Source organism: Roseateles sp. FW301-B2 (assembly GCF_058788955.1).
This window is the reverse complement of record NZ_JBYTBE010000011.1, coordinates 56,612-110,827: the sequence shown is the minus strand read 5'-3', so window position 1 is coordinate 110,827 and position 54,216 is coordinate 56,612. Positions and strand designations below refer to the sequence as shown.

Annotated in this window: 50 protein-coding genes (2 of these 50 only partly in view); 23 read left to right on the top strand and 27 right to left on the bottom strand. The window is 68.8% G+C overall.

The genetic code is table 11. The features are described 5' to 3' along the window. Positions 1 to 1,546 carry the 3' portion of a sensor domain-containing diguanylate cyclase gene (locus tag AC3WQY_RS10035; RefSeq protein WP_492707970.1) on the top strand. It extends 332 nt beyond the left edge of the window, so the window shows 1,546 of its 1,878 coding nt (coding positions 333–1,878); its start codon lies off the left edge, out of view; its stop codon occupies positions 1,544 to 1,546. Here AC3WQY_RS10035 and radA read toward each other — a convergent pair. Genes radA through AC3WQY_RS10020 form a run of 3 tightly spaced genes read right to left on the bottom strand, consistent with a single transcriptional unit; the run spans position 1,533 to position 4,915 of the window. Beyond that, complete coding sequence (radA, locus tag AC3WQY_RS10030) at positions 1,533 to 2,894, bottom strand: DNA repair protein RadA (RefSeq protein WP_492707968.1); 1,362 nt, start codon at positions 2,892 to 2,894, stop codon at positions 1,533 to 1,535. The genes AC3WQY_RS10035 and radA overlap by 14 nt on opposite strands. A gap of 31 nt (positions 2,895 to 2,925) precedes the next feature. Continuing rightward, positions 2,926 to 3,435, bottom strand: a complete 510-nt coding sequence (locus AC3WQY_RS10025; RefSeq protein WP_492707966.1) for a DUF2505 domain-containing protein — start codon at positions 3,433 to 3,435, stop codon at positions 2,926 to 2,928. A gap of 7 nt (positions 3,436 to 3,442) precedes the next feature. After that, on the bottom strand, positions 3,443 to 4,915 hold the full coding sequence (locus tag AC3WQY_RS10020) for a sodium:solute symporter (RefSeq protein ID WP_492707964.1): 1,473 nt from the start codon (positions 4,913 to 4,915) through the stop codon (positions 3,443 to 3,445). A 167-nt stretch (positions 4,916 to 5,082) separates the two neighbouring features. On the opposite strand from AC3WQY_RS10020, the gene AC3WQY_RS10015 reads away from it, so the two are divergent. The 3 genes from AC3WQY_RS10015 to AC3WQY_RS10005 all read left to right on the top strand — a co-directional run bounded on the left by AC3WQY_RS10015 (position 5,083) and on the right by AC3WQY_RS10005 (position 8,125). After that, complete coding sequence (locus AC3WQY_RS10015) at positions 5,083 to 5,712, top strand: LysE family transporter (RefSeq protein WP_492707962.1); 630 nt, start codon at positions 5,083 to 5,085, stop codon at positions 5,710 to 5,712. A gap of 66 nt (positions 5,713 to 5,778) precedes the next feature. After that, positions 5,779 to 6,663, top strand: coding sequence for a DMT family transporter (locus AC3WQY_RS10010; protein ID WP_492707960.1), 885 nt, complete (start codon positions 5,779 to 5,781; stop codon positions 6,661 to 6,663). A gap of 103 nt (positions 6,664 to 6,766) precedes the next feature. Continuing rightward, positions 6,767 to 8,125 (top strand): TolB family protein, encoded by a 1,359-nt coding sequence (locus tag AC3WQY_RS10005; protein WP_492707958.1) that lies wholly within the window; start codon positions 6,767 to 6,769, stop codon positions 8,123 to 8,125. A 13-nt stretch (positions 8,126 to 8,138) separates the two neighbouring features. Here the strand turns inward: AC3WQY_RS10005 and AC3WQY_RS10000 are convergent, their stop codons facing one another. The 3 genes from AC3WQY_RS10000 to AC3WQY_RS09990 form a co-directional block, all read right to left on the bottom strand. Then, the gene (locus tag AC3WQY_RS10000; RefSeq protein WP_492707956.1) at positions 8,139 to 10,310 is read right to left on the bottom strand and encodes a M3 family metallopeptidase; all 2,172 of its coding nucleotides are present in this window, start codon (positions 10,308 to 10,310) and stop codon (positions 8,139 to 8,141) included. Beyond that, complete coding sequence (gene pepF / locus AC3WQY_RS09995) at positions 10,307 to 12,193, bottom strand: oligoendopeptidase F (protein WP_492707954.1); 1,887 nt, start codon at positions 12,191 to 12,193, stop codon at positions 10,307 to 10,309. The genes AC3WQY_RS10000 and pepF overlap by 4 nt, the downstream gene beginning before the upstream one ends. A gap of 440 nt (positions 12,194 to 12,633) precedes the next feature. Further along, a complete protein-coding gene (locus AC3WQY_RS09990; protein ID WP_492707952.1) occupies positions 12,634 to 13,767 on the bottom strand; it encodes a hypothetical protein in 1,134 nt (377 codons plus the stop codon). Between the two features lie 1,200 nt (positions 13,768 to 14,967). On the opposite strand from AC3WQY_RS09990, the gene AC3WQY_RS09985 reads away from it, so the two are divergent. Both AC3WQY_RS09985 and AC3WQY_RS09980 read left to right on the top strand, forming a co-directional pair. Next, positions 14,968 to 15,198, top strand: a complete 231-nt coding sequence (locus tag AC3WQY_RS09985; RefSeq protein ID WP_492707950.1) for a hypothetical protein — start codon at positions 14,968 to 14,970, stop codon at positions 15,196 to 15,198. A 99-nt stretch (positions 15,199 to 15,297) separates the two neighbouring features. Next, positions 15,298 to 15,549 carry a hypothetical protein gene (locus AC3WQY_RS09980; RefSeq protein ID WP_492707948.1) on the top strand — a complete coding sequence of 84 codons (252 nt, stop codon included), beginning with the start codon at positions 15,298 to 15,300 and terminating at the stop codon, positions 15,547 to 15,549. 21 nt (positions 15,550 to 15,570) lie between these two features. Here the strand turns inward: AC3WQY_RS09980 and AC3WQY_RS09975 are convergent, their stop codons facing one another. Then, entirely contained in the window at positions 15,571 to 16,062 is a 492-nt protein-coding gene (locus AC3WQY_RS09975; protein ID WP_492707946.1) for a DUF4902 domain-containing protein, read from the bottom strand. Between the two features lie 109 nt (positions 16,063 to 16,171). Here AC3WQY_RS09975 and AC3WQY_RS09970 point away from each other — a divergent pair, with 109 nt between their 5' ends. Beyond that, positions 16,172 to 16,888, top strand: coding sequence for a helix-turn-helix transcriptional regulator (locus AC3WQY_RS09970; RefSeq protein ID WP_285234714.1), 717 nt, complete (start codon positions 16,172 to 16,174; stop codon positions 16,886 to 16,888). A gap of 198 nt (positions 16,889 to 17,086) precedes the next feature. Here AC3WQY_RS09970 and AC3WQY_RS09965 read toward each other — a convergent pair whose 3' ends face one another. The 3 genes from AC3WQY_RS09965 to alr all read right to left on the bottom strand — a co-directional run bounded on the left by AC3WQY_RS09965 (position 17,087) and on the right by alr (position 19,078). Beyond that, a complete protein-coding gene (locus AC3WQY_RS09965) occupies positions 17,087 to 17,422 on the bottom strand; it encodes a PspC domain-containing protein (RefSeq protein ID WP_285234715.1) in 336 nt (111 codons plus the stop codon). 139 nt (positions 17,423 to 17,561) lie between these two features. Next, positions 17,562 to 17,966 (bottom strand): alternative ribosome rescue aminoacyl-tRNA hydrolase ArfB, encoded by a 405-nt coding sequence (arfB, locus tag AC3WQY_RS09960; protein ID WP_492707943.1) that lies wholly within the window; start codon positions 17,964 to 17,966, stop codon positions 17,562 to 17,564. Then, positions 17,963 to 19,078 (bottom strand): alanine racemase, encoded by a 1,116-nt coding sequence (gene alr, locus AC3WQY_RS09955; RefSeq protein WP_492707941.1) that lies wholly within the window; start codon positions 19,076 to 19,078, stop codon positions 17,963 to 17,965. The genes arfB and alr overlap by 4 nt, the downstream gene beginning before the upstream one ends. 164 nt (positions 19,079 to 19,242) lie before the next feature. Here alr and lplT point away from each other — a divergent pair, with 164 nt between their 5' ends. Then, positions 19,243 to 20,520: a lysophospholipid transporter LplT gene (gene lplT / locus AC3WQY_RS09950; protein ID WP_285234718.1), complete on the top strand. Its 1,278-nt coding sequence runs from the start codon at positions 19,243 to 19,245 to the stop codon at positions 20,518 to 20,520. Between the two features lie 38 nt (positions 20,521 to 20,558). Here lplT and AC3WQY_RS09945 read toward each other — a convergent pair whose 3' ends face one another. After that, entirely contained in the window at positions 20,559 to 21,452 is an 894-nt protein-coding gene (locus tag AC3WQY_RS09945) for a hypothetical protein (RefSeq protein WP_285234719.1), read from the bottom strand. 232 nt (positions 21,453 to 21,684) lie between these two features. Between AC3WQY_RS09945 and AC3WQY_RS09940 the strand changes: the two genes are divergently transcribed. Both AC3WQY_RS09940 and AC3WQY_RS09935 read left to right on the top strand, forming a co-directional pair. Next, entirely contained in the window at positions 21,685 to 22,545 is an 861-nt protein-coding gene (locus AC3WQY_RS09940) for a DMT family transporter (RefSeq protein ID WP_285234720.1), read from the top strand. Positions 22,546 to 22,574: 29 nt separating this feature from the next. Continuing rightward, entirely contained in the window at positions 22,575 to 23,075 is a 501-nt protein-coding gene (locus tag AC3WQY_RS09935) for a glutathione peroxidase (RefSeq protein WP_285234721.1), read from the top strand. Here the strand turns inward: AC3WQY_RS09935 and AC3WQY_RS09930 are convergent. Next, positions 23,065 to 23,637 (bottom strand): Crp/Fnr family transcriptional regulator, encoded by a 573-nt coding sequence (locus AC3WQY_RS09930; RefSeq protein WP_492707937.1) that lies wholly within the window; start codon positions 23,635 to 23,637, stop codon positions 23,065 to 23,067. The two genes, AC3WQY_RS09935 and AC3WQY_RS09930, sit on opposite strands and share 11 nt — an antisense overlap. 49 nt (positions 23,638 to 23,686) lie before the next feature. Here AC3WQY_RS09930 and AC3WQY_RS09925 point away from each other — a divergent pair, with 49 nt between their 5' ends. The 3 genes from AC3WQY_RS09925 to AC3WQY_RS09915 all read left to right on the top strand — a co-directional run bounded on the left by AC3WQY_RS09925 (position 23,687) and on the right by AC3WQY_RS09915 (position 28,125). After that, complete coding sequence (locus tag AC3WQY_RS09925) at positions 23,687 to 24,538, top strand: sterol desaturase family protein (RefSeq protein WP_492707935.1); 852 nt, start codon at positions 23,687 to 23,689, stop codon at positions 24,536 to 24,538. 119 nt (positions 24,539 to 24,657) lie between these two features. Then, complete coding sequence (locus AC3WQY_RS09920; RefSeq protein WP_492707933.1) at positions 24,658 to 26,322, top strand: hypothetical protein; 1,665 nt, start codon at positions 24,658 to 24,660, stop codon at positions 26,320 to 26,322. Between the two features lie 24 nt (positions 26,323 to 26,346). Continuing rightward, on the top strand, positions 26,347 to 28,125 hold the full coding sequence (locus AC3WQY_RS09915) for a di-heme-cytochrome C peroxidase (protein ID WP_492707931.1): 1,779 nt from the start codon (positions 26,347 to 26,349) through the stop codon (positions 28,123 to 28,125). Here the strand turns inward: AC3WQY_RS09915 and AC3WQY_RS09910 are convergent. After that, the gene (locus AC3WQY_RS09910) at positions 28,076 to 28,792 is read right to left on the bottom strand and encodes a Crp/Fnr family transcriptional regulator (RefSeq protein ID WP_492707929.1); all 717 of its coding nucleotides are present in this window, start codon (positions 28,790 to 28,792) and stop codon (positions 28,076 to 28,078) included. The two genes, AC3WQY_RS09915 and AC3WQY_RS09910, sit on opposite strands and share 50 nt — an antisense overlap. After that, entirely contained in the window at positions 28,793 to 29,542 is a 750-nt protein-coding gene (locus tag AC3WQY_RS09905) for a substrate-binding periplasmic protein (protein ID WP_285234727.1), read from the bottom strand. A gap of 72 nt (positions 29,543 to 29,614) precedes the next feature. Here AC3WQY_RS09905 and AC3WQY_RS09900 point away from each other — a divergent pair, with 72 nt between their 5' ends. After that, positions 29,615 to 30,745 carry a DUF2332 domain-containing protein gene (locus AC3WQY_RS09900; RefSeq protein ID WP_492707926.1) on the top strand — a complete coding sequence of 377 codons (1,131 nt, stop codon included), beginning with the start codon at positions 29,615 to 29,617 and terminating at the stop codon, positions 30,743 to 30,745. A gap of 6 nt (positions 30,746 to 30,751) precedes the next feature. On the opposite strand, the gene AC3WQY_RS09895 is transcribed toward AC3WQY_RS09900, so the two are convergent. Both AC3WQY_RS09895 and AC3WQY_RS09890 read right to left on the bottom strand, forming a co-directional pair. Beyond that, positions 30,752 to 31,210, bottom strand: coding sequence for a nuclear transport factor 2 family protein (locus AC3WQY_RS09895; RefSeq protein WP_285234729.1), 459 nt, complete (start codon positions 31,208 to 31,210; stop codon positions 30,752 to 30,754). Next, entirely contained in the window at positions 31,207 to 31,752 is a 546-nt protein-coding gene (locus AC3WQY_RS09890) for a GNAT family N-acetyltransferase (RefSeq protein WP_285234730.1), read from the bottom strand. Before AC3WQY_RS09890 ends, AC3WQY_RS09895 begins: the two co-directional genes overlap by 4 nt. A 113-nt stretch (positions 31,753 to 31,865) precedes the next feature. Here AC3WQY_RS09890 and AC3WQY_RS09885 point away from each other — a divergent pair, with 113 nt between their 5' ends. The 5 genes from AC3WQY_RS09885 (at position 31,866) to AC3WQY_RS09865 (ending at position 38,045) form a co-directional block, all read left to right on the top strand. Then, positions 31,866 to 33,059: an amino acid aminotransferase gene (locus tag AC3WQY_RS09885; protein ID WP_285234731.1), complete on the top strand. Its 1,194-nt coding sequence runs from the start codon at positions 31,866 to 31,868 to the stop codon at positions 33,057 to 33,059. Next, on the top strand, positions 33,056 to 34,039 hold the full coding sequence (locus AC3WQY_RS09880) for an alpha/beta hydrolase (RefSeq protein ID WP_285234732.1): 984 nt from the start codon (positions 33,056 to 33,058) through the stop codon (positions 34,037 to 34,039). The genes AC3WQY_RS09885 and AC3WQY_RS09880 overlap by 4 nt, the downstream gene beginning before the upstream one ends. 721 nt (positions 34,040 to 34,760) lie before the next feature. Then, a complete protein-coding gene (locus tag AC3WQY_RS09875; RefSeq protein WP_492707922.1) occupies positions 34,761 to 36,035 on the top strand; it encodes a D-amino acid dehydrogenase in 1,275 nt (424 codons plus the stop codon). Positions 36,036 to 36,042: 7 nt separating this feature from the next. Next, positions 36,043 to 37,140 (top strand): serine hydrolase, encoded by a 1,098-nt coding sequence (locus AC3WQY_RS09870; protein ID WP_492707919.1) that lies wholly within the window; start codon positions 36,043 to 36,045, stop codon positions 37,138 to 37,140. Beyond that, positions 37,137 to 38,045: a S66 peptidase family protein gene (locus AC3WQY_RS09865; RefSeq protein WP_492707915.1), complete on the top strand. Its 909-nt coding sequence runs from the start codon at positions 37,137 to 37,139 to the stop codon at positions 38,043 to 38,045. The genes AC3WQY_RS09870 and AC3WQY_RS09865 overlap by 4 nt, the downstream gene beginning before the upstream one ends. A 42-nt stretch (positions 38,046 to 38,087) precedes the next feature. On the opposite strand, the gene AC3WQY_RS09860 is transcribed toward AC3WQY_RS09865, so the two are convergent. The 3 genes from AC3WQY_RS09860 to AC3WQY_RS09850 form a co-directional block, all read right to left on the bottom strand. Further along, positions 38,088 to 38,459 (bottom strand): hypothetical protein, encoded by a 372-nt coding sequence (locus tag AC3WQY_RS09860; protein ID WP_492707912.1) that lies wholly within the window; start codon positions 38,457 to 38,459, stop codon positions 38,088 to 38,090. A gap of 72 nt (positions 38,460 to 38,531) precedes the next feature. Beyond that, entirely contained in the window at positions 38,532 to 38,999 is a 468-nt protein-coding gene (locus tag AC3WQY_RS09855; protein ID WP_492707909.1) for a hypothetical protein, read from the bottom strand. 960 nt (positions 39,000 to 39,959) lie between these two features. After that, complete coding sequence (locus AC3WQY_RS09850) at positions 39,960 to 42,818, bottom strand: TonB-dependent receptor domain-containing protein (protein WP_285235557.1); 2,859 nt, start codon at positions 42,816 to 42,818, stop codon at positions 39,960 to 39,962. A 255-nt stretch (positions 42,819 to 43,073) separates the two neighbouring features. Between AC3WQY_RS09850 and dacB the strand changes: the two genes are divergently transcribed. Both dacB and AC3WQY_RS09840 read left to right on the top strand, forming a co-directional pair. Next, positions 43,074 to 44,525, top strand: coding sequence for a D-alanyl-D-alanine carboxypeptidase/D-alanyl-D-alanine endopeptidase (gene dacB, locus AC3WQY_RS09845; RefSeq protein ID WP_492707907.1), 1,452 nt, complete (start codon positions 43,074 to 43,076; stop codon positions 44,523 to 44,525). A gap of 88 nt (positions 44,526 to 44,613) precedes the next feature. Next, on the top strand, positions 44,614 to 45,384 hold the full coding sequence (locus AC3WQY_RS09840; protein ID WP_492707905.1) for a substrate-binding periplasmic protein: 771 nt from the start codon (positions 44,614 to 44,616) through the stop codon (positions 45,382 to 45,384). Between the two features lie 33 nt (positions 45,385 to 45,417). On the opposite strand, the gene AC3WQY_RS09835 is transcribed toward AC3WQY_RS09840, so the two are convergent. Next, positions 45,418 to 45,798 carry a cupin domain-containing protein gene (locus tag AC3WQY_RS09835; RefSeq protein WP_285234746.1) on the bottom strand — a complete coding sequence of 127 codons (381 nt, stop codon included), beginning with the start codon at positions 45,796 to 45,798 and terminating at the stop codon, positions 45,418 to 45,420. 156 nt (positions 45,799 to 45,954) lie between these two features. Here AC3WQY_RS09835 and AC3WQY_RS09830 point away from each other — a divergent pair, with 156 nt between their 5' ends. Further along, positions 45,955 to 46,848 (top strand): LysR family transcriptional regulator, encoded by an 894-nt coding sequence (locus AC3WQY_RS09830; RefSeq protein ID WP_492707902.1) that lies wholly within the window; start codon positions 45,955 to 45,957, stop codon positions 46,846 to 46,848. A 12-nt stretch (positions 46,849 to 46,860) separates the two neighbouring features. Here AC3WQY_RS09830 and AC3WQY_RS09825 read toward each other — a convergent pair whose 3' ends face one another. Beyond that, positions 46,861 to 47,910, bottom strand: coding sequence for a S66 peptidase family protein (locus AC3WQY_RS09825; protein WP_492707900.1), 1,050 nt, complete (start codon positions 47,908 to 47,910; stop codon positions 46,861 to 46,863). A gap of 4 nt (positions 47,911 to 47,914) precedes the next feature. Here AC3WQY_RS09825 and AC3WQY_RS09820 point away from each other — a divergent pair, with 4 nt between their 5' ends. Beyond that, positions 47,915 to 48,757 carry a hypothetical protein gene (locus AC3WQY_RS09820; RefSeq protein ID WP_492707898.1) on the top strand — a complete coding sequence of 281 codons (843 nt, stop codon included), beginning with the start codon at positions 47,915 to 47,917 and terminating at the stop codon, positions 48,755 to 48,757. An 11-nt stretch (positions 48,758 to 48,768) separates the two neighbouring features. Here the strand turns inward: AC3WQY_RS09820 and AC3WQY_RS09815 are convergent, their stop codons facing one another. The 6 genes from AC3WQY_RS09815 to AC3WQY_RS09790 all read right to left on the bottom strand — a co-directional run. Next, positions 48,769 to 49,371, bottom strand: a complete 603-nt coding sequence (locus AC3WQY_RS09815) for a M15 family metallopeptidase (RefSeq protein ID WP_492707896.1) — start codon at positions 49,369 to 49,371, stop codon at positions 48,769 to 48,771. Continuing rightward, complete coding sequence (locus tag AC3WQY_RS09810; RefSeq protein ID WP_285234753.1) at positions 49,371 to 50,276, bottom strand: LysR family transcriptional regulator; 906 nt, start codon at positions 50,274 to 50,276, stop codon at positions 49,371 to 49,373. Before AC3WQY_RS09810 ends, AC3WQY_RS09815 begins: the two co-directional genes overlap by 1 nt. Next, the gene (locus tag AC3WQY_RS09805) at positions 50,273 to 51,850 is read right to left on the bottom strand and encodes an ABC transporter substrate-binding protein (RefSeq protein ID WP_492707894.1); all 1,578 of its coding nucleotides are present in this window, start codon (positions 51,848 to 51,850) and stop codon (positions 50,273 to 50,275) included. Before AC3WQY_RS09805 ends, AC3WQY_RS09810 begins: the two co-directional genes overlap by 4 nt. A gap of 76 nt (positions 51,851 to 51,926) precedes the next feature. Further along, complete coding sequence (speB, locus tag AC3WQY_RS09800; protein WP_492707892.1) at positions 51,927 to 52,880, bottom strand: agmatinase; 954 nt, start codon at positions 52,878 to 52,880, stop codon at positions 51,927 to 51,929. 4 nt (positions 52,881 to 52,884) lie between these two features. Further along, complete coding sequence (locus AC3WQY_RS09795) at positions 52,885 to 54,180, bottom strand: serine hydrolase domain-containing protein (RefSeq protein WP_492707890.1); 1,296 nt, start codon at positions 54,178 to 54,180, stop codon at positions 52,885 to 52,887. Further along, on the bottom strand, positions 54,177 to 54,216 hold the end of the coding sequence (locus AC3WQY_RS09790; protein ID WP_492707888.1) for a TonB-dependent receptor. It continues 2,492 nt past the right edge of the window; only the last 40 of its 2,532 coding nucleotides appear in the window; its start codon lies beyond the right edge, outside the window; it ends in the stop codon at positions 54,177 to 54,179. The genes AC3WQY_RS09795 and AC3WQY_RS09790 overlap by 4 nt, the downstream gene beginning before the upstream one ends.

Below are 54,216 nucleotides of genomic sequence, written 5' to 3'. Positions count from 1 at the left end.
ATGGCGCGCGGCGCCGGGCCGGGCGCCGATGATCCAGCTGGAGCCAGGCGTGCGCCGCAATCTGGCGGCCTTGGGCGTCGATCTGATGGTCGATCCCCTGATACGGCCGGCGCTGGAGCTGGCGCGCGATTCCGGCCGCATGGCCCTCAGCGATCGCTTTGACCTGCAAGGCATCAAGCTGGGCAAGCAGGTCGGCTTCCTGGCCCTGCTGCCGGTCTATGCGCCCAAGCTCGCGCCCCAGAGCGTGGAGGAGCGCCGTGCCGCGCTGCGCGCCTGGGTGGTCGCACCGGTCGCCATGCCCGAGCTGATGGCCAGCCTGTATGGCGAGCTGGCGCCCGGCCTGCGGCTGGAGCTGTTCAGCGGCACCGAGCCGCGCGCCGCGCAGCGCCTGTTCGCCTCCGAGCGCCGGCCCGAGGGCGGGGCGCTGATGCAGGGTCAGGAATACCTGGTGCTGGGCGGCCAGACCTGGACCCTGCTGCTGCAGGCGGACGGCGCGTTTGCGCCCGCCCAGGGGCTGCAGGACGCGCGCCAGGTGCTGGCGGCGGGCGTGCTGGCCTCGCTGCTGCTGAGCCTGCTGAGCTGGGCCCTGGGCAGTTCGCGCGAGCGTGCCCATGTGCTGGCGCAAGACATGACGGCGGCCTTGCGCCGCAGCGAGCAGCGCTGGGCCTTTGCGCTGGAGGGCGCTGGCGACGGCATCTGGGATTGGGAGATACCCAGCCAGAAGCTCAGCACCTCGCCGCGCTGGAAGTCCATCATGAATCTGCCGGACGCCTCCGCCGAGCCCAATATGAGCCAGGTGCTGGCCAGCATCCATGGCGACGACCGCATGCGCGTCCAGGCCGAGTTCCAGCATTGCCTGGACGGGCTGGTGCCGGCGGTGGCGCTGGAGTACCGCATCGCCGATGGCCAGGGCGGCTGGCGCTGGGTGCTGGTGCGCGGCACCGTGGTGGAGCGCGATGCCCAGCAGCGCCCGCTGCGCATGCTGGGCACGCTCTCCGACATCCAGGCGCGGCGCGAATCCGAGGAGCGCGTGCGCTTCATGGCCAGCCACGATCCGCTCACCGAGCTGGCCAACCGTGCGCATTTCCAGGAGCGCATGAACTACAGCCTGGCGAACGCGCGCCGCTACCACGAGACCCTGGGCCTGATCCTGCTGGACCTGGACCGCTTCAAGCCCATCAACGACCAGTTCGGCCATGCCGTGGGCGACCAGCTGCTGCAGACCGTGGCCAAGCGCCTGAAGAACGCGGTGCGCGAGACCGACACCGTGGGCCGCATCGGCGGCGACGAATTCGTGGTGCTGCTCACCGGCCCGGTGACGCGCGACTCCGCCCAGGTGGTGGCCGACAAGATCTTCAACCAGCTCGCCATGCCGATGGAGATCGCCGGCGTGCACCTGGAGCTGACCTGCTCGCTGGGCCTGGCCATCTATCCCGAGGACGGGCAGGACGAGCTCAGCCTCACCAAGGCGGCCGACGACGCCATGTACCGCAACAAGCGCGCCGGCCGCGCCTGGATGGGCAACGGCGAACTCAGAGGCCCCTGATGATGGCGATGGCCTCCTCGATGCGCTCCACCGCATGCACGGTGAGCCCCTCGATGGCCTTCTTGGGCGCATTGGCCTTGGGCACCACGGCGACGCTGAAGCCCAGCTTGGCGGCCTCCTTCAGGCGCTCCTGACCGCGCGGCGCCGGCCGCACCTCGCCCGCCAGGCCCACCTCGCCGAAGGCGATGAAGCCCTTGGGCAGGGGCTTGCCGCGCAGCGAGCTCTGGATCGCCAGCATCACCGCCAGGTCGGCCGCGGGCTCGCTGATGCGCACCCCGCCCACCGCGTTGACGAACACATCCTGGTCGTTGGTCATCACCCCGGCATGGCGGTGCAGCACCGCCAGCAGCATCGCCAGGCGGTCGCGCTCCAGGCCCACCGAGAGCCGCCGCGGGCTCGGGCCGCCGCCGTCCACCAGGGCCTGCAGCTCCACCAGCAACGGGCGCGTGCCCTCCAGCGTCACCAGCACGCAGCTGCCCGGCACCGGCTCGCCGTGGGTGGAGAGAAAGATCGCGCTCGGGTTGGTCACGCCCTTGAGCCCCTTGTCGGTCATCGCGAACACGCCGATCTCGTTGACCGCGCCGAAGCGGTTCTTGATCGCGCGCACCAGCCGGAAGCTGCTGTGCGTGTCGCCCTCGAAATACAGCACGGTGTCGACGATGTGCTCCAGCACGCGCGGGCCGGCCAGCGCACCCTCCTTGGTCACATGGCCCACCAGCACCATGGCACAGCCGCCGGCCTTGGCAGTGCGTGTGAGCTGGGCCGCGCATTCGCGCACCTGGGCCACCGAGCCCGGTGCCGAGCTGAGCTGCTCGGAGTACATGGTCTGGATCGAATCGATCACCACAAAGCCGGGCTGCTCCACCTCGATGGTGGCGAGGATCTTCTCCAGGCTGATCTCGGCCAGCACACGCACCTGGGTGCCGGCCAGGCCCAGGCGGCGCGCGCGCATCGCCACCTGTGCGCCCGACTCCTCGCCGGTGACATACAAGACCTTCAGCTGCTGCGACAAGGCGTCCACCGCCTGCAGCAGCAGGGTGGACTTGCCGATGCCCGGATCGCCGCCGATCAGCACCACGCCGCCGGCCACGATGCCGCCGCCCAGCACGCGGTCCAGCTCGTCCTGGCCGGTGGGGGTGCGCTCGAAGTCGCTCGCCTCGATCTCGCTCAGCGTCGCCACCGGCTGGCTCTTGGCCAGCGACTGGTAGCGGTTTTTCCCGCCGCCGCTGGGCTCGGCCACCGACTCGACCAGGGTGTTCCACTCACCGCAATGCGGGCACTTGCCCAGCCACTTCGCATTCGTGCCGCCGCATTCGCTGCAGGTGTAAATCGATTTCTCTTTCGCCATGGGCGCGATTGTGGCCCGGCCAGCGCCGGACTCAGCCCGGATGCTGGCGCAGATAGCTCAGGGTGAAGGCATGGTCCTGCGCCAGCGCGCGCTTCAACTGCTCGGCCAGCAGACTCTCCACGCGCCCACCCAGCAGGGGCAGGGTGGAACGTAGCTGCCAGTTCAGCTGCATGCGGCAGCTGCCGCCAGCGATTTCGCTGATCTGGCCATGGCCCTGTGCATGCACGGGCAGGCCCAGGGGTGCGATTTCCAGCTCGGCCTCCACCTGCGTCGGCCCGAGCCGACGCCAGCGGCTGCGCTGCCGCAAGTTCAGGGTGCTGCCGACCAAGCGGCGTGCCCAGGCGGGCATGCGTGCCGGGTCCAGCGGCAGCGCGCGCTCCAGCTCCAGCGCGATGAGCGTGGCGGAGCACTCGAAATGCAGCAGGCGCAGAGCACCCGCGCCCAGCGCCGCGTATTTCTGCTGCACATAGTCGGGCCGCCCGAACACCGCCCACAGCCTGTCCATGCCGGCCGGGAAGTCCTGCGTCAGGCTTAGCTGCATGGCGTTCTTAAGCGGCCGGCGCGCGCACGCGCTGCCGCTGCGCCGCGCCGCTGCACAGCCACAGCCCGGCAAAGCACAGCGCCGCGTTCAGCAGCAGCAGTTCCAGCCCGATTTCATAGCTGCCGAACCAGCGGCGCTGCTGGCTGTCGATCAGCCAGCACAGCGCCGGCGCGGCCAGGCAGACGAGCGGCACGGCCGGCCCGTGCAGGCTGCGCCGCGTCAGCATGCCGAAGGCGAACAGGCCCAGCAGCGGCCCGTAGGTGTAGCCGGCCAGCTTGAGGATCAGGCCGATCATGCTGGCGCTGTCGATGGCGCGAAACGCCAGCACCAGGGCCAGGAAGAGCGCGGCAAAGCCCAGATGCACGCGGTGCCGCACCTGGCGGCGCCTGGCCTCGTCCCAATCGCTGCGCTGCTGCAGGCCCAGCAGGTCGATGCAGGTGCTGGAGGTCAGCGCGGTGATGGCGCCATCGGCGCTCGGGAACAGGGCCGAGATCAGGGCCAGCACGAACACCAGCTGCACCCAGGCCGGCAGGTGCCCCAGCACCACGGCGGCGAAGAGCGCGTCGCCGCGCGCCGTCATACCGGCCTGGGTGGCGTACAGCTGCAGCAGGCCGCCCAGGAACAGGAACAGCGCCACCACGCCCAGCATAATGAGGGCCAGCACGACGACGTTCTTCTGCGCGTCCGCCAGCCGGCGCACCGAGATGTTCTTCTGCATCATTTCCTGGTCCATGCCGGTCATCGCGATGGCGATGGCGGCGCCGGCCAGCAGCTGCTTGGCCGCAAAGAAGCGGCTCTCGGGCTCGGTGTGGAAGACCCGGGCCAGGCCCTCGGCGCGCAGGCTCTGCCAGGCCTGCCAGGCGCTCAGGTCCAGCGCCTGCAGCAGAAAGCCCGTGCAGATCACCAGCCCCGCCAGCATGCCGATGGTCTGCAGGGTGTCGGTCCAGACGATGGTGCGCACCCCGCCCTCGTAGGTGTAGAGCAGGATCATCAGCAGGATCACCAGGGCGCTGAACCAGAAGGGCAGGCCGAGCGCCGCCAGCACGGTGTCCTGCAGCACGCGCACCACCAGGTACAGGCGTGCGGTGGCGCCCAGGGTGCGCGAGACGATGAAGATGCCGGTCCCGGTGCGATGCGCGCTGACGCCGAAGCGCCGGCCCAGATAGCGGTAGATCGAGGTGAGCTCGAGCCGGTAATACAGCGGCAGCAGCACATAGGCGATCACCAGATAGCCGGCGAACTGGCCCAGCGCGATCTGGAAATAGCTGAAGGCGGTGCTGCCCACGGCGCCCGGCACGCTGATGAAGGTCACGCCCGAGAGCGAGGTGCCGATCATGCCGAAGGCCACCAGCATCCAGTGGCTGTTACGGTTGCCGATGAAGAAGCTCTGGTTGTCGGCGGCGCGCGAGCGCCACCAGGCCACCGCCAGCAGCAGGGCGAAATAGCCGAGGATGAAGGCCAACAGCAGGGCGGGGCGCATGGGGGCCGATTATGAGAACGGGGCGCGCTTGCGCCCATTCCTGACGAGCCGGAGCCCATAACCGGGCGCTGCGCGCCCGCAGCGAATGCCTGACTACGGGCAAACCCGGGGCCGACGTGCTAAAACCTGCCTTCGCGTTTTCGTCGTTCGAGCAGGAGTTGCGCATCATGGAGTTTTCCGTCTGGCTGGCGTTTTTCGCCGCATCGTGGGCGATCAGCCTGTCCCCCGGCGCCGGCGCCATCGCTGCCATGAGCTCCGGGCTCAACCATGGTTTCAAGCGCGGCTACTTCACCACCTTCGGCCTGGTGCTGGGCATCACCACCCAGATCATCTTCGTGGGCGCCGGCCTGGGCGCCCTGATCGCGGCCTCCAGCCTGGGCTTTGCCATCGTCAAATGGCTGGGCGTGGCCTATCTGGGCTATCTGGGCGTGCAGCAATGGCGCGCGCCGGCCAAGCCGATGGTGGCCGAGAGCGACGCTTCCGGCATGGTGACGCGCCGCCAGCTGGTGCTGCGCGGCTGGGCCATCAATGCGGTGAACCCCAAGGGCACGGTGTTCCTGCTGGCCGTGGTGCCGCAGTTCCTGGACCTGCATGCCAGCCTGGCCCACCAGTACCTGGTGATCGGCGCCACCCTGTGCTTCACCGACCTGGTGGTGATGGCCGGCTACACCGTGCTGGCCGCCCGTGTGCTGTCGGCGCTGCGCTCGGAGCGGCATCTGAAGGCGCTCAACCGTACCTTCGGTTCGCTCTTCATCGCCGCCGGCGCGCTGCTCGCTACCTTCAAGCGCGCGGCCTGAGCCGCTCTTTTGATGCAGGCCGCCCGGCTTCGGTCGGGTGGCCTTTTTGTTTTTCTGTGAATCTCCATGTCCCAAGTTTCTGATCGCTGGCTGTTCTGGATCCCCACCCTGATCTGGGCCAGTACCTGGCATGTGATCCTGTATCAGCTGGACAGTGGCGTGCCGGTGCTCAACTCGGTGGCCTGGCGCTTTGCCCTGGCGGCCCTGATGCTGGCGGGCCTGGCGCGTGTGCGTGGTGAGGCCCTGCTCAGCATGCCGCGCTCGGCCCATCTGCTGCTGCTGGCCACCGGCATCGTGCAGTACGGCGGCAATTACGTGTCGGTCTACGAGGCCGAGCGCCATATCCCCACCGGCCTGGTGGCGGTGCTGTTCTGTCTGAGCGTGTTCATCAATGCCCTCAGCGGCCGCTACTTTTTCGGACAAACGGTGACGCGGCGCTTTCTGGTCTGTGCGAGCGGCGGCGTGGCCGGCGTGGTGCTGATCTTCTGGCCCGAGATTGCCGCCACCGGCGCGCGCCCGACGGCGGCCCTGGGGCTGGGTCTGGGCTTGCTGGCCGTGCTGACAGCCTGCACCGGCAATGTGCTGACGCTCACCCTCACGCGCCGCGGCCTCGCCCTGGTGCCGGTGCTGGCCTGGAGCATGGGATACGGCGCGCTGTTCCTGCTGCTGGCCTCGCTGGCCAGCGGCCAGGGCCTGCACTTCGCCTGGCAGCCCGCCTACTTGCTCAGCCTGGCGTACCTGGCGGTGGCGGGCTCGGTGACGGCCTTTGTGCTGTATTTCAAGCTGGCGCAGCGCCAGGGGCCGGCGCGGGCCGCCCTCACCGGGGTGGTGATTCCCGTGATCGCCCTGGTGATCTCCGCCGCGCTGGAGGGCTGGGTGCCCAGCATGCTGTCGATGGCTGGCATGGCGCTGTGCCTGGGCAGCATCTATGTGGCGACGCGGCCGGCCTAGCGGCTTTCGGGACGCGTCTGCCCGCTTTCGTCGCATGGCGCTACCGCGCGGCGCGCGGCCTGCCTAGCATGGCAGCCTTCATTGGCTTTGCGAACCTATGCCCATGCTTGCGCGTCTCCTGTCCGGTTTCTTGATACTTGCCCTGCCGATGGCGCCGGCCATGGCGGCCGATCCGCTGCTCGTCGAGCGCATCGACCTGGGCGACAACGGCCCCGATGTGCAGGCCTACAACCTGCAGGAGAGCGGGGCGCTGCGCGTGTTCGCGCGCTCGGCGGCCGGCTTCAAGCGCTCGCAGATCTTCTGGCAGCGCCGCGGCGCGGATGGCGCCTGGCAGGCGCCCGAGCCCCTGCCGTTTGCCGATCCGCGCTGGCGCGATTCCGACCCCCATCTGGCGGGCGACGGCAAGACCCTGAGCTTCATCTCCGATCGCCCCGGCGCGGGCGAACAGGCCAGCGGCCAGCTCGATCTGTTCGAGGCCCGCCTGCTGGACGCCGCCTCGGGGCGCTGGACGGCGCCGCGCCGCCTACCCGAGCCGCTGCAAAGCCCCGGCTATGAGCTCGGCCCCGAGCGCCATGGCGAACGCCTCTACTTTGCCTCCTACCGCGCCGGTGGGCCGGGCAAGTTGTCGATCTACCAGGCCGACCAGGAGACCGAGCCGCCGCAGGCCCTGCCCGCCCCCATCAACGAGGGCGAGGCCAACAGCGACTTCACGCTCAGCCCGGACGGCCGCCATGCGCTGTGGTGGAGCAGCCGCGCCGGCGCCGAGGGCGGCGGCGACCTCTACCTGGCCGAGCGGGTGGGCGAGCAGTTCGGCCCGGCGCTGCGCCTGCCCGCGCCCATCAACGGCCCGGGCTTCGAGTTCACGCCCTCGGTGAGCGCGGACGGCCGCTGGCTGTTGTTCGCCTCCACCCGCGCAGCGCCCGGTTCGGCCCCTGGGCTGGCGCATATGTACCGCGTCAGCTGGCCGGCGCTGCTGCAGGCCCTGGGCCCGCAGGCGCAGGCCTACAGCCGGGCCAGCCTGGCGGCGCGGGTGAGCGCGCTCTGGCAGGCCCTGGGCCATCAGGCGGGGCAGCCCGCCGACGTGGCGCGCATGGCGGCGCTGCTGCATCCGCAGGCGCGCATCTGGGGCCAGCAGCTGAATGCCGGCGCCAGCCGGCTGGATCTGCGCAGCTGGTCGGCCGAGGCCTTCCTGGCCGCCCTGCGCGAGCCCGCGCCGCGCGCCCTGCATGAATGTGAAATCCATCGCGAGCTGCGCCGCTACGCCGGCCAGGCCGAGGTCTACAGCGTGGTGGAATCGCGCCGCGACCCCGCGCGCGCCGAGGCCGAGCTTGTGGGCGTCAACAGCAGCCAGTGGCAGCTGGGTCCGCAGGGCTGGCAGCTGCTCTCGCTGCACTACGCGCTGGAGCTGCCCGGCGAGGCATTGCCCGCCCACGCGGGGCGCAGCGGGCAATGCCTGGACTAGCGCCCAGCTTTGTTTACGGCTTCATCAGCACCAGGCCGCGCCGCTGCAGCAGCGGCTGCAGCTGCGGGCCATGGCCGGTGAGCTTGCTGAACAGCGTCATCGCATCCTCGCTGCCGCCGCGCGAGAGCAGGGCGGCGCGGAAGGCATCGCCGTTCTCGCGCTTGAGGCCGCCGTGGGCCTTGAACCATTCCACCGTGTTGGCGTCCAGCACCTCGCTCCACAGATAGGCGTAGTAGCCCGCCGCATAGCCGCCCATGATGTGGCTGAAGTAGGGCGTGCGGTAGCGCGGCGGCACCGGCGCGAAGTCCACGCCCTCGTTCTTCAGCACCTGGGCCTCGAAGGCCATCACGTCCCGGGCGGCCGGCACCTCGGCCGGCTTGAGCTGGTGCCAGCGCTGGTCCAGGATGGTGGCGCTGAGGTACTCGGTGGTGGCGAAACCCTGGTTGAAGGCCTTAGCGGCCACCACCTTGTCCAAGAGCGCGCGCGGCATCGGCTCGCCGCTCTGGTGGTGGCGCGCGTAATGGGCCAGCACGCTGGGCCAATCGGCCCACATCTCGTTCACCTGCGAGGGGTACTCCACGAAGTCGCGCGGCACGGCGGTGCCGGCGAAGCTGGGGTAGCGCACGTTCGAGAACATGCCGTGCAGCGCGTGGCCGAACTCGTGGAACAGGGTGTTGACCTCGTCCCAGCTCAGCAGCGTGGGCTGGCCCGCGGCCGGCGGCGGCACGTTCAGGTGGTTGGCGATCACCGGCAGCGTGCCCAGCAGCCGGCTCTGCGGCACATAGGCATTCGCCCAGGCGCCGCCGCGCTTGGAGGGGCGCGCATACATATCGGCCACGAAGATGGCCAGCTGCGAGCCGTCGGCATTGAAGACGTCGTAGACCGTCACGCTGGGGTGGTAGACCGGCAGGTCGTGGCGCTGCTTGAACGTCAGGCCGTAGAGCTGGCCGGCGGCGTAGAACACACCGTTTTCCAACACATTCTTCAGCTCCAGATAGGGCTTGAGCTGGCTCTCGTCGAAACCATACTTGGCGGCGCGCAGCTTCTCGGCGTAGAAGGCCCAGTCCCAGGCGGCGAGCTTGAACGAAGGCTCATGGCGGGCGGCCTGCTCGGCATCGATGAGGGCCTGCAGCTCGCCGGCCTCGCGCTTCGCCGCGGCCACGGCGGCGGGCGCCAGCTGCCGCAGCAGGCCCATCACGGTGGCCGAAGACTTGGCGGTCTCCTCCTCCAGCACATAGTCGGCATGGGTCGCATAACCCAGCAACTGGGCGCGCTCGGCACGCAGGGCGGCGGTGCGCGCCACGCTGGCGGTGCTGTCCTGCGCATTGCCACGGCTGCCGCGTGCGGCCGAGGCCTGGTAGAGGCGCTCGCGCAGCGCGCGGTTCTCCAGCTGGGCCAGTGCCGGCTGGCCGGTGGTGTTGAGCAGGGCGATCAGGTACTTGCCATCGCCGAGCCCGCGCGCCTTGGCGGCGGCCGCGGCATCGGCCAGCTGGGCGGGGCTGAGGCCGGCCAGCTCGGCGGCGCTGTCCACCACCAGGGCCGAGTCGTTCACCTCGGCCAGCACCTGCTGGTTGAAGCGTGCCGCCAACGTGGCCAGCTCGGCATTGATGGCCTTGATGCGGGCCTGCTGCGCCTCGCCCAGCTGGGCGCCGGCGCGCACGAAATTGCGCTGGTAGCGCTCCAGCAGGCGCAGGCCCTCGGTGTCCAGGCCCAGCTGCTTGCGCTGGGCGTGGAGGGCCTGGATGCGCGCGAACAGCCTGGGGTTGAGCGAGACCGCATCGCGATGCGCGGCCAGCTTGGCGGCGTACTCGGCCTGCAGCTTCAGGCGCGCCGGGTTGCTGTCGGCTCCCAGCAGACTGAACAGCGCGGTGGCGCTGCGCGCCAGGGTGCGGCCGCTCTGCTCCAGCGCCACGATGGTGTTCTCGAAGCTCGGCGGCGCCGGGTTGTCGGCAATCGCCTGCACCTCGGCCAGCTGCTCGGCCATGCCCTGGTCCAGCGCGGGCGCGAAGTCGCTGTCGCGGATCTGGTCGAAGGGCGGGTATTGCAGCGGCAGCTTGCTGGGGCTCAGCAGCGGGTTGGCGGGGGCCGGCGGGGAGGCCGGCTGCGAGACCGGCTGCGAGACGGCGCCGGCGACGGCCAGCGCCGCCGCGGCCACGACGACGGATTTGCGCAGCGCCCCTCTCATGGCTTGCCGCTCGCCAGCAGCGCTTCCAGCTGGTCCATCGCGCGGTTCATGCGGCGCACCAGGGCGCGGTAGGGCTCGGGCGAGGCCAGGTCCAGGCCGGCGGCGCGCGTCAGCGGGTAGGGGTCGGCCGAACTGCCGGCCTTCAGCATGGTGAAGTAGCGCTCGCGCAGCGCCAGGTCGCCCTTGGCCAACCCTTCGGCGAAGAAGGCCGCGGCGCTCACGCAGGTGGCGTACTGGTAGACGTAGAAGTCGCGGTAGAAATGCGGGATATAGGCCCACTCGACGCCGAACAGATCGTCGATCTTCACCACGCCCTGGTCGTGGCCGTGGTAGCGCTTCAGCAGGGTCAGATAGATCTTGCTGAGGCCCTCGCCGGTGATGGGCTCGCCCTTCTCGGCGGCCTCGTGCGCGGCCAGCTCGAACTCGGCAAACATGGCCTGGCGGAAGAAGGTGGTGCGCAGGTTGTCGAGCTGCTGGCTGAGCGCGAACACCTTCTCGTCGCGCGTCTTGGCATGCGCCACCATGTAGTCGGCCAGCAGCAGCTCGTTGGCGGTGGAGGGGATCTCGGCGATGAAGGTGGCGTAGCCCGAGTTCTCGTAGGGCTGCGAGTTGGAATACACCGAATGCATCGCATGGCCCCATTCATGCGCCAGCGTGGAGACGCTGTTGTAGTCCTGGTTGAAGCTCATCAGGAGATAGGGGTGCACGTCGTAGGCCGAGCCGTTCATGTAGGCGCCCGAGCGCTTGCCGCGCTGCGGCACCGAGTGCATCCAGTTCTGCTTGAAGGCATCGCCCAGCTGCTTCACATAGTCGGCGCCCAGCGGTTGCAGGGCGGCCAGCGTGAGCGCCTCGGCCTCGGCCTGGCTGTAGCTGCCCGAGGGCTTGGCCAGAGGCACGTACATGTCCTGGTAGCCGGCCTGCTGCAGCTTCAATACCTTGCTGCGCAGCTTCAGGTAGCGGTGCAGGGTGGGCAGGCCGGCATTCGCCTCCTGCACCAGGCTGCGGTAGACCGCCTCGGGGATGTCGTACTCGCCCTGGGCCAGGGCCACGCTGCTCGCGTACTTGCGGGCGCGCGCGGTGAACACCGTGCCCTTCAGATTGGCCGCGTAGGTGGCGCCGATGGTGCGCTCATAGGCCTTGTAGACCGGCCAGAAGGCCTCGAACACCTGCTTGCGGATCTTGGGGTCGGCGTCGCTGCGGTAGGCCACATAGGTCTCCTGATCCAGCACCACCTGCTTGCCGCGGATGCTGATCTTGGGCCAGGGCAGGTCGGCGTTGGTGAGCAGGGAGTAGATCTGGCCGGGCTGCTGCATGGCCTCGGCGGCGCTGGCCAGCAGTGCCTCCTCCTTGGGGCTGAGCGTGTGCTCGGCCATGCGCAACATGGTGGTGAGGTTCTGGCGATGCTTGGCCAGGCCAGGCTCGGCGGCGATGAAGCCCTCGACCTTGGCGCGGCCGATCGCCGCCACCTCGGCGTTGACGAAGGAGATCGCCTCGCCGAACTGGTTGTCCAGCGAATCGGCCAGCTGGCGGCGCGCCTGGTTCTCGGTGATCTGGGTGTTCTCGTCGGCCTTCATGCCGGCATAGGACGAGAGCCGGTTGATGCGTCGGCGCAGTGCGGAGATCTGGTCCAGGCCGGCCAGCATGGCCTTGGCGCTGCCGCCCAGCGTGCCGTCCAGCGCCTTCAGCTTGGGCAGCTCGGCGGCCAGCGCCTGGCGCTCGGTCTCCCAGGCGGCATCGCTGGGGTAGAGCTGGCTCAGGTCCCAAAGCTGGTTGCTCTGCTTGCTGGCGGTGGCGGGGCTGGCCGCGGTGGCGGCGGCAGCAGTGAACGGCAGGGACGCGCCCAGGGTAAGGGCGGCCGCCAGGGCGATGGTGGAGAGGCGCATGGGGAAGGGCTCCGGTAGGGGCAACGGGAATTCCTGGACGCGCAAGACTACCCGCGCGTGGGCCCTCTGCTGAAAGTTGGCGGGGCCACTGCGCGTATTCACCTAGATGCGTGTGGGACTGGGCGCTCGGTCGCAGATGCGGGGCTTTCGCCAAGCGTTCGGAAGCCCGCACGGGCTTCCAAATTCCTGGCTGAGTTGGCTGATCGCGTGCAACTCGCCCTTGCGCGCCTGCGGGGCCGCCGGCGTGTGCCAGTGGTGCCCGCCTTTGCTCCAGCTCACAAAAGTGCGCTCGATACATCGCCTGGAGCGACGCTTAACCCGGCTTGTCTGCGCCGCTCGGCAGCGCCAATGGTGCCTCACTGGGTGTGCGACGGATTCTTGGGCAATCGCACTGCGTAGTCCAAAATTGGGGAACGACAGACCTCACCCGTCAAGTTGATTCAGAATAACATACTGTTAATGTCGCTAGCGGTATTCTTACCGCCTCGGTGATCGCTGCTAGTCTTCGGGAAGACAAAGGTATATCTGGCATCGCCTTGGTAGATGGCCTTGTAATGCTTTCCGTCGTCAGTAAGATCGAATCCGAGTCGCGCTAGAGCATTTCGCGTTCGTGCGTCCATATCCCGATATGTCTTGAATAGCGTCTTTATCTCCTCTCCAATCCGCTGCCTTGCTCCAGAGACCTTGTTCGCATTCAGTAGGTCATGGAGCACGTGAAATCGTCTACTACCTTGCCTTGCACTTCTACAGGAATCATTGAGAGCATCTACAACAATGTCAATAATCTCGCTGGCGTAAAGATCTTGCTCATTGCCGCGTTGAAGCAAGCCCTGTTGTCCTGACTGAGATGAGGCAGCAAGGCGCCGTACCTCGGCAGAGAGGCGTGCGATCTCCTGCTCTGCTTCATCCACCCGATCTTGCTTTGCAGCTAGTTCAGCATCAAATGCGGATACAAACTCCTGCAGTTCTGTCGATCCAGCTATCTTTAGCTGCTCAAAACGCGAACGGGCAATAGTCTCTTTTAGATGTGACCAAGTGCAGAGGGTGCCTTGACGGCGATTTGATAACGCTACTCTGATGTCTTTCGCGACTTCGAGTTGGAGGGTGCGAGGGTTGGGCGTTTCGTCGTCAAGAAAGTAGGTGTTCCTTGCTTGCGAGTTTGGCCAGTAGACACCTACAGTGCCACCGAAGACATTCAGCGCTCCCGTTAGGGCTTTAACTTTGAACGAAAACGCGCGGCTAGGTTCAACTACAACGTGTGCCATGCCAGAGACGTATTTCGCAAGATCGTCGGGATTGACCAAGTGGGTGTTTCGAAATCCGGCGCTGACATACACGATTGGGAGGGTGTTATTGGCCGTTCCTAATATCAGTGCTGCCGCAATTTGCGCGTCGTCTTCGCCGAGACGAAATGGCTTATCCGTAACTGGAATTTCACCGTCACCACCGCCACCCAATTCGGCTAGGGCCTGACGAATAAAGTAGGGCTTTTTGGGTGGTGGCAATCTGGCCGCCGTATTTAGTGCCTCGCAAATTACTTGAAGACTCAGCAGGTGTTTTTCCGTTGTCTTCAATGTAACGATTGAGGTAGTTCATTGCAGCCCATCCTCGGTTCTGACATATCGAAGACCTCCAATTTCGAAGTCTTTGGTGCTGCCATTCGCTATTGAAACATGCTCACTATTAACAGAGATGGTGCGCTCCCCATCTCTTGGAATTTCTTGAAGATCTGACTCTTGAATCTTGGTGTGCGGACTACCTGTGATCCACTCGCATGCGAGATGCAGAACGTCCTCAACCGTGTTCTTTGGGTCAATAGGAAACTCAGTAGAAAAGTTTGCCATGGCACGTATATGGTTTGGGTTTTGGCAGGGGTTTCAGCTCAAAGACTGAAGCTGATTGACTCAGAGTTAAATGTGAATGTCAGAAATTTTCTTGAACGATTCGCCGTTGGCAAATGCTATTGTTCAGAATGAGTTGAGCGAGCGTCTTTAATATACTTGGTCAAATATCTTCCGAGTACCCCATGTGACGGTCATTAATTTGCGGCTTTGAGCCCGCAATGATTCAATCAAGATGCGAGGGAGCTATTTAGTTAGCCCTCGCCCGCTTTGTCGATCACAGCGAACTTTCAAACTCTCTGCTCGCCCTGATGTAATGATTTGCGCAAACCACGGGCGCCCGTGTGCAGTCATCACGTTCTTTGGGCTTGGCGTAGTTGCGGCGAGAAGCTTTTTTTGTCTGGTTTCCCGGGCCTGAGAGCGTCGCGCTCGTGCCTGAGCGCGGGCTTCCTGCGACGCTACGCGTCTACCGTGGGCTACATGCGCGCCTGCGTTTCGGCCTGCTGGTGTTTGACGGCGGTTTATTGGAGCTGATCGGCCAGTGCCTGCACGCGCCGCAAGCTTTCTTGAAGCTGAAGTACGGCGGCCTCGGCGGCTTCCTTGGTGCGTCAGGCGGTGAACTGCTGGATCACTACGTAGGCCACAACGCTGCCCGGCGTCCCGCCAAGGGTTGTGGACGACGATTCTGTGATGATTTGGAGGCACGAGGCGTGCCCTGCGCACAACTGGATCAGATGCTGCTACTTCCCCCATCACTCAATTCTGGCCGCGTACATCCGGCGTTGGGTCTAGTGGCATGCCCTGAGTGTGCGAATGTCGGCTTTGCGCGGTGTGCGCCGTTAGAGCCGGTGCTTCCGCCATCTTGCCGGCTCATGCCTTAAGCCGCGCCAACAGGCCTGGTAGGGGCGCGCCACCGTCATCCACATCGACATCATGAAACCCCTGCTCTGGATCCTCTTCACCCTGCTGTCGCTGCTCTGGACCGGCAGCGCCTGGCTGCTGGCGCGCCTGAGTGACTGGGTGGCACAGCTGGTGGCCGCGGGTGGCACGGTGGATTGGGTGGCCGAGTCGCCGCCGCTGCTGCTGGCCGGCGGCGCGCGTCTGCTGCTCGGCCGCCTGACCACCAGCCTGCCTCCATCCAGCGCGCCGCCGCCCGCGCACTGATCCCGCGTACTTCCTTGCTGCGTGCGCCAGCGCACCGACAGCGGCTGGCGCCGGGGCGCATGGTGCCGCTGATGATGGACGATCTCAACGGGGCCCGACATGCAATTCGTCGAACGGATCGACGGTGACTACCGGATCTATGCGGGCGCGCTGGAGTTGCGCGAGGGGTGCGGCTTCATTGCGGCAGTCGTGGTGCAGCAGCTGGTGGCTGGCAAGCTGGGCGGCCCGCGGGAGATCTATCGGGATACCGGCCTGTCATGCAACTATCCCTGGGCCTCCTCGGACATGGCCCTGGCCCGGGCGCTCGACTCAGGGGCGAGCGCTGTAAGGCTCGAACAGCATCGCCCCTGACTCTGCGAACCTCGACGGCCCTCAGACGTAGGCCTGCAGCGGCGGCGCCGCCACGGCCGCCATCGCGACGCGTCGGGCGGCCAGGGCCGCGCGCTGGCTGCCGATGCTGTTGCCGGCACTGCTGCCGCTGCCGCTCCGCTCGAGTTTCAGCACCTCCGCCTGCCAGGGCAGGGCGTTGACGATGTTGTTCAGGTGCAGCAGGGCCTGGTCCGGCGTGAGGCGCAGGCCGTCGGCGCTGACCAGGCGGGCATTGGTGCTGATGCGCATCGGGTCGGCCAGGGCCACCACTTCGCGGCCCATGCGCAGCCAGGTCCAGGCGATGCCCACGCGCTGATGCGCTGTGCCCAAGGTGGCGGCCCAGAGCGTGATGCCCGACACGCATTTGTCGTTTCTGTCGCTGACAGACGATTGCAAATGTTGCAGGTGCGAGCACCATGCCGCACGCGCGTCGCCTTCCAGCTTGAGTGCGCGCCACGAGTTAATATCAAAAAGGCTTTCCGCTTTATTGCTCATCGAGTGGCCCCCTTCACGTATCTGTCATGGTGGCTGCAGTCTCAAGGCGCAAGCGGCGTCCAACAACCTAGCAACCCTGCCAAGTCGACTTGGCACCAGATCTCTCCGCATGCGGCAACAGGACTACTTTGATGTGAGCCAGTCGGTGGACATTCAGGCGCTGGAAGCGAACCTGGTGGCCTTCGCCAATCACATGGATTTCGGTTTGGTGTCGGCCGTGCTGATGCATGGAGATCTGCAGTCTCCGGACGTGCGGGTGCGTTCGGTGAGCAATACGCCGCAGGCGTTCATGGAGATATCAACCAGCCTTGACGAGGCGCGTGGCGATCCGGTCATGCAGCGCCTGATGTCGCGCAGCATCCCCTTCATCTACGACCAGCGCCTGTATGCGGACAGTGGCGCCGGTGAGTTGTGGGAAGTGCAGGCTCCGTTTGGTTATTGCACGGGCATTGCAGTGGGGCTGCATCTGCCGGACAACCAGCATTTCATGCTGGGCGTGGACCGCCCCAAGCGTCTGCCTCGCAGCGAAAAGCAGCTGACGCGCATGTTGGCGGACGTGCAATTGCTGGCCGTGCATGCGCAGGATGCTGCGCGGCGCTTGCTGGGTCCTGCTGTCATCGAAGCACCCAAGCTACCCGCGCTGACGCCGCGGGAGCTGGAATGCCTGAAGTGGACCATGGAGGGCAAGAGCGCCTGGGCCGTGGGGCAGATCCTGGCGATCAGTTCATCCGCGGTGAACTTCCACATCCAGAACGCGATGCGCAAGCTGGAGGTGAGCAGCAAGCACTCGGCGGTGCTGAAGTGCGTCAGCCTGGGAATCCTCTAGAACGCATCTGTAACCGGCATCAAGCAGGTTTACAAGCTAGTCACCTTGATAGGTTACATGGGCGCGGTTTCCGCGGGACAGTTCATGCATCGCATGAACCAACCCTGAACGGAGCCCACCATGTCCCTTTTCGATCTGCTTCTTGAAGCCCTTGGCCTGCCCCGCAACGGCGGCTGAGCCCAATCCGGCCCGAGCCCCTCACTCCTCGGGCACAAAGATCCACAGCAGCAGATAGGCCAGCACGCCGGTTCCGGCGCAGACGGCCATCAGCACAAAGCCGAGGCGCCAGATCCAGGATTCCAGTCCGGTGAGGCGCCCGAGGCCGGCGCAGACGCCACCCAGCCAGCGGTCGCTGCGGCTGCGGCGAAACGAGTTCACGGCGGCGCCCGACACATAGCCGGGTGCGTCGCCGTTGCTGCCACTGTCGCTACCTTCACCCAGCACGCGTGCCTTGGCCTTGGCGTACTCGGCGTCGCTCAGCTGCCCGTTACGGTGCAGCTCGGCCAGGCGTTCCAGCTCGTTGCTCATGGACATGATGACGCTCCTCTCCACTTTCTAGTTGCTTGCACAGGTGACAGCTTGCCACGCCTGCACCTTAAGGCGCTGATGCCGCGCAAGCCATGCCGGCGCGACCAACTGCAGCCCCGCCCGCACAGGGGGTAGAAACCCGGGGTCATAGCTCGGGTTTGGCGCGCCCGGCCTTGACGCTGCTGCGCAGGCTCTTGCCCTCCAGGCGGCGTTGCTTGGAGCCCCAGGTGGGCTTGGTGGCGCGGCGCGGCTTGGGCGTGTGGGCCACGCTTTGCACCAGCTCGACCAGGCGAGCCACCGCCTCCTGGCGGTTCTGCTCCTGGCTGCGGCTGTCCTGGGCCTTGATGACGATCACGCCCTCGCCGGTGATGCGCTGATCGGAAAGCTTGAGCAGGCGCTCCTTGATCAGCGCCGGCAGGCTGGAGCGGGCGATGTCGAAGCGAAGGTGGACGGCGCTGCTGACCTTGTTGACGTTCTGGCCGCCGGGGCCGCTGGCGCGGATGAAGCTGAAATCCAGCTCCCAGTCGGCCGGCGTCCAGTCCAGCTTCATTCCAGGTGCTGCACCGTGACGGGCACGCGCCGGGTGATGGCGCACATCAGCTCATAGCCGATGGTGCCGGCGGCGCGGGCCACCTCGTCGATGGGCAGCAGCGAACCCTTGGGGCCCTGGCCCCACAGCGTCACCTCGCTGCCGAGGCCGGCATGGGGCAGCTCGGTGAGGTCCACCGCCAGCATATCCATCGAGACGCGGCCGACGGTGCGGCTGCGCTGCCCCTCCACCAGCACCGGCGTGCCGCTGCCGGCGTGGCGCGGGTAGCCGTCGGCATAGCCGCAGGCCACCGTGCCGATGCGCATCGGCGCCTCGGCCACGAAGCTGCTGCCGTAGCCCACCGAGTCGCCGGGCTGCAACTGCTGGATGCCGATCACCTTGGCGCGCAGCGTCATGGCGGGCCGGAGGTCCCAATGGTTCGCGTCGTGCTCCGGGTAGTCGGGCACGCCGCCGTAGCTCATGATGCCGGCGCGCACCCAGTCGGCCCGCACCTCGGTGAGCTGGTTGTATCGCAGTGTTGCGGCACTGTTTGAAAGCGAGCGCTCACCTGGCAGGTCGGCGGTGGCGGCCTGGAAGGCGGCCACCTGGTGGGCGATGCCGTCCTTGCCGAAGCGCTGCGCGTCGGCATCGGAGAAATGCGTCATGAGCGAAATCTCGTCCACCTGGGGCAGGGCGTTGAGGCGCGTCCAGGCTGCGCGGAAGGCCTGTGGCGTGAAGCCCAGACGGTTCATGCCGCTGTTCATCTTCAGGAAGACGCGGTGCGGTTCGTGCGTCTTGTGCATCGCCAGCCAGTCGATCTGCTGCTCGCAATGCACCGCGTGCCAGAGCTTGAGGCGCGAGCAGAGCTCCAGGTCGCGCGCCTCGAAGCAACCTTCCAGCAGCAGGATGGGGCCGCGCCAGTCGAGTTCGCGCAGGCGGCGCGCCTCGTCCAGGTCCAGGCAGGCAAAGCCGTCGGCGGCGCGCAGGCCCTCGAAGGCGGCCTCGATGCCATGGCCATAGGCATTCGCCTTGACGACCGCCCAGACCTGGGCGTCGGGGGCACAGGCGCGCGCGCGGGCCAGGTTGTGGGCGAGGGCGGAAACGTGGATCAGGGCTTCAATCGGGCGTGGCATGGGCGGGATTGTGGCATCGGCGGCGGCGTGCTTAACACACGCGCAATGGACGGTGACGTCATGCCCCCCAAAGGTGTGCATGCTATAAACCCGCCGCAGTGCTGCCCGCTTGTGACTGATGCCGGGGGCCGGCTACCGATCTCCGCAGTTCCAAGCTTGGGTACATGAAAAAAGGTTTCTACACCATCATGTCGGCGCAGTTTTTCAGCTCGCTGGCTGATAACGCGTTGCTGGTGGGCGCCATTGAGTTACTCAAGTCCTCCGGCGCGCCGGCCTGGCAGGTGCCGGCCCTGGCGCCGATGTTTGCGCTCTTCTATGTGATCCTGGCGCCCCTGGTGGGCGCTTTTGCCGATGCCGCGCCCAAGGGCAAGGTGATGTTCTATTCAAACAGCATCAAGGTGCTGGGCTGTTTGATGATGCTGTTCGGCGGCCACCCGCTGCTGGCCTACGCCATCGTGGGCCTGGGTGCGGCGGCCTATTCGCCCGCCAAGTACGGCATCCTCACCGAGCTGCTGCCGCCCTCGCAGCTGGTGAAGGCGAATGGCTGGATCGAGGGCCTGACGGTGGGCTCCATCATCATGGGCGTGCTGCTGGGCGGCCAGCTGGTGGGCCCGCGCCTCTCGCACCTGCTGCTGGGCTTCGATTTCCCCTTTGTGGACACCGGCGTGGACACCCCGCCCGAGGCGGCCATCGCCTCCATGATCGTGCTCTACATCATCGCGGCGCTGTTCAATCTGCGCATTCCGCGCACCGAGGCGCCGCTGCAGCCCATGAGCGCCAACGCGCTGGAGCTGGTGCGCGACTTCAGCCAGTGCAATGCCAAGCTGTGGAGCGACAAGCTGGGCCAGATCTCGCTGGCCTCCACCACCCTGGTTTGGGGCGTGTCGGGCAATATGCGCGTGATCGTGTTTCCCTGGGCCGCCGCGGCGCTGGGCTACAGCACCACGCAAGCGTCTTCGCTGGCGGGCGTGGTGGTGATCGGCACGGCGGTGAGCGCGGTGGTCGCCTCGCTGATGATGCGGCTGGACCGCGCCACCAACCTGATCCCGCTGGGCATCGTGATGGGCCTCTTGATGCTGGGCCTGAACTTCATCACCAATCTGTACCTGGCGATTCCCTTCCTGGTGCTGCTGGGCGCCACGGTGGGCTATCTGGTGGTGCCGATGAATGCGCTGCTGCAGCACCGCGGCCACAACCTGATGGGCGCGGGCCGCTCGATCGCGGTGCAGAACTTCAACGAGCAGGCCTGCATCCTGGGCCTGGGCGCCTTCTACACCGCGCTCACCAAGTTCGGCATGTCGGCCTTCGGCGCCATCACCATCTTCGGCCTGGTGGTGGCCGGCTGCATGTGGATGATCCGCCGCTGGCACCAGAGCAACTGCATCAAGCACCGCGACGAGGTCGAGCGCCTGCTGGCGATCGCGCGCACGGACCAGCATTGAAAGACGGGGGGGGCAGGTCTTGCCCCCTGCGCCCGGCCTTACTTCTGCTTCAGCAACACCGCCTGGATGTGCTCGCTCCAGGCCCGTGCAATCTTGAAGCAGCCGCTGTGGTTGAGGTGGATCTCGTTGTGCCAGTCGCCGCTCACGCCGGTGGCGTCGGGGGCGGCCAGGGCCAGCGGCACGGTGGTGGAGTCGAACACATGCAGGCCCGGGAAGTTCTCCTTGTCGGCCGCCATGCTCTTGAGCAGCTGGGCGAGGTGCGAGACCATCAGCCGGCTCACCGCCAGCCAGTCGGCCGACGGGATGGCATAGGCCTTCAGCGTCGGATAGAGCCAGGGGCCGGAGGATTCGCCGCCGGCCGGACGCGGCTTGGGCACCGCATAGCAATGCATGAAGACCGGGCGGCCGGCCGACGGGCCCTGGTCGCGCAGGGTCAGCAGATGCTTGACGTTGGTGCGCAGGTACTCGGCATAGGTGGCCCAGCCGGGTTCGGAGAAATAACGCGCCACGCCCTGCGAGGGCGGGCCCCATTCGGTCTGGCGGCGCAGCAGGCGCAGGTGCAGGGCCACGTCTTGCCCGTCCGGCGTGTGGGCGGGGGTCTGGGCCGCCTCGATCAGGTCGTTGCCGCCCACCGAGAGCAGGATGCCGCTCCAGGCCGGGCGGGTGGCGTCGGTGAGCAGCTGCACGAAGTCGGGCGCCGCCTCCAGGTCCACCATATGGGCGAGCGCGTCGCTCTGGCCGGCGCAGTTCACCGCCACGGTGGGCTCGGCAAACATCAGTTCCTGCAGCAGATTGGCATGCGCGTTCAGTTTCGCCGAGGCGTTGGAGAACCAGGAATCCCCTTGCGCCAGCAAGCGCCAGCGGTACGCGCCGAGATCGGGCGCGGCGGCGGACTTCAGATCCGCGGGGGTATGGCAGGCCAAATGGTCCAAGAGCAGCTCTCCCTAGGTCTTGCAAGACGTCAAGTGCGGCAGGTGAATGGGTCGTGCACGGCGCCCCGATTGGACTGCCTCGCCGCTCGGGAGCGCCATGCTATAAACCCTGGGCATTGTTGGCTGGCTCGCGCAGGATTAGCCAGTCCCTTTTGTGAGTTACCCGGCTGTTTTTTTGCGGGTTGTTGCGGCGAGCCAACCGGGCCGGCGCCCTGATGTGCGAGTTGCGCCGATGCCGTTTCTTGGATTGATCTTCAACGCCCTGGTCTGGGGGCTGTCGTGGTGGCCGTTCCGGCAGTTCCAGGCCGCCGGCATGCACCCGCTGTGGACCACGGTGCTGCTCTACACGCTCAGCTGGCTGGTGATCTGCATCGTCAACCGCGACGCCTGGCGCGAGTTCCTCGCCAGCCCGGCGCTGTGGGTCGTGATGCTGGCCGCGGGCGCCACCAACACCTTCTTCAACTGGGGCGTGGCCACCGGCGATGTGGTGCGGGTGGTGCTGCTGTTCTATCTGATGCCGCTGTGGGCGGTGCTGCTGGCGCGCCTGATCCTGGGCGAGCACCTCACCCGTCTGGCGCTGCTGCGCATGGCCCTGGCGCTGGGCGGCGCGGCCACCATGCTGGCGCCGGCCGGGGGCGGCATGCCCTTGCCGGCCAGCCTGGCCGACTGGCTGGGCGTGGTGGGCGGCATGTGCTTCGCGCTCAACAACGTGATGCTGCGCCGCGAGGCCGCGCGCGGCGCCCATGCCCGCGCGCTGGCCATGTTTACCGGCGGCGTGCTGGTGGCGGGCGCCTCGGCCAGCCTGATGGTGAGCCAGGGCCTGGCGGCCTGGCCCAGCCTGCCCGGGCCGCTCTGGCTGCTGCCGCTGGCCGGCATGGCGGTGCTGTTCTTCCTCTCCAACCTCTCGCTGCAGTACGGCGCGGCGCGCCTGCCGGCCAACGTCACCGCCATCGTGATGCTGATCGAGGTGCCGGCAGCGGCCATCTCGGCGCTGCTCTGGGGCGGCGGCCAGCTGGACGCCAAGACCGCCATCGGCGGCCTGTGCATCGTGGGTGCAGCCCTGCTGTCAGCACTGGAAGGTCGCAAAAGCTAATATCGCCGCTCCCAACAGGAGCAACCGATATGGCCCAAAGCGTCTACGACTTCAGCGCCCTTTCCATCACCGGCCAGCCGGCCGAGCTGGCCAGCCAGCGCGGCAAGGTGCTGCTGATCGTCAACACCGCCAGCGCCTGCGGCTTCACGCCCCAGTTCAAGGGCCTGGAGCAGCTCTGGAAGGACTATGCCGAGCAGGGCCTGGTGGTGGTGGGCTTCCCCAGCAACGAGTTCGGTGCCCAGGACCCCGGCAGCAACGACGAGATCGCCTCCTTCTGCGAGCTCAACTACGGCGTGAGCTTCCCGATGATGGCCAAGGTCGAGGTGAACGGCGCCAAGGCGCATCCGCTGTGGCAATGGCTCAAGGGCGAAAAGCCCGGCATCCTCGGCACCGAGGGCATCAAGTGGAACTTCACCAAGTTCCTGGTGGGCCGCGATGGCCAGGTGCTCAAGCGCTACGCGCCCAACGACGAACCCGAGAAGCTGCGCAAGGACATCGAGCGCGCGCTGGCGGCCAAGCTCAAGGCCTGAGGCTGCCGTCGCGCAGCCGCCGCCGCAGGCGCGACAGCGCCACCTCGGTGATGCCCAGATAGCTCGCCACTTGCTTCTGCGCCAGCCGCTGCGCCAATGCCGGCTCGTCGGCCAGGAAGCGCTGGTAGCGTGCGGTCGCGTCCAGCATCAGCAGCTGCTGCTCGCGCAGGGTCTGGCGCGCCAGACCGGCGGCCAGGCCCTGCAGGATCAGCTCCAGCGCCTGCGGCCAGGCGCGCTGCAGGGCTTGCAGCGCCGGCCCCGAGAGTTCCACCAGCTCGCTGGGCTCCAGCGCCTCCACCATGCCGGCCGCCGGCGCCGCCGCGCCGGGTAGGCCCAGCCATTGCAGCTCCGGGTAGAAGGCGTGGTTGCGCTCGCGCCCCTGCGCATCCAGGAACACGCTGCGCAGCAGCCCCCGCTCGACCCAGGCCAGGCCCTCGCCCGGCCAGCGCTGGCCGCGCGCCAGGCGCCGCCGCGGCAAGGCCTGCCATTGCGCCAGGCGTGCGGCGTCCTGTTGCAGCCAGTCGAGAAAGGCGGGCCCGCACACGGGGCAGGGTGTCGTCATGAACCTGGGTTAATGCAGTGGAGGGCGGGGCGTCCGAGCATCATGCCCCATGAACACCTCCCTCTTCTTCTTCCCGCGCGGCGGCTGGAACTGGCCGCACCTGAGTCTGCTGCTGGCGCTGCCGGCCTATGCCTGGCTCGCCGGCCGGCTCGGCTGGCAGGCCGATCTCATCCTCACGTTCGGCACGCTCGCCGGCCTGGCCTGGCTGATGCTGTGGGAGCGGCTGCGGCCGGCGCGGCCCGACTGGCAGGCCAGCGCCACCGAGCTGGCCCGCGACCTGGGCGCGCTGGGCGTCAACGCCCTGGTCGATGCCGCCGCCGGCCTGCTCATCGCCGGCGCGGCGCTGCACTGGCAGGCCGCCCGCGCGCAGCCGGGCCTGGCGCAATACCTGACCCCGGTGCTGGCCCTGCCGCTGGCGGTGGCGCTGGGCGAGCTGGGGCCCTACTGGCTGCACCGCGCCGCGCACCGCCTGCCCTGGCTGTGGCGTTTTCACGCCCTGCACCATTGGCCGGCGGCGCTGAACACCAGCAACAGCGTGCTGGTGCATCCCGTCAACCTGCTGTGGAACAAGTTCGCGCGCGTCGTACCCTGGTTGCTGCTGGGCTTCAGCGCCGAGGCGATGCTGTGGGCGGCGCTCTTCATCCAGCTGCAGTCGCTGGCGGTGCACGCCAATCTGCGCGGCAGCCTGGGGCCCTTGAACTGGCTGATCGGCAGCGCCGAGCTGCACCGCTGGCACCACAGCGTGCAGGCCGCCGAGGCGCACAACTACGGCACCGCGCTGCCGCTGTGGGACCAGCTGTTCGGCAGCTTTGTGCATCGGCCGGGCGCGCGGCCGGCGCGGGTGGGCTGGCTGGCCGGCGCCGTGCGCCCGCGACGGGCGCCCTATTTGGGCTGCTGCTGAGCGCGCCGCAACGAAATCCGGGGCGCGCACCTGCCCTGTAAGCTCTGTCAGGTGGACGCCGGCGGGGCCGCCGCCTAAGGTCTCTGGCACGGGCTGCCTGGCCCGGCAGGGAGGGCGATATGAGCAGCAAGCAGCTGGTGGCGGGCATCCTGCCCCTGGGTGACGGTTACGGTGATGGTGATGGCGGCGGCATGGCCGCCGCCGAGCTACCCGAACAACTGCGCGCCACGGCGCGCTCGGTGGGGCTGTGCCTGTCGGGCGGCGGCAGCCGCGCGCTCAGCTGCGCGATGGGCCAGCTGCGCGGCCTGCGCGCGCTGGGCAAGCTCGACCAGCTGTTCGCGATCTCCTCGGTGTCGGGCGGCACCTGGGCCAACAGCCTGTTCACCTACCTGCCCGAGCGCATCAGCGACGACGACTTCCTCGGCCGGCCGGTGCTGAACCCCGGCGCGCTGACCCTGCTGCTGGGCCCCAACCGGCTCGACCACCTGCCGCCCAACAACCTGGGCTGGGTGCCCACGCGGCTGGGCCTGTTCAGCGATCTCGACGCCATCCTGGAGCTGAAGGCGCGCTACGGCTATGCCAACGACGATCTCTGGCAGGGCCTGATCGGCGAGCGCATCCTCAAGCCCTATGGCCTGTGGCAGCCCGACGGCAGCGGCTTCGACCCGCGCTACTTCAGCTGGACCTCGGCCTATCTGCATGCCGGCAACGGCATCCTCGCGCGCAACCCGGGCCTGTCGGCGCGCGACTTCGTCTGCGTGGAGCGCCGCCGCCCCTTCCCGATCTTCAACACCGCGCTGTTCAACAACGATGGCGCGATGGCCGACCTGATCCCCTTCGAGTGCAACTTCCAGCTCGGCGTGCGGCAGTTCTTCCCGGCCGCGCCGGAGCAGCTGGGCGCGATCGGCGGCGGCCTGCTGGACAGCTTTGCGATGGGCAGCGACTACCTGGCCGAGGCCACGCCCGGCCAGGTCGACACCAGCCTGCCGGCGCGCGCCTTTGCGCTCAACGACATCGCCGGCTGCAGCAGCGCGGCCTTTGCCCAGGCGCTGGAGGAACAGTACCCCGAGCTGTCCGGCCTGGTGCCGCGTTATGCCTACTGGCCGGTGGGCGACCGCCGCCGCCAGCCGGCCCGCCACTACCGCTTTGCCGACGGCGGCAGCCTGGAGAACCTGGGCGTCAACGCGATGCTGGCGCGCGGCCTGCGGCGCCTGATCGTGTGCGTCAACACCGACGAGCCGCTGGGCCGCGACGCCGGCAGCGGCGAGATCATCGTCTCCAGCGATCTGCCGCCGCTGTTCGGCCTGCAGCCCTACCAGCCCGGCCTGGGCTATGTGCCCTATGGCCCCAGCCAGCCGGGCCAGGGGCCGACGCGGCAGTACCGCCACAGCCAGGTCTTCCCGACGGCCAGCTTCGCCGCCCTCAAGTCCGGCCTGTACGCGGCGCGCCAGGCCGGCGGCGCCATCCTGCTGCGCCAGACCCTGCCGGTGCTGCCGAACCGCTGGTTCGACGTGCCGGGCCAGGACGCGGTGGAGATCCTTTGGGTCTACAACGACTTCGTTGCCAGCTGGTGGAACCAGCTGGCCGAGGACGTGCGCCTGGCCATCGACGTCGAGGGCCTCGGCCAGTTCCCGCGCTACAACACCTTCACCCAGCTCGAGCTCAGCGCCGTGCTGGTGAACGCGCTGGCGCATCTGAGCTGCTGGTGCCTCGCGTCGGATTCCACCCTGGGCAATCCGGGTGGCCTCAGCAATGCACAGATGGTCGGCGCGATGTTCGATTGAGCCAGCGGCCGCAAGGATTCCACCATGACAAGCATCCGTACCCTGCTGCCGCTGGCCCTGCTGCTGAGCGCCTGCGCCGGCCCCCCGACGCCCATCCCCAGCGGCACGCCCGTGCCGGATGCGGCGGGGCCGCTCAAGGTGGTCAACCTGGATCAGGGTTGGGACGAACAGACCCAGCTCGCCTTCTGGTTCTCCACCCAGGGCTCACGCATCGTGCTCTACCGTTGGTTCCTGGCGCTGGAGCAGGCCGACAGCGATGCGCCCTTCCGCAGCGATGCCAATATCGAGCGCTTCGGCTATCTGCCGGCCCGGCCGGGGCCGGGGCGCTGGAACCCGGATGGGCTGCCCATCGGCTTCACCAAGACGGCCGAGCAGGCCGGCCAGGCCTGGATGGGCCTGAGCTGCGCGGCCTGCCACACCACCCAGCTCAACATCAAGGGCGTGGGCCTGCGCATCGACGGCGGCCCCGCCATGGCGGACTTCAATCTCTTCTTCGGCGAGCTGGTGGCGGCACTCGCGGCCACGCGCGACGACCCCGCCAAGTTCGCGCGCTTTGCCCAGCGGGTGCTGGGCGAGGCGGCCAGCGTGGCGCAGCAGCAGACCCTGCGCGAGGCCCTGGTCAAGCAGCTGGCCGATAGCAGCGCGCGCCTGGCGCTCAACAAGCCCGGCCACCCGCCCGGCCATGCGCGCCTGGATGCCTTCGGCAATATCTTCAACGAGGTGCTGGTGGTGGCCTTGAACGAGCCCGCCAATGCGCGCCCGCCGGATGCGCCGGTCTCCTATCCCTTCCTCTGGGACACGCCGCAGCACGACGTGGTGCAGTGGAACGGCTCGGCGCCCAACGGCCCCTTCGGGCTGGGCGAGCTGACGCGTAATGTCGGCGAGGTGCTGGGCGTGTTCGGCGGCTTGCGCGTCAGCGACTGCGGCAAGGACAGCTGCAGCTATCCGAACCATGTGGACATCCGCCAGCTCGGCGAGCTGGAAGGCTGGGTGCGCAGCCTCTGGTCGCCGCAATGGAGTGCGCAGTACCTCGGCCCGCTGGATGCCGCCATGCGGCAGCGCGGCCAGCAGATCTACCAGGCCCAGTGCCTGGGCTGCCATGCCAGCATCGAGCGCACCGACCCCTTCCGCCGCGTCACCGCGCAGCTGCGCGATGTCGGCAGCGACCCCGCCATGGCCACCGCCGCCGCCATGCGCGTGGCCAAGACCGGGCCGCTGCAGGGCACGCTGGCCCTGCCCACCCTGCAGCGCTACGGCGCCGAGGCGGGTGGCGGGCCGCTCACGGTGCAGGGTGCGGTGGGCGTGCTGCTGGGCGACAAGGACGCCACGCTGGCGGCCCTGCTGAGCCAGTTCGACGCCCAGCTGCGCGACGAGTTGCGCGGCGGCGCCAGCGTGGCCAGCATGGCCGCCGATGCGCGCCGCCCCAGCGCGCAGATGCTGGCCCAGGCGCTGGGCGGCGGCTCCAGCGCCCACGCCGCGAATCGCGCCGCGGCACCCGCGCCGGCGCCCAATGCCATTTACAAGGCCAGGCCGCTGAACGGCATCTGGGCCACTGCCCCCTATCTGCACAATGGCTCGGTGCCCACACTCTGGGAGTTGCTGCAGCCGCCGGCACAGCGCATGCGCAGCTTCCAGGTGGGCAGCCGCGCGTTCGATGCGCAGCGGGTGGGCTTCGACACCCAGCAAGGCCCGTATCGCTTCGACACCACCCTGCCCGGCAATGGCAATGGCGGGCACGCCTACGGCACCGCGCTCAGCGAGAGCCAGAAGCGCGATCTGCTCGAATATCTGAAGTCGCTTTGAGGGCCAGCCGCCCATAGGCCAAGCGCAGGCGGCCGGCCGCAGCGGCCGCGCGCAGCAGCTGGTTGACGGTCTGGCGCGAGACATTGGCCAGCGCCGCCAGCTCGGTCTGGGTGGCGCGAAAGCTCAGCCAGCCCGCGTCGTCGGGCGCCTGGCTGGCGCCGCGCTCGCGCGCCAGCTGGGCCAGCGCCAGCTCGAAACGCTCGGCCGCGCTGCGGTGGCGCGCCGCCTCCAGCAGGCGCAGCGTGCCCTCATAGCGCAGCGCGAATTCGCGCATCAGCGCGCGCGCAAAGCCGGGCAGCTCGTCCATCGCGTAGCGGTAGGCCTCGGGGCCGAATATCAGCACGCGGCTGGCACGCAGCGCCACCGCCTCGTAGTTGGAGGGCTGGCCGGTGACGAAGGCGGCGAGCCCGAACAGGCGCGGCGCGCGCACATGCTCCAGCACCGAGACGCGGCCGTCGGCGGCGCTCAGGCGCGCGCCGATCTCGCCCTGCAGCACGGCATAGAAGGCCTGGGTGCGCTGGCCCTGCGCGAACAGGCCCGCGCCCGCGGCGAGGCGCCGCACCGGCAGCAGGCGCTGCAGCGCCTGCAGCTGCGCCGCGTCGGGCGCGAGCTGCGGGAAGTTGCCCTGCAGCACGCGCAGCAGCTCGGCGCCGCCGCTGGCCCGCATTCAGTAGCGCTCCAGGATGCGCTTCCAGCTGCCGTCCTGCTGCATGAGCTGGAAGCTGCGTTCCAGGCGGGCCAGCTCGGCCAGCCAGGGGGAGCGCTTGGACAGCACCACAAAGGGCGTCTCGCCCTTGAGGCAGAAGGGCTGGCGCAGCAACGCCAGCTTCAACTCGGCCAGCAGCGCGCGCGCCTGGCGCTCCGGTATCACCACCACCTCGATGCGCTCGCGCGCCAGCATCTCCAGCGCGGCGCGGTAGTCGTTCACCTCGGTGCGCGACAGGCCGGCGGCGGCATTGTCGAACTCGGCGCCGTAGCGCTTGCCGCGGTGCACCGCCAGCATGCGGCCCTGCAGGTCCTGCAGGCTGTTGATGGGCCGGGCCCCCGGGCGGGTGTAGAAGCATTTGTCCTCGGCCGGCAGCTCGATGCGGCTGTAGTGCAGGAAGCGCTCGCGTTCCAGCGAGCGCAGCGGTCCCATCATCAGATCGGCCTCGCCCTGTTCCATCATCAGAAAGGCGCGCGCCGAGGGCACCTCGCTGAACTGCAGGGCCCAGCCCAGGCGGCGCGCCGCCTCCTTCAGCAGCTCGTAGTACAGGCCGCCGCCGTCCTCGCCCTGGAAGCTGCGGTAGGGCGGGTCGCTGCTGCCGACCACGCGCAGCGGCGCCGTGGTCTGCGCGGCAGCCGGCAGGCACAGCAGCGCCAGGCCGGCCAGGGTGGATCCAAGCCATGCGCGTAGCCGGGCGGGCAGGAATTGCATGCGGCCAGTCTAGCCGCGGAAATGTCGGATAACCGACATTTCCGCGCCGGGCGCCGGCCTAAGCTCTTGCCCATGCCATACCGCTCCGCCGCATCCACCGAAACCGCCGCCGCATCCATCGACTGGGTGCGCCAGTACCGCCACTTCGCCACGCACGAATGCAGCCAGGACCCGCTCTATGTGGCGATCTGCCTGGCGGTGGCCGACAGCCCCGAGTTGCTGGCCCTGATGCAGCAGGTGCCGGCCACGCAGGCGCGCCCCAATCTGCTGCTGGCGGCCCTGCACGAACGCGTGCTGGCCGGCGTGGCCCATGCGCTGGCCGACTACTACCCCAGCGTGGGGGGCACGCGGCCGCCGGATGCGGCGCTGCCGGCGCTGCTGCTGGACTTTGCGCGCCAGCAGCACCCGGCCCTGCTGGCCCATCTGCGCGGCCGCGCCACCCAGACCAACGAGATCGGCCGCTGCGCCGTGCTGTGGCCGGCGCTGCAGCGGCTGGCGGCGCTGAGCGGTCGCCGCGAACTGGCGCTGTTCGATTTCGGCAGCAGCGCCGGCCTGAACCTGGGCGTGGACCGCTACCACTACGACTACGGGCCCTTCCAGCGTGGCGCAAGACCTGACCCCGAGCGACCCCGCATCGCCTGCCGCTGGCTCGGCGAGGCGCCGCCGCCGCCGGTCGAGTTCGAGCTGGTGGCGCGCCTGGGCGTGGACCTGGCGCCGGTCGACCTGCTGGACGAGGATGGCGTGCGCTGGCTGCGCGCCTGCCTGTGGCCGCAGGACCGTGCGCGCGCCCAGCGCCTGGATCAGGCACTGGCGCTGGCGCGCGCGGCCGGCCCCGCCGTCGAGCGCCATGCCGACGGCCTGGACCGGCTGGAGCGCTGGCTGGACGAGCTGCCCGCCGGCGTGCAGCCGGTGCTGTTCAACTCCTGGGTGCTGGCCTATTTCGAGCCGGCGGCGCTGGCGCGCTACCAGGCGCGCGTGGCCGAGCTGGTGCGCGCGCGCGGCCTGGCCTGGATCAGCGCCGAGGCCGCCGAGCTGCGGCCCGCGGGCCTGGCGCTGCCGCCCGCCGTGCAGGCGGTGCAGGGCGGGCCTCAGCAGACCGCCACGCTCTGGAGCCTGCAGTGGCGCGAGGCCCAGGCCTTGCGCCAGCGCGCACTGGCCTGGTCGCATGCGCATGGGCAATGGCTGCAATGGCTGGATGCTTGAGCGGCTTCAGGAGGCTTCCCGCACGCGCGTGATCTGCACGCTGACGATCTGCCAGCGTCCGCCGCGGCGCACATAGACGTCGATGTAGCGGTAATGGCTGGTGAATGGCTTGCCATCGTGGCTGCCCTGCATGCGTGTGCGGCCGCTCAGCAGGGCGGTGTCGCCGTAGAGCCGGATCTCGAAGTCCTCCACCGCGTAGGGTGCGATGCGCAGCTTGGGCGACATCAGCCCCTCGACGAAGCTGCGCTTGTCCTCAATGTCGGCGTCGGCGTCGATCTGGCGGAAGTCCTCCGCCATGTTCGCCTCGATGGCGGCACGGTCCTGGCGCACGATGGCCTCGTCCCAGGCCTTGGCCTGGCGGCGCAGCTGCGCGATGTCGGCGGCGCGCGGGCGCGCCAGGGCGGGCGCCGCGCCCAGCGCCAGGGTGGCGGCGGCCAACAGCCGGCGACGTGTGTTGCTGCTCATGGGCATTCCTTGAGGGACAGGCTCATCGAGGTATAGCCGAGGCTGTGCCCGTCGATGCGAAACATATCGGGCCGCTCGCCCACCGCGGCGAAGCCGCAGCGCCGGTAGAGCGCCACGGCCGCGGCATTCTGACTCAGCACCTGCAGGTCCAGCCAGGCCAGGCCGGTCTGCCTTGCCCAGTCGGTGGCCAGGGTCAGCAGGCTCGCGCCCAGGCCGCGGCGGCGCTGGTCCTGGCGCACGCCCATGCCCAGCAGGCAGCGGTGCTCGGTGTGCGGCTCGGGGTGGGCACGCAGGTCCACATGCGCGCAGATCCGGCCGGCCGGGTCGCGTGCCACCCAGGCGCGGCGCCAGCCGGGTCCGTCCAGCGGCCGCTGCAGGGCCTGGCGGAAGGCGTCGGCGCGCTCGGGCGCGAACACCGAGTGAGCGCGCGCCAGCGGCTGGAAGTAGCCGCTCGGCGGCAGGCCGTTCTCCTGCAGATGCAGGTTCAGGTAGACGGAAAAGGCGTCAAAGTCCCGAGGATCCAGGGGGGTGATGCTTTTCATGCGGCGTAACAAGGCAGGCAAGGGACCAGGCGCGTCGGGTGGCGGGCGAATGCCTGGCATTCTGCAGCAGCCCGAACGTCGATAATGCGGGCAGCTAAACCCGGAGTCCCGCCATGTTCCAACACGTCGACGCCTACGCAGGCGACCCCATCCTGAGCCTGAACGAAGCCTTCCAGAAGGACACGCGCCCGGGCAAGATCAACCTGTCGATCGGCATCTACTTCGACAACGACGGCAAGATCCCGATGCTGGACTCGGTGCGCAAGGCCGAGCTGGAGGTGGTGGCCGCGGCCGGTCCGCGCCCCTATCTGCCGATGGAAGGCGCGGCGAACTTCCGCAGCGCGGTGCAGGAGCTGCTGTTCGGCAAGGGCCACCCCGCCATCGCGGCCGGCCGCATCGTCACCATCCAGGGCGTGGGCTCGAGCGGCGGCCTCAAGGTCGGCGCCGACTTCATCAAGCGCTACTTCCCCGACAGCGCCATCTATGTGAGCGACCCCACCTGGGACAACCACCGCGCCGTCTTCGAGGGCTCGGGCATCACCGTCAAGACCTACCCCTATTACGACGCGGCCACCGGCGGCCTGCGCTTCGCCGAGCTGCTGGACGCGATGCGCGCCCTGCCGGCCAAGAGCGTGGTGCTGCTGCATGCCTGCTGCCACAACCCCACCGGCGTGGACCTGACGCCGCTGCAATGGGACGAGCTGATCCCGGTGCTGAAGGAGCGCCAGCTGCTGCCCTTCCTGGACCTGGCCTACCAGGGCTATGGCGACGGCATCGAGGAAGACGCCTTCGCGATCCGCGCCATGGCCGATGCCGGCCTGGCCTTCTTCGTCGCCAACAGCTTCTCCAAGAGCATGAGCTTGTATGGCGAGCGCTGCGGTGCGCTCAGCGTGGTGTGCCCCGACGCGGCCCAGGCCGTCAACGTGCTGGGTCAGCTCAAGTTCATGATCCGCCGCAACTACTCCAACCCGCCCATGCATGGCGGCCAGATCGTCGCCAAGGTGCTGAGCACGCCCGAGCTGCGCAGCCTGTGGGAGGGCGAGGTGAGCGAGATGCGCGACCGCATCCACCAGATGCGCAACGCCCTCTACGAGGTGCTGAGCGCCAAGCTGCCGGGCCGCAACTTCGACTACTTCCTGACCCAGCGCGGCATGTTCAGCTACACCGGCCTCACGCCCGCCCAGGTGGACCGCCTGAAGGACGAGTTCGCCGTCTACCTGGTGCGCTCGGGCCGCATGTGCGTGGCGGGCCTGAACACCGGCAACGTCGAGGCCACCGCCAACGCGATGGCCGCGGTGCTGGCGTGAGCTGGCGCAGGCTTGCCAACCGGGCGGCGGTGTCCGCCCTGGGCGTGAGCCTGATGTTCCTGATCGGGCCGCGCAACCCCGAGGCGGCCCTGGAGCCCCCGGCGGCGCAGACCCCGCCGCCCGCCAGCCTGGAGGCGCTCGACGCGCACCTGGCGGCGCGCGAGGCGGCGCTGGGCAACGTCATCCCGGGCACCGAGAAGCGCATCGTCTGGGGCGCCGGCGGCAAGCAGCGCGCGCCCTGGGCGGTGGTATTCCTGCATGGCTTCAGCGCCAGCCGCCAGGAGCTCGCGCCCCTGCCCGAGCTGGTGGCGCAAGGCCTGGGCGGCCATGTCTTCTACACCCGCCTGGCCGGCCATGGCCAGCCCGGCGAGGCCCTCGGCAAGGCCACCGTGGCCGACTGGAAGGCCGACGCGCTGGAGGCGCTGGCGATCGGCCAGCTGCTGGGCGAGCGCGTGCTGGTGATCGGCAACTCCACCGGCGCGACCCTGGCGGCCTGGCTGGCGCAGCAGGAGGCGGCGCGCCAGGTCGCGGCCTATGTGATGGTGTCGCCAAACTTCGGCCCCAAGGATCCCTGGGCCCAGGTCATCAACTGGCCCTGGGGCCGGCAGCTGGCGCGTCTGGTGCAGGGCCCCGAGCGCAGCTACCCGCCGCGCAGCGAGCTGAAGGCGCGCTACTGGACGCACCGCTATCCCACCGAGGCGCTGTTCCCGATGATGGCGCTGGTGGACCATGTGCACCGCAGCCCGCTGGAGTGGATACAGGCACCGCTGCTGATGCTGGTCTCGCCGCGTGATTCGGTGATCTCGGTGGAGGCGGCGCAGGCGGCCTTCCGCCGCTTCGGCAGCCCTGCCAAGAAGCTCATCGAGGTGAACTACAGCGAGTCGCTGGGCCAGCACATCCTCGCCGGCGACATCGAGGCCCCCAAGGCGAGCGCGCCGATGGCGCAGCAGATACTGGACTTCGTGCGCGCGCAGCCCTGAGCCGAACTGCCCAGGTCTGGCAGGCGGCCAAGCCCTGAGCGGGTGGCCGCTGCGGCCCGGATGCGCAGGCCCTCGCTGCGCTCGGGCTCCCCTGCGCTGCTCGCGCCTTGTGGCCCGGCGCACAACTCACTGCGCTCGCCGTCGGCTCGCTCCGTTCGGACAAAGTGCGCCAATCCAGTGCTGGTGTCGCGCGAGTACGCGCGAGGCCACAAGACGCTCCGCTGCTCGGCAGCGCAAAGGGCCTTCGCAACCACCCGCCCAGGGCTTTGCCAGCACCGTTGGTCGTGCACGCCCTCGTGCCACACGCGGGCTCCAAGCGGCGCAGGCCGGCAGTGCGAGGCCCCATTGGCGGTGCCGAGCAGCGCAGCCAGACCAGGTTGCGCGTCGCTCCGGGCGATGCGTCGAGCGCACCTTGTTTGAGCTGGAGCACAGGCGGGTGCCACTGGCACACGCCGGCCCGCAGGGGTGCGACGGCGAGTTGTGCGCGAGTCCTGGTCTGGTGAGCAGCGAGGGAAGCCTGAACGCAGTGAAGGCCTCCGCCTCTGGGGCCGAGTGCCTGCCGGCCTGCGCTGCGGCACGGGGGAGCAATGCGATGAAACCATAGATCGGCGATGAGGCGGCCCACCGACCGAGGGGTGTCGTGTGAGCACATAGGCGCAAGTTATGGGAGCCGCCCTGGCTTTCATTGGCTGGCCGCAGCCCGAATCCGTAACCTGCCGGCATGTCGATGAAACATGTGGTGGTGATAGGCGGCGGGGTGGTGGGTCTGACGAGCGCCTGGTGCCTGGCCGAGGCCGGCCACCGGGTCAGCCTGGTGGAGCGCGAGCCGGTGCTGGCGAATGGCGCGAGCCGCGCCAACGGGGGGCAGCTCAGCTACCGTTATGTCTCGCCGCTGGCCGATGAGGGCGTGCCGCTGAAGGCCTTGCGCTGGCTGCTCGATCCCGACGGGCCGCTGCGCTTCAAGCCCGAGGCCAGCTGGCAGCAATGGAGTTGGCTGGCCGCCTTCCTGGCCAAATGCCGCGGGCCGGTGAACCGGCGCACCACCGCGCGCCTGCTGGCCCTGGGCGCCTACAGCCGCGATTCGTTTGCGCACTTGCAGCAGCGCGCGCAGCTGCAGGCGATTGCCCTGCGCAGCCCCGGCAAGCTGGTGGTCTACCGCAAGCCGGCCGAGTTCGGCCGCGTGGCGGCGCGCCTGCGCGCCAGCACCGCCACCGACGACGGCGCCGAGCGCGCCCTCAGCCACGACGAATGCGTGGCGCTGGAGCCGGCGCTGGCGCACAGCCCGGCCGAGCTGGCCGGCGGCATCTTCAGCGAGGGCGAGGCGGTGGCCGACTGCCATGCGCTCTCGCTCGCACTGGCCGAGCGCCTGCGCGGCCACCCCAACTTCCGCGGCTGCGTGCATGCCGAGGTGCAGGGCTTCAGCCTCGATCAGGCATATGGGCGGGTGCGGGCCTTGCGCACGAATGTGGGCGAGATCGGTGGCGACGAGTTCGTGCTCGCCGCCGGCCTGCAGAGCCGTGCCCTGGCGGCCGAGCTGGGCATCAAGCTGCCCATCTATCCGCTCAAGGGCTACAGCCTGACCGCGCCGATCGCCGCCGACCATCTGCCGCCGGTGGTGAGCGTGACCGACTTCGAGAAGAAGATCCTCTATGCGCGCATCGGCGAGCAGCTGCGCGTCGCCGCGATGGTGGATCTGGTGGGCGAGGACCTGCGCATCGACCCCGGCCGCATCGCCTCGCTGCAGCGTGCGGTGCGCGCCATGTTCCCGCGCGCTGCCGATTACGATCGCGCCGAGACCTGGGCCGGCTTGCGCCCCGCCACCCCCAGCGGTGCGCCGCTGCTGGGCGCAACCCCGGTGCCCGGGCTGTGGCTCAATGTGGGCCATGGTGCCTTGGGCTTCACCTTCTCCTTCGGTTCGGCGCGCATCGTGGCCGAGCTGGTGTCGGGCCGTACTAGCCCGCTGAGCCTGGACGGCCTGCAACTGCCACGACGATGACAGCAGCATGAATTCAAGCGATCTGGCCGAACTGCTGCGCCGCGCGGTGCTGGCACAGGATTTCGGCGCCACGCCCGACCCTTTTGATGGCGGCCGGGCGCTGCGCCATTTCCCCAGCATCGATCTGGCCGTGGCCTGCTTCCCGGCCGGCGGCGCGCCGGTGTTTGCCAACGTGCTGTTCTCGCGCCAGCATCCGCAGGGCCTGGCGGCGGGCATGGCGGCCGGCGCGGGCGCGGCGCAGGGCATCCGCTTCCTGGCCGATCAACAGGACGCGCAGGGCCGCTCGATCGCCTGGCTGCCCGAGGCCCCCGGGGTCGATTGGCAGCGCCTGGACTGGCTGCCCCTGCATGGCGACAGCGGCCCCGCGGTGGTGGCGCCCTATCCGGCCTCGCTGCTCAAGCTGATGGTGCTGGTCGGGCTGGCCTGGCTGATTGACCAGGGCCGCAGCCGCTGGGATGCGCCGCTGTCTTTCGAGGGTCAGTGCCGTGCCGTGCGCGATTGGGCCCTGGACATGACGGCGATCAGCTGCAACACCGCCACCTCGGCCCTGGTGCTGCATCTGCACGCGATCGGCGCGATCCGCCGCGACGCGCAGGGCGAATGCCACAACGAAGTGCAGCAGCTGTTCGCCCGCCTGGGCCTGCCGACGCTGAGGCTCGTCAACACCCGGCCCGATGGCGGCTGGGGCAATGCCGCCGGTGCCGGCGTGGGCCAGCTGCAGATGACGGCCTGGGACACCGTGCGCCTGCTCTGGTGGCTGGACCCCGACGCGCCCGCGGCGCCCTGGCTGCCGGCGCATGCGCCGCGGCTCAGCGCGGAGAGCCGGGGTCAGGTCTTGCGGGCGCTGGAGGCGCAGACCCTGCGCGTGCTGATGCCCGAGCGGCTGGCGACCTCAGCGCTGCACTTCGCCCACAAGACCGGCACGACCGAGAACTACGCCTCCGACGCCGGTATCGTGCGTGCTGTTGCGCCACGCCGTCGTCATTACCTGATCGCCATGCTCAGCAACCTCGGTTCCCGCTACGGCGCGCCGGAAGCGCGCCTGCCGGCGCTGGGCGCGGCCATCGACGCCGCGCTCGAGCCCTGGCTGGAGTCTTGCTCATGAACGAGTTCTTTTTGATGCGGCCGCTACCGGCCGGCGCCTGTCTGGGCGTGGTGGCACCCGCCGGTCCGCCCAAGCCGGGCGTGCTGGAACAGGTGGCGCCGCTGATCGAGCAGCTGGGCTTTCGCGCCAAGCTGTTTCCCGGCTGCGCCGGCCCCGCGCAGCTGGGTCATCTGGCGGCGGCTGACGCGCAGCGCCTGGCCGATCTGCATGCCGCCTTTGCCGACCCCGGGGTCGACGCCGTGCTGTGCCTGCGCGGCGGCTATGGCTGCATCCGCCTGCTCGATGGCCTGGACCTGGCACTGCTGAAGCGCCACCCCAAACCCCTGATCGGCTACAGCGACATCACCTCCCTGCACGGCGCGCTCGATCGCCTCGGCCTGCCGGCCTGGCATGCGCCGATGCCGGCCTCGGACTGGATCGATAAAGGGCCGGGTGGCCTGGACGATGCACGCCGCCTCGCCGCCCAGCTGCAGCGCGGCCTGCGCGCCGGCGATGTGCTGGCGCCCGAGGATCTGCCGGCTCACCCCTTGAGCCAGGGCGAGCGTGCCCGGGGCCGGCTGATCGGCGGCAATCTCTCGGTGCTGGTGTCCAGCCTGGGCACGCGCTGGATGCCCGATGCGCGCGGCGCCATCCTGTTCCTGGAAGACATTGCCGAAGACCCCTACCGCGTCGATCGCTACCTGGCTCAGCTGCGCCTGGCCGGCGTGCTCGACGCCGCCGCGGGCTTTCTGATCGGCAGCTTCAGCGATGCCGAGGCCCCCGACGCGGTGCTGGCCGACTACCTGCCGCAGCTCGGCAAACCCATCCTGGCCGGCTGGCCCAGCGGGCATTGCTGCCCGAACCTGCCACTGCCGCTGGGCGTGCCGCTCACGCTGGACGTGGCCGGGCGTTGCCTGCGCCTGTAGCGAGCGGCCTGCCCGGGCTGCACGAGGCGGCTCGCGTGAGGGTCAGACCTCGCGCCGCGGCCGATGGCTGCCCGCCCTCGCTACCTGGGCGCCCCAGCCGGCTTCCGAGAGGGTCTGCTGCAGGGCCGCGCCATGCACCGTGAAATGCAGCTCCGTGCCATGGGCCGCGCTCAGCCTCGGCAGCACCTCACGCAGCACCTGCAGGCCAGCCTCCAGATCATGCAGCTCGATGTCGACCCGGTGAAAGCTGCCCGGGTCACTCTCGCTGGCGCCTGCCGAAGGCACCGAGGTCCCCCAACTCAGCAGCGAGCCCGTCGCGCTCGTCTCGAGTGCACTCTCCAGCGCTTGATGCAGCGCATCCAAGGCCTGCTTGGCCAGACCTCGCAACGGGACTTTGACGTAGACGAAATGCATTCCGGGCAGTGTGAATGCAATGCCTTGGGGCTGCAAGCCATGTTGCCGACGCGAATCGGCTCGAGCCACCGGTTAGGCCTTTGCCTCACCAATAGCGATTTGAATTGCAACATGCGTTCTGGCAATGCGCTTCTGAAACCACATTTCGCTCATGATCTGATTGACCGCCAGCCTGACCAGACCCGTTGCTTTGTCCGGGCGATCGAACTTGATAAGGCGCAGTGGAAACTCGTCCTCGTCGCAAAGGACTCTACCGTGAGCGATGGCGTCTCGAACTTCAACCAGCGACCCGTCTATCTCGGGGTTCCCAAGCAGCTTCATACGCTCGTTGAAGCGCGCGATCAGTTGACCCAACGTATCGTAGTCAGTGAGCTGGTTCACCGACATCGCGGTTCCAACAGGAATGGACTCGAAGTCAAGCCGCCCATTTGGATCCTGCGGCTTAGCATGCGTCAACAGTGCCATTCGCAGGGCGGTCTCCAAGCTGTGGAAATTTGTGACCAACCTGCCCAATAGTTCGGCGTGCTGCGTTGGCGTCATGTCTAAGGACTAACGTTTGAATTGAGCTGCTCAGAAAGACGTCGGTTCTGATGAATGGCTAGGCTGCGTACTCATGCCAACACTTTGGAAATGGAAACTAATCGTGCCGTATGCGTTCTGCAGTTCTGACTCTGTTCATTTCCCTCGCTCTCAGCGTACAGAACGACCGCAACCGCGACAGGTCCGGCTAGCAGTAGGAATCCGACTACCCGTAGGGCGGTGCGCATGAGCGACTTACTCACGGGTACGGCGAACAAGGCCGCGAACATAAGAAGGCTTGGGATCATGAACCACACAGAGGCAACCTGATAGTCAAGCGATGCAACTGTGCTGCCAGCTGCGCTTCGCTCGCAGCCCGCTCGATAGGAGAACGCCAGCGAGCCTGCGACAAGAGAAATTCCAAGAAACGAGATGAATACCTTTCCCGTCAGAGCTTTGGTACGAGACTTCATGATGTCCAACTTGCTTGCATGCGGGTCGCGAATGATCTTTGCCTAACATTTGAACATGCGGCCACTCGCCTGGGGCTTTGCCCGCACCGATCGGTGTGCGCGCCCCTCGTGCCACGGGCGTGCTTCGAGCGGCCCAGGCCGGCTGGTGCGAGACCCCATTGGCGGTGCCGAGCCGCGCAGCCAAACCGGGTTGCGCATCGCTCCAGGCGATGCGTCGAGCGCACCTTGTTTGAGCTGGAGCACAGGCGGGTGCCACCGGCACACGCCGGCCCGCAGGGGTGCGACGGCGAGTTGTGCGCGAGTCCCGGTTTGGCGAGCAGCGAGGGAAGCCTGAACGCAGTGAAGGCCTCCGCCTCTGGGGTCGAGTGCCTGCCGGCCTGGGCAGCGACGCGAACTCACTCGCTGCCAACGCTTCTGCGAGTTCCCCGCACATCGACGAAGCAACCATAAAAAAACCCGCCGGCTTGCGCGGGCGGGGCTTTGTGCGAGGCGCCAGGCCGGCGCTGGTTTACCAGAACTTGTAGTCCACCGTGAAGGTGTAGCTGCGGCCGCGCGGGTCGGCCACGCGGGGTTCCCAGGAGCTGCCGGCGCCGGTGTTGCCGTCGTAGGCCACCGAGAACGGCGGGTCTTCGTTCAGCAGGTTCTTGATGCCGAAGCTGAGGCCCAGGTTCTTGATGCCGGTGTAGCTGATGCTGGCGTTGTGGGTCAGGTACTTGGCGACGTTGGGGCTCCATTGCGAGGGCGTCACGCTGCCGTTGGCCACGCCGGGCAGCACGGCGTCCTTGTAGCCGTTGCGCCAGAGTTGCTGCAGCATCGCGACCCAGGGGCCTTCGCTGTAGGTGAAGGTCAGGGCATGCTTCCAGCGCAGGCCCAGATCGCCCGAGCGGGTGAACACGCCGATCTCGCTGGCACCCATCGGTGCGCTGGCGATCAGGCGCGAGCGCTTGTCGAGCAGGTAGGTGCCTTCCAGCGAGACGCCCAGCATGCCGTCGCCGACGCGGGCCGCGCCGCGCACGGAGAGGTCCACGCCCTTGGTGATCGATTCACCGGCGTTGACCCAGCGATCGTCGATGGCAACCAGATTGCCGGAGGCGTCGCGCAGGAAGTTGGCCGGGAACAGGGCGGCGTTGTTGACGATGTCGGACAGCGCCAGGAACTGGATCGTGCCTTCCTTGCGGATCTGCCACCAGTCGGCGCTGGCGGTGATGTCGCGCGCCGGCGACCAGACGATGCCGGCCGTCCATTGGCGGCTCTTCTCGGGGCCCAGCTCGGGCTTGCCGCCGGTGAAGATGTCGGGCGTGATGGCTTCGCAGCCGGGCTTGGTGGGGTCGACCTTGAGGCCGGCGCACTTGGCCGGATCGACCAGGTCCTTGCCCGAGTAGGTCGAGATGGTGATGCCATTGAACAGCTGGTTGAAGCTGGGCACGCGGAAGCCGCGGCTGGCCGAGGCGCGCATCACCAGCTGGTCCAGCGGCGCGTAGCGCAGCGAGACCTTGGGGTTGGTGGTACCGCCGAAGCCGGTGTAGTCGTCATGGCGCACGGCCATGGTCAGCTCCAGCTGCTTGGTGATGGGCACCAGCAGCTCGGCGAACTCGGCCTTGATGGTGCGCTTGACCGTGTCCAGCGTGTTGATGCTGTCGAAGGGGGCGTTGAAGATGGCGCCCTGCGTCGCCAGGTCGGTGGCGTTGCCGTTGAACTTGTACTTCTCCTGGCGGGCATCCAGGCCCACCGCGGCCATCACCTCGCCGGCCGGCAGCTTGAAGAGCGGGCCGCTGGCGGTGAAGTCGGCCTGGTTGAGGGTGAACTTGCCGCCGTACAGGGTCACGCCGTTGGCGCGCACGGCGTCCAGTGCGCTCATCGCGGCGGCGCTCTGGGTCAGGCTGAAGGGGTCCAGCGTGCCGTTGTTGATGAGCGCGGCAAACGGCTTGCCGTAGAAGTAGCCGCTGCCCAGCAGCGAGGTGGTGTCGCTGGTGGCGGAGGACAGACCGGTCTTGTAGTCCCAGCCGGCGAACAGCGGGCCGTCGGCGCCGACCAGGAAGCGCTGGGTCTTGGAGGTGGTCTCGATCTCGCGGCTGCCGCAGGGGATGCAGCGCCAGCGCATCGCCATCGGCAGGCCCTTGTTGGCGGCCAGGGTCGGGAAGGTGGCGACCAGGGCGTTGAAGACCTTGTCGTAGCTGGCGCCGGTGCTCGGGTAGGCGAGGTTGAAGAAGGGGCTGCTGGCCGAGGTGCTGCTGGTGATCTGGTTGGCCGAGAAGCTCTTGGCCGAGTCGACCTGGGCGCCGACGAACTCGGCGAACAGCTGGTGCTCGCCCAGGGCCAGCGTGCCATGGGCCACCAGATTGGTCGACTTGACCGGCTGCTGCAGCACGGCCGCACGGCCGGTGTCCCAGGCGCAACCCCATTTGGCGGAGGGGCTGGCCCACAGCTTCTCGTCGTAGGCGTCCATGCCGTCCACCGAGTTGCAGCCGGCCTGGCCGGGCAGGTCCAGGTAGTTGATGCCGTTCATGGCCACGGTGGTGCCGGGCTGGATCGGGCCGGTGCTGCGGCCGGTGGTGTTGAGGTTGTCGCGGCTCAGCGCGTTGTAGAGGCTGGAGATCGCGAACACGGTGGCGATCGGCGTGCCACGCGTGTCCACCGAGAGGCCGCGGTTGGGCTGGAAGGTGTTGACGAAGTCGCGCTGGTCGCCGCGCAGCGCCTTGGAGTCGCTGTGCGCCAGCGCCACCAGCAGGTTGAACTTGTCGCGCTCGAGGTCGCCGAAGCCACCCACCAGCTTGACGCGGCCGATGTTGGCGCCGCCCGCCTCGGTGATGTCGGTGAAGGCCTGGGCCTCCAGGCCGTTGTAGTTCTTGCGCAGGATGAAGTTGATGACGCCGCCGATCGCGTCGGTGCCGTAGATGGCCGAGGCGCCGTCCTTGAGGATTTCAACGCGCTCGACCGCAGCCATCGGGATCGAGTTCAGGTCGACGACGCCGCCGTTCAGGCCGTGCGCGGCGACGCGCCGGCCGTTCAGCAGCACCAGGGTGCTGGCCGAACCCTGGCCGCGCAGATTGGCGGCGGTGGCGCCGTTGTTGCCACGCGCCTGGCCGGCCACCACGTCGGCATTGCCGGCCAGGTTATCCAGGCCGTTGCCGTTGGCGCTCAGCACCGAGATCAGCTGTTCGGCCGAGACGATGCCCTGGCGCTCGAGCTCCTTGCGCGAGATCACCTGGATCGGCAGGGCGCCTTCGTCCTGGATGCGCTTGATGCTGGAGCCCGTGACCTCGACGCGCTCGACCTTCTGCACCGGGGCGGTGGACTGGGCGCTGGCGAGCAGCGGGGCGGCCAGACCCACGAGGGCGAGGCAATGGGTGAGCTTGGTCAACTTCATCAAGATGCTTCTCCTTAACGACTGAATGCGGGGCGCTGCGGGGCAGGGATGATAGGCAGGGTCGAGGGGCATGATCGAGTAGCCGGCGCCACTGGGCCATAGGGGCCGGCCGCATTTGTTGCTTTGCCCACAATGAATGCTTGTGCGAACCTCATAACCTGTGGGAATGCGGCCCCCGGGAACGCGCCCGCGCGGGCCGCTCGCTCAGGGCTTGAGCCGGCTGTGCCGGGCGGCCGGCGCCGCTAGAGTGGGGCCATGTCTTGCCTCCCCCCCATCCGGCGCCGCGGCGCCGCCGTCTTGCTGCTGGCCGCGCTCGCGCTGAGCGGCTGCGCCGGCCTGGTGCCCACCAGCCACGAACTCCCCGCGCCGGTGCGCGCGGCCCTGCAGCGCGCCGGCCTGCCCGAGCAGAGCCTGGGCGTGGTGGCCTTCCCGCTCGAGGCGCCGCGCCAGGGCCTGCGTTGGCGCGCCGACGCGGCGATGCAGACCGGCTCCACCATGAAGCTGGTGACGGCCATCGTGGCGCTGGACAAGCTGGGCCCGAACCAGCGCGGCCGCACCGAGCTGCTGGCCACGGCGGTGCCGCAGGATGGTGTGCTGCAGGGCCCGCTCTACCTGCGCGGCGGCGCCGATCCCGAGCTGGACTGGGCCGCGCTGTGGGGCCTGCTGCGCGAGTTGCGCGAGCAGGGCCTGCGCGAACTGCGCGGCGGCATCGTGGTGGACCGCACGCGCTTCCAGCCGGCGCGGCCCGAGCTGGGCCAGCCGGCCTTCGACGAGCAGCCCGAGTTCCCCTACAACGTGATCCCGGATGCCCTGCATCTGAACGGCAGCCTGCTGGACCTGGAGCTGCAGTCCGACGGCGAGCGCGTGCAGGCGCGCCTGAGCCCGGCCTGGCCGGGGCTGAGCGTCGACGCCACCGGCCTCACGCTGAACGAGCTGGCTTGCAAGGATTGGGAGGAGGGTTGGCAGATTCCCGTGGTCGAGGCCGGCCAGTTGCGCCTGCGCGGCAGCTTCCCGCGCCAATGCCGGCAGCGCCAGGCCCTCAATGTGTTCGATCGCCAGCTGCTGGCCGGTGCCGCGCTGCGCGCGTTGTGGCAGGAGCTGGGCGGCACGCTGCAGGGCGAGGTCAGCGAGGGCGCCACGCCGGTAGAGGCACGCGTGCTCGCCAGCCACCAGGGCCGACCGCTGGGCGAGCTGCTGCGCGGCGTGATGAAGCGCTCGGACAATGCGCTGACGCGTTTGACCTTTCTCAACCTCGGCGCCGCGCACCCGCGCGCCGCCAGCTTTGCCAGCACCCAGGAAGCCGCCGCCGACCAGGTGCGCCAGTGGCTTGCCGAGCATGGCGTGGCGGCGCCCGAGCTGGTGCTGGAGAACGGCTCGGGCCTCTCGCGCGCCGAGCGCATCAGCCCCGCCAGCCTGGCCGCCATGCTGGCCGCGGCCTGGCAGGGCCCTTATGCGCCCGAGCTGCTCAGCAGCCTGCCGCTGGCCGGGGTGGACGGCACCCTGGGCCGGCGCCTCAAGGGCACGCCGGCCGAGGCGCGCGCGCGCCTGAAGACCGGCACGCTGCGCAATGTGGTGGGCCTGGCCGGCTATGTGCACGACGGCCGGGGCCGCCCCTGGGTGATGGTGGCCCTGCTCAACCACGACGAGGCGCCCGCCAAGGGCCGGCCGGTGCTGGATGCGCTGGCAGCCTGGCTTGCGCAATATTGACGCGAGCGCCACCACGCCAGCCGCTATGCTGGCGCCATCGCAGGGCTTGAACGGGGGCGGGATGGCTGGAAGCTGGGCAGCAGCGTGCATGACGCTGGCGGTGGCGCTGGGCTTTGGCGCACCGGCGCTGGCCCAGCCGCCCGCCAAGCGCCTTTCCTTTGTCACCGAGCATTTCCCGCCCTACACCTATGCGGAGGCGGGCACGGCCGCCGGCCCGATGGTGGATGTGCTGCAGGCCGCCTGCGCGCGGCTGCGCTGGCAATGCACGGTGGAGGTGCTGCCCTGGCGGCGCGCGCTGGGCCTGGCCCAGAACGGCCTGGTGGATGGCATCTTCACGGTGGTGGACACGCCCGAGCGGCGCAGCTATTTCCATGTCAGCGTGCCGGTGCTGGGGGCGCGCTACACCTTGTTCACGCGTGCCGGCGACGACTTCGTGCTGCAAGGCGACCGCCAGGCCCTGGTGGGCCGCACCATCGGCGCCTATGGCCCCTCGGCCACGGTGCTGGCGCTGGACGAGCTGGTGGAGGGCCTGAAGGTCGAGACCGTCATCGAGCCCGACAACCGCACCGTGCTGCGCAAGCTCGCGGCCGGGCGCTACGGCCCGCATGGCCTGGCGCTGGTGAACGAATACGTGGCCCTGCACCTGATGCGCGAAGACCAGCTCGGCGGCCTGCAGAGCGCCGGCGCGGTGAAGGAGTTCGACTACGCCTTCGGGCTGGTGCGCCAGCGCATCGGCGCGCGCGATTTCAAGGCCTTCAACGAGGCCCTCGTCGCGCTGTGCCACAGCGGCCGCAGCGCCGAGCTGGTGCGCCCCTATGCGCTGCCGGCCTCGGCCTGTGCGAAGGCCGCGCGCCGCTGAGCCGGCGGGCCGGGCCTGCTGCCGCCCGGCGGCCTAGCTGCGCCAGGGCAGGTCCAGCGCCTCGCCCTCGGGCAGGTGGGTCGCCACCGGCGTGGCCGCGAAGATGCCCAGCGTCTCCAGCGCCACCTCGCCCACATTGAAGAACTGGTGCAGCTCGCCCTTGGGCAGCACCAGCGTGCAGTTGGCGCCGAAGCGCTGCACGCGGCCGTTGCTGTGCAGCTCGCCGCTGCCGGCCAGGCACAGCACGACCTCGTCGCAATCGTGGCTGTGCGGCGGCGTGCCGGCGCCCGGCGCCATCGACTGGCGCCACACCGACAACTGGCTCAGGCCTTCGGCCTCGCCGGCCCAGGTGGCGTGGGCGATGCCGGCCAGCGGGCTGGCCTCGGGTTGGATCTGTTGAATGACTTGCTGCATGTGGATGGCTCCAAAAATGCCCGGGCCTTGGCGCGGTGCCCGGGCGTTGACCGCTCTGAGGCCCGCAGTCTCGGCCTCGCGCGGCGATTCGAGAAGACCGCGAAGCGTCTTAACATTGCCGACATTTCGTCGGCAAAGGCCGGGCGGGGAGAGACCATGCAGGGGCTGCAGCAGTTCATCGCATTCGCGCAGACGGCGCGCTACGGCGGCTTCGCGGCGGCCGCGCGCGCGCAGGGCGTGGCGCCCTCCACGCTGGCCAAGGCGGTGGCGCGCCTGGAGGCGGTGCTGGGCGTCAAGCTGTTCCACCGCACCACCCGCCAGGTCACGCTGACGCCCGATGGCGAGCGCCTCTTCGAGCGCTGCCAGCGCGTGCTGGACGAGGTGGAAAGCCTGCAGGCCGAGGCCTCGGGCACGCGCGGCACGCCCACCGGGGTGCTGCGCATCGACCTGCCGGTGTTCTACGGCAAGCGCTTCGTGATGCCGCTGCTGGCGCAGCTGCTGCAGCAGCACCCGGCCCTGCAGCTGGACCTGCGCCTCACCGATCTGCAGGTGGACCTGGTGCGCGAGGGCGTGGACCTGGCGGTGCGCATCGGCCAGCTGCGCGACAGCACGCTGGTGGCGCGCCGCGTCGATCAGCAGGGCCTGGTGCTGTGCGCCAGCGCGGCCTACCTGGCGCGGCGCGGCACACCGCGCCGGGTGGACGATCTGCATGCCCACGATGAGGTGGTGTTCCGCGTGCCCTCGACGGGGCGCGACCGGCCCTGGCATTTCCGCCAGCGCGGGGTGGCGCTGGAGCACCTGCCGCGGGCGCATGTGCGTGTCAACGAGACCGAGGGCCTGCTGGAGGCGCTCAAGCTCGGCCTGGGCCTGTGCCAGGTGCCCGACCTGCTGGTGCAGGACGAGCTGGCGCGCGGCGAGCTGGTGGAGCTGCTGCCGGCCTGCCGCCCGCCCAGCATGCCCATCCACATCGTCTACCCGTCGAACCGGCTGCTGCCCTCGCGCTTGAAGGTGGCGATCGAGGCGCTGGAGGCCTTGCGCGGGCGCGGCTGAGGCGGGCGCCGCTCAGCGCACCGCCGGCGCCAGCAGGCCGATGCTGCCGGCATCGGCGTCGATCTCCACCGGTGCGCCCACCGGCAGGGTGAACTTGCGCTTGATGTGGCCGATCATGGCGCCGCGGTAGACGGGCACGTTGAGCGGCAGGAAGTAGTCGTCGAAGACTTCGTCCAGCGTCAGCGTGCCATAGCCGTCGCCGGGCTCGCACTTGGTGAACTTGCCCAGCACCACGCCGGCCAGCTGGTCCAGCGCGCCGGCCAGGCGCAGCGTGGAGAGCATGCGGTCGATGCGGTAGATGTATTCGTTGATGTCCTCGAGGAAGAGCACGGCGCCGCGCCAGTCGTGCCAGAAGCGCGAGCCCGCCAGCGAGCTCAGCACCGCCAGATTGCCGCCCAGCAGGCGCCCGCGGGCCTTGCCGCCGCGCAGGGTCTGGATGCGGTCCTGGGTCTGTACCAGGTTGTCGCCGCGCTCGCCCTGCGGGTTCCTCAGCAGCGGCAGCTCGCCGTCCTTTTGCATCACCATGGCCTTGAAATGCGCGACGCTGAACTCGTTCCATTCCGAGCCCGCCACCGGGCAGTGGAAGGTGACGAGGCCGGTCTGCTGGTGGATGGCGTTGACCAGGCAGGTGAGGTCGGAGAAGCCGCCGAAGAACTTGGGCTGGCGCCGGATCAGGCCGTAGTCGAGCTTGTCGACGATGCGGTTGCAGCCCGAGCCGCCAGTGAGCGCGATGATGCCGGCCACACCCTCGTCGGCGAACATGGCGTTGATGTCGGCGGCGCGCTCGGCATCGCTGCCGCCGAACTGCCCGTAGCGGCCGCGCACATGCTGGCCCAGCTTGACCTTGAAGCCCAGCGCCTGCAGCGCCTCGACGGCCAGCTGCAGCGGCTCGCGCTCATAGGTGGCGTTGGCGGGGCTCACCAGGCCCAGAGTGTCGCCGGGGCTGAGGCGGCGCGCCAACAGCGGCGTGGGTATCGGTTTCGCGTCGGCCTTGGCGCCGGCGAGCAGGGCGCCGCCGAGCGCCAGCGATTGGGTGAAGCTACGTCGGGCGATTGTCGGCATACTCATGTCCATCTGGGCGTACCTGGAAGGGGCGGGCGTGCAGCTGCTGCGAATGGTGCTGTTGTCGGGCTTGATGCTGTTCGGCGTGGCCGCCACCGCGGCCTGCCCGGAGCGCATCCGCGTCGTCTTCACCGACTCCAGTTATGAACCGCTGATCGCCGGCCGGGACAGCCATTTCGCCGAGCCGCCCGGTTTGTTGGTGAGCTGGACCAGGCAGGCACTGCAGCGCATGGGCTGCCTTGAGCGGGCCGAACTGCTGCGCCAGCCGCAGGTGCGCACGCGCCGGTTGATCACCGAGAAACCGGCGCGCGTCGATCTGGTCGTTGGCGTGTTCGAGGGCTCGCCGTTCTCGCCCTTGGTCGAGTTCCCGCCCATCGATCACCGGCCCGAGCGCGATCTGAGTGTCGGTGAGCTCGATATCGCGCTCTACGCGCGCCGCGACAGCGACCCCGCATGGGACGGACGGACGCTGCGGCTGGCGCCCGGGCAGACCGTGGGTGCCTTGCGCGATACGGTGTTCGGCGCCATCGCGGAGGCGCACGGCTGGCCCACCACCGATGCGCTGACGACCGAAAACGCGCTGCAGATGCTGCTGGCACGGCGCACCAGCTACCTGCTGACCTATGCCGGCTTTGCGGACGCACGCATGCGGGCGGATGGACAACTGGCCGCGCAGCTGGTGAAGCTGGCGCCACCGGTGGACCGGCGGCGTCTTTATGCGGTGGCCTCGCACGATTTCCTGCGCGCTGAGCCCGCCTTCGTGAAACGCTTCTGGGTCGAGATGTGTCTGCAGGGCAACGCGCTGCGCGATGCGCCGCTCAAGTGCCTGCCCCCGCCCGCAACCTGAAGAGCGCTGCATCACAGCACGCGTGGCAGCTCGCGCCGCACCAGCACGCGATCGCCGAAGTCGAAATGCCACCACTCGGTGGCAATGCCGTGGAAGCCGGCCTGGCGCATCGCTGCGCGCAGCCAGCCGCGCTCGCTCAGCTGGGCGGCACTGAGCAGGCCGCGCGCCAGGTGCTCGGCCTCGTACTCGGGGTGCGAGATCGGCGCCATCTCGTCGAAGCCCGAGCCCATGTCGACCTCGCGGCCCTGCGGGTCCAGCAGCGTGACGTCCACCGCCATGCCGAAGGAGTGGATCGAGCCGCGCTCGGGATGTGCCAGGTAGAGGGCCAGCGGCGTGCCGGCCAGCTCGGCATAGAGCGCCTCCTGCACGCGCTGCGGGCGCAGCGCGTCCAGCACGCGCAGGCGGTAGCCGGGGCGCTGCCGGGCCAGCCATTGCGCGGCGCTGGCCAGTGCCGCGGCCGCTTCACGCCGCAGGTAGGCGCAGTCCAGGCCGCCGTAGACGTCGCGGCCGACGAAGTTGTCGGGGCTGGCGTAGCGCAGGTCCACGTCCACGCCCTCCAGGCTCAGCAGGGCGCGGAAGTCGGGGTGGCCGGCAATGTCTTCGCAGGCAATCATCAGGCTTCGCCCACCGAGCCCAGGTGCTCGCGCGCCGCCTGGCCCAGGAAGCCGACCAGCTTGCGCGCCGGCTGGGCCAGCGGCGCATTGGCGGCGGTGAGCAGGTAGAGCTGCACGGGGATGCGCGGCAGCAGCGGCCGCACGCGCACGCGGGCGCGGTCGGCCGAGGCGGCGGTGAAGGGGTCCACCACCGTCATGCCCACGCCAGCCTCCACCAGTGCGCGCGCCAGCTGGTAGGTCTGCACGGTGATGCGGCTGGCGATCTCCAGGCCCTGAGCCTCGAAGGCGCTCATCACCACGCTGCCCAGCGGATCGTCCTCGGCCATCGCGATCAGCTCGCTGCGGATCTGCTCGATCGGCAGCGGCCCTTCGCCGGCGGCCTCGGGGCTGCCCAGCGGGCACAGCGCCATCATCGGCCCGGCGGCCAGCACCTCGGCCTTGATGCCGGGGTGGCGCGGGTCCTGCAGCGAGAGCGCCAGGTCGGCCTCGCCCAGCAGCAGGGCGTTGACGATCTCGCGCGTGTGGTTGGTGGCGAGGATGCAGCGGCTGGCCGGAAAGGCCTTGGCCCAATGCGTCATCGCCGCCGGGATCACCGAGGCGCCCAGGGTCGGGGTGGCGACCAGCTTGACCTGCTCGGAAATGCCCGAGCGCAGATTGGCCGCCAGGCGCCTGATCGTCACCAGGTCGCGGTTCAGCTTGTCGATCTCGACGAACAGGCGCTGCGCCTCGGGGGTGGGGTAGAGCTTGCCCTTGAGGCGGTCGAACAGCGGCATGCCCAGCTGCAGTTCGGCATGCTGCAGCACCTTGGTCACCGCCGGCTGCGAGATGTGCAGCAGCTGGGCCGCACCGCTGATGGTGCCGGCCTGCATGATGGCGTGGAAGACCTCGATATGCCGGAGTCTCATTTCCTGTAGACGTTCTCGAAATCGACGCTGCCGTTGGGCGCCATGATGAAGCCCTGCACATCCTTGCGCACCGGGATGTAGACGGTGGAATGCGCCATCGTGATCCAGGGCCGCTCGCGCTTGAAGATCTCCTGCGCCTGCTCGTACATGGCGATGCGCTTCTTGGGGTCAGGTGTTGCGCGCGCGTCGTTGATGAGTTTTTCGAACTCGGGGTTGCAGAACTTCACGCCGCTCTGGTTGGCGGCGCAGCTCAGGTTGGGGGTGAGGAAGTCGTCGGCATCGCCGTTGTCGCCCGACCAGCCGCTCATATAGACATGGTGCTCGCCCTGGTTGGCGCGCTTCAGGTACTCGCCCCACTCATAGGTCTTGATGTGGGCCTTGACGCCGATCTTGGCCCAGTCCTGCTGGATCAGCTGCGCCATCAGCTGGCCGTTGGGGTTGGTGGGGCGCGTCACCGGCAGGGCCCAGAGGTCGATCTCGAAGCCGTTCGGAAAACCCGCCTTGGCCAGCAACTGCTTGGCGCGCTCGGGGCTGTATTCGTTCTTGAGCTTCTTGTTGTAGCCGGGGATGGCGGGCGGGAAGGCGCTCACCGCCTGCATCGCGTCGCCGCGCGGGAACAGGGCCTTGAAGATGGCGTCGCGGTCCACCGCGATGTCCAGCGCCTCGCGCACCTCGCGCTTGTCGACCGGCGGCTTCTTCAGATTGAAGCTCAGGTAGGAGATGTTGAGCGCCTGGATCTTCAGCAGCTGCACGTCGGGCTTGCCGTCCAGCGAGCTCACGTCCACATCGCGCAGCGGCGCGGTGACCTGGCATTCGCCCGCCAGCAGCTTCTGCACCCGCACATTGGGCTCGCGGCTGATGCTGAACACCAGGGCGGTGGTCTTCTGCTTCTCGCCCCAGTAGTCGGGGTTGGGCTCCATGCGCACCACATCGTCCTTGGCATAGGACTTGAACTTGTAGGGCCCGGTGCCCACCGGCTGGTTGTTGATCTGGTTGGCGCGCCCGTCCTTCAGGAGCTGGGCGCCGTACTCGGCCGAGTGCATGCCGGCGAACGCCATCGCCAGATAGGTCTGGAAGATCACATTGGGCTGCTTCAGGCGGAAGCGCACCGTGTAATCGTCGACGCGGTCGATGCCCTCGATGAGCTTGGCCAGGCCAAGGTTCTGCGGATAGACGAAGTTGGCCGGGAAGGCCTGGTTGAAGGGGTGCTTGGGGTCGATGAAGCGCCCGAAGGTGAACAGCACGTCGTCGGCATTGAACTGCCGTGTGGGCGTGAAGTAGGGCGTCTTGTGGAAGTTCACGCCGCGCCGCAGCGTGAAGGTGAAGGTCTTGGCGTCCGGCGCGATCGTCCAGGCGGTGGCCAGCTGCGGCTCCAGCTCGGTGCCGCCGCGCTTGAAGCCCAGCAGGCCCTGGAACATCTGGCTGTTGACGTTGTTGGTGCTGGCCGAGTCCCACAGCCCGGGGTCGAAGCCCTCGGGGCTGGCATCGGCGCAGTAGACCAGGGGCTTGGCGGCCACACCGAAGCTGAGGAGCAGGCCAAGGGCCAGAGCGAGCGGGCTGGAAGTGGGCGTCATGAGGGGAGCGGCAACAAGGTGGTGGCCATTGTTGGGAGCCCCCACCCGGAACAACAAGTGACAAGTCCGGCGCTGACTATAACCTTGGCTTATGGCGCGCCTTGGCGAGCTGCCCGCACAGATAGGTCCAGACGCACTGGGCCGCCGCATAGCTGGTGAGCTCGGCATGGTCGTAGGGCGGTGCCACTTCCACGCAGTCCATGCCCACGAAGTTCAGCGGCGCCAGCTCCTCGAGGATGCTGAAGACCTGGTTCGTCGTCATGCCGCCGGGCTCGGGCGTGCCGGTGCCGGGCGCGAAGGCGGGGTCCAGGCAGTCGATGTCCAGGCTCAGGTAGAGGGGCGGGTGGTCCAGCGCGGCCATGCGCTCTTCCACCTGCTGCAGCACCGGGCTGAGCTGGATCGGGCTTTCCAGGCCGCGCAGGGTGCGGGCGTCGAAGATCAGCCCGCCCTGTTCCTTCACATACTCGCGCGCCTCGCGCAGACCGGCCGAGCGTATGCCAATCTGCACAAAGCCCTCCTTCAGCACCAGGCCCTCCTGGATCGCCTCGTAGACCCAGGTGCCATGGCCGCTGGGCTCGCCGAAATGGTCTTCCCAGGTGTCGCAATGGGCGTCGAAATGGATCACCGCCAGCGGCCGGCCGTAATGGGCCTTGTAGGCGCGCAGCAGCGGCAGGGTGATGGAATGGTCGCCGCCCAGCCAGGCCATGTGCTGCCTGGCGATCATCCGGGTGATCAGCGGCAGCATCGCCGCGCGCATGGCCTCCAGGCTGGTGTTGGGCAGGGGCAGATCGCCCAGGTCGCTGCAGTGACCCTCGGGGCTGGTGTCGAACAGCGGGTGCGTGCCGTCGCACAGCATGTGGCTGGCTTCGCGGATGGCGCGCGGGCCGAAGCGCGCGCCGGGGCGGTTGGTCACGCAGCCGTCCCAGGCGATGCCGGCGATGGCGTAGGGCGTGGGGGAGGGCTGCCGGGCATCGCCCTGGGGCAGCTTCATGAACGCGGTGTTGCTGAGGAAGGCGAAGCTGTTGCTCATCAAACTATCCTTTGGGCATGGGCAGTGCCGCCGACAGGGCCTGCAGCAGGGGCTCCTCCCACCTGTCGAAGGCCGAGTAGCGGCCGGGGTGTGTGTCGGGATCATCGGGCAGACCGTTGATCACGTACATCATGCCCCAGCGCTGGGCTGGGTTGAAGAAGAAGCCGGCCCGCAGGCCGTACGCGTCGCCCACGTGACCCCAGGCCTGCAGGCCGCCCGAACGGCGCAGCCGATCCCCGTAGCCCGGGCCGCTGCGGTCAATGAAGTGCTGCAGTCCCAGGCCCCAGGCCTGGAACAGGCCGCCGAAGTCGTCGCCGTTGGCCAAGCTGGGCGCATGGCGCCAATGCTCGTTGAGCATGGTGGCCACCGTGGCAGGCTGCAGCAAGACCTGGCCCTCGAAGCGGCCCTGGTCAAGCAGCAGTTGCAGCACGCGCGCCAGGCCTGGCAGGCTGATGCGCAGCCCGCCCTGCGGGGCAAACAGCGTGCCGTTGCTGCCGGGCTGATACTGGCCCAGCTCTGCGGGCGGCGCAGCTGGGCCCGCGGCCGCGTCGTCGGCCTGCGGCAGCCATTGCGCGCCACGCCGCCGACACAGGCTGGCGAGCCGGCGCTGCGCCTCGGCGGGCAGGCTGGCGGCGTTGAAGCCACCGACGATGCCCAGCGGCGCCAGCAGCAATTCGTCCATCAGGAGATCGAAGCGCTGGCCGCTCACGGCCTCCATCACCGTGGCGATGAGGCCGAAGGCCAGATTGCAGTACGAGAAGAAGCGACCGGGCGCCTGCGGTAACCAGGCCGCCGGGTCGCGCAAGCTGCGGCGCAGCGCCTGGCCATCGGCAAAACGGGTGCCGAGGGCGTCGCTGAGCCCGCTGCGGTGGCTGAGCAGCAGGCGCAGGGTGATGGGCTGCCCCGGGTGGGCTGGGTGGCGTGGCCGGAAGTCCAGGTACTGGCTCGCATCGGTGTCCAGCGCCAGCTGGCCGCGCTCCACCATGCGCATCACCGCCACGGCCACCACCAGCTTGGAGACGGATGCAACTCGGTAGAGCGTGTGCTCGCTGACCGCCTGCGCCGGCGCCAGGCGGGCCCAGCCGGCCTGGGCCTGCTGCACGATCTCGCCGTCCCGCATGAGCAGCCCCGCGGCGCTGAGCAGGGGCTGCCTGGGGTCTTGCACCAAGGCCCGCACTGTGTCGCCCAGCGATGCCGTGTCGGCCGCGCGGGCGCCGTGGCCGAGCAGGGGTGCCGCCAGCATGCCGCCCAGCAGGATGCGCCGCCGCGTCAGGTCTGCCGCAGCCAGCTGCCGGCTCATTTGAAGCTGTAGCTCAGGTTCAAGCCCACCGTGCGC

Excerpts from the sequence above, each read along its gene's own strand:
- AC3WQY_RS09795 (WP_492707890.1), bottom strand. The coding sequence starts at position 54,180 with ATGAGCCGGCAGCTGGCTGCGGCAGACCTGACGCGGCGGCGCATCCTG.
- AC3WQY_RS09980 (WP_492707948.1), top strand. The coding sequence starts at position 15,298 with ATGCAATTCGTCGAACGGATCGACGGTGACTACCGGATCTATGCGGGC.
- AC3WQY_RS09965 (WP_285234715.1), bottom strand. The coding sequence starts at position 17,422 with ATGTCCATGAGCAACGAGCTGGAACGCCTGGCCGAGCTGCACCGTAAC.
- AC3WQY_RS09885 (WP_285234731.1), top strand. The coding sequence starts at position 31,866 with ATGTTCCAACACGTCGACGCCTACGCAGGCGACCCCATCCTGAGCCTG.
- AC3WQY_RS09925 (WP_492707935.1), top strand. The coding sequence starts at position 23,687 with ATGAACACCTCCCTCTTCTTCTTCCCGCGCGGCGGCTGGAACTGGCCG.
- pepF (WP_492707954.1), bottom strand. The coding sequence starts at position 12,193 with ATGCGCCTCTCCACCATCGCCCTGGCGGCCGCCCTTACCCTGGGCGCG.
- AC3WQY_RS09820 (WP_492707898.1), top strand. The coding sequence starts at position 47,915 with ATGTCCATCTGGGCGTACCTGGAAGGGGCGGGCGTGCAGCTGCTGCGA.
- AC3WQY_RS09900 (WP_492707926.1), top strand. The coding sequence starts at position 29,615 with ATGCCATACCGCTCCGCCGCATCCACCGAAACCGCCGCCGCATCCATC.
- AC3WQY_RS09975 (WP_492707946.1), bottom strand. The coding sequence starts at position 16,062 with ATGAGCAATAAAGCGGAAAGCCTTTTTGATATTAACTCGTGGCGCGCA.
- AC3WQY_RS09875 (WP_492707922.1), top strand. The coding sequence starts at position 34,761 with ATGTCGATGAAACATGTGGTGGTGATAGGCGGCGGGGTGGTGGGTCTG.
- AC3WQY_RS10005 (WP_492707958.1), top strand. The coding sequence starts at position 6,767 with ATGCTTGCGCGTCTCCTGTCCGGTTTCTTGATACTTGCCCTGCCGATG.
- AC3WQY_RS09805 (WP_492707894.1), bottom strand. The coding sequence starts at position 51,850 with ATGACGCCCACTTCCAGCCCGCTCGCTCTGGCCCTTGGCCTGCTCCTC.
- AC3WQY_RS09825 (WP_492707900.1), bottom strand. The coding sequence starts at position 47,910 with ATGCCGACAATCGCCCGACGTAGCTTCACCCAATCGCTGGCGCTCGGC.
- arfB (WP_492707943.1), bottom strand. The coding sequence starts at position 17,966 with ATGAAGCTGGACTGGACGCCGGCCGACTGGGAGCTGGATTTCAGCTTC.
- AC3WQY_RS09830 (WP_492707902.1), top strand. The coding sequence starts at position 45,955 with ATGCAGGGGCTGCAGCAGTTCATCGCATTCGCGCAGACGGCGCGCTAC.
- AC3WQY_RS09920 (WP_492707933.1), top strand. The coding sequence starts at position 24,658 with ATGAGCAGCAAGCAGCTGGTGGCGGGCATCCTGCCCCTGGGTGACGGT.
- AC3WQY_RS10020 (WP_492707964.1), bottom strand. The coding sequence starts at position 4,915 with ATGCGCCCCGCCCTGCTGTTGGCCTTCATCCTCGGCTATTTCGCCCTG.
- AC3WQY_RS09915 (WP_492707931.1), top strand. The coding sequence starts at position 26,347 with ATGACAAGCATCCGTACCCTGCTGCCGCTGGCCCTGCTGCTGAGCGCC.
- AC3WQY_RS09905 (WP_285234727.1), bottom strand. The coding sequence starts at position 29,542 with ATGCAATTCCTGCCCGCCCGGCTACGCGCATGGCTTGGATCCACCCTG.
- AC3WQY_RS09835 (WP_285234746.1), bottom strand. The coding sequence starts at position 45,798 with ATGCAGCAAGTCATTCAACAGATCCAACCCGAGGCCAGCCCGCTGGCC.
- dacB (WP_492707907.1), top strand. The coding sequence starts at position 43,074 with ATGTCTTGCCTCCCCCCCATCCGGCGCCGCGGCGCCGCCGTCTTGCTG.
- alr (WP_492707941.1), bottom strand. The coding sequence starts at position 19,078 with ATGCCACGCCCGATTGAAGCCCTGATCCACGTTTCCGCCCTCGCCCAC.
- AC3WQY_RS09895 (WP_285234729.1), bottom strand. The coding sequence starts at position 31,210 with ATGAGCAGCAACACACGTCGCCGGCTGTTGGCCGCCGCCACCCTGGCG.
- AC3WQY_RS09890 (WP_285234730.1), bottom strand. The coding sequence starts at position 31,752 with ATGAAAAGCATCACCCCCCTGGATCCTCGGGACTTTGACGCCTTTTCC.
- AC3WQY_RS09930 (WP_492707937.1), bottom strand. The coding sequence starts at position 23,637 with ATGACGACACCCTGCCCCGTGTGCGGGCCCGCCTTTCTCGACTGGCTG.
- AC3WQY_RS10010 (WP_492707960.1), top strand. The coding sequence starts at position 5,779 with ATGTCCCAAGTTTCTGATCGCTGGCTGTTCTGGATCCCCACCCTGATC.
- AC3WQY_RS09935 (WP_285234721.1), top strand. The coding sequence starts at position 22,575 with ATGGCCCAAAGCGTCTACGACTTCAGCGCCCTTTCCATCACCGGCCAG.
- AC3WQY_RS09810 (WP_285234753.1), bottom strand. The coding sequence starts at position 50,276 with ATGAGACTCCGGCATATCGAGGTCTTCCACGCCATCATGCAGGCCGGC.
- AC3WQY_RS10025 (WP_492707966.1), bottom strand. The coding sequence starts at position 3,435 with ATGCAGCTAAGCCTGACGCAGGACTTCCCGGCCGGCATGGACAGGCTG.
- AC3WQY_RS09840 (WP_492707905.1), top strand. The coding sequence starts at position 44,614 with ATGACGCTGGCGGTGGCGCTGGGCTTTGGCGCACCGGCGCTGGCCCAG.
- AC3WQY_RS09865 (WP_492707915.1), top strand. The coding sequence starts at position 37,137 with ATGAACGAGTTCTTTTTGATGCGGCCGCTACCGGCCGGCGCCTGTCTG.
- radA (WP_492707968.1), bottom strand. The coding sequence starts at position 2,894 with ATGGCGAAAGAGAAATCGATTTACACCTGCAGCGAATGCGGCGGCACG.
- lplT (WP_285234718.1), top strand. The coding sequence starts at position 19,243 with ATGAAAAAAGGTTTCTACACCATCATGTCGGCGCAGTTTTTCAGCTCG.
- AC3WQY_RS09940 (WP_285234720.1), top strand. The coding sequence starts at position 21,685 with ATGCCGTTTCTTGGATTGATCTTCAACGCCCTGGTCTGGGGGCTGTCG.
- AC3WQY_RS09855 (WP_492707909.1), bottom strand. The coding sequence starts at position 38,999 with ATGACGCCAACGCAGCACGCCGAACTATTGGGCAGGTTGGTCACAAAT.
- AC3WQY_RS10000 (WP_492707956.1), bottom strand. The coding sequence starts at position 10,310 with ATGAGAGGGGCGCTGCGCAAATCCGTCGTCGTGGCCGCGGCGGCGCTG.
- AC3WQY_RS09850 (WP_285235557.1), bottom strand. The coding sequence starts at position 42,818 with ATGAAGTTGACCAAGCTCACCCATTGCCTCGCCCTCGTGGGTCTGGCC.
- AC3WQY_RS09860 (WP_492707912.1), bottom strand. The coding sequence starts at position 38,459 with ATGCATTTCGTCTACGTCAAAGTCCCGTTGCGAGGTCTGGCCAAGCAG.
- AC3WQY_RS09815 (WP_492707896.1), bottom strand. The coding sequence starts at position 49,371 with ATGATTGCCTGCGAAGACATTGCCGGCCACCCCGACTTCCGCGCCCTG.
- AC3WQY_RS09870 (WP_492707919.1), top strand. The coding sequence starts at position 36,043 with ATGAATTCAAGCGATCTGGCCGAACTGCTGCGCCGCGCGGTGCTGGCA.
- speB (WP_492707892.1), bottom strand. The coding sequence starts at position 52,880 with ATGAGCAACAGCTTCGCCTTCCTCAGCAACACCGCGTTCATGAAGCTG.
- AC3WQY_RS09985 (WP_492707950.1), top strand. The coding sequence starts at position 14,968 with ATGAAACCCCTGCTCTGGATCCTCTTCACCCTGCTGTCGCTGCTCTGG.
- AC3WQY_RS10015 (WP_492707962.1), top strand. The coding sequence starts at position 5,083 with ATGGAGTTTTCCGTCTGGCTGGCGTTTTTCGCCGCATCGTGGGCGATC.
- AC3WQY_RS09970 (WP_285234714.1), top strand. The coding sequence starts at position 16,172 with ATGCGGCAACAGGACTACTTTGATGTGAGCCAGTCGGTGGACATTCAG.
- AC3WQY_RS09910 (WP_492707929.1), bottom strand. The coding sequence starts at position 28,792 with ATGCGGGCCAGCGGCGGCGCCGAGCTGCTGCGCGTGCTGCAGGGCAAC.